The sequence below is a fragment of the Paraniabella aurantiaca genome (assembly GCF_050309965.1).
In the GTDB taxonomy this organism is placed as follows: Bacteria; Bacteroidota; Bacteroidia; order Chitinophagales; family Chitinophagaceae; genus Niabella.
The window spans coordinates 519,044-576,714 of the sequence record NZ_JBLOSY010000001.1 but is presented as its reverse complement, the minus strand read 5'-3'; the positions used below and the strand labels follow the sequence as shown (position 1 = coordinate 576,714).

Below are 57,671 nucleotides of genomic sequence, written 5' to 3'. Positions count from 1 at the left end.
AAGGAAATCAAAGTATTCATCCAGCACCTCATCGTACTCGTGGTTAAAATTTTCTTTGATTTCATGAAGGGTCCTACCTTGAAATTCGACTAAAATATCATACAACCCGTTAGGGATAAGATGAACCTTATTTCTTTGGAGATCACAAATTGTGCTCCTTGAATGGCCTTTTACAGGAACGCAATTAGCATACAATTTAAAAGCAGGTATTGTGTCCATAAAAGCCTATAGTATTTTTGAAATCGGTTTTGTTGGTGGATAGTTATTGCAATTATAGCTTTGGAATTTTTCAATTGCTATAAACCTGTTCACAAGAATGTATTTGCTTCGATCCAGCGGCTTGAAATACCAGAAAGTCAAGGGGAGGAACTTCATTGAATGTTCCGGTACTAGGTCGGTTATTTTCATAAATATTCTGCGATTTCTTTTTCGATATAAAAGTTTCCCGCTTTGGATAGAAAACCATATTGACCAAAGGGGTTGACCTCCAGGAAATGAAATGTGTTATCAGGTGACACTATAAAATCAAATGAGCCGTAGTTAATGTTTAAGAGCTCAATCATTGCTGCCACTTCTTCTTGGATAGAGTCCGGAAGATTAAACGGAACACGCCTTTGAGGCATTTTACGATCGATCTCTCTTCCATCAATTTTAGATGATTCGTTTGCCTGTGTAAATATTGCAATAGCATAAATTTTGCCATTAAAGTAAAATGCTCTTACCTCAAAAGCTTTTTCAATCAGCTTTTGCACGAAAGTAGGCGGGAATGTATCATTAAAATGTCCGATTTGTTCTTCTGTAATTTCCTCTGTTCGTTGCCCACTTATAATGTACCTATCTGTAAAAATGCTTATTCCATCCACCATTGGCTTACAAATTATTCGGTTCCATTCCCTGAGAAGCTCAGCTAACCTAGCCTTTCGATAGACTATTTCGTAATCGGGGACATTAAACTTTAAAGAGCGGGCGAGCCTAAGAATCATCAACTTATTAACGATAGCCTGAGACATAGGTACTTGACCAAACCTCTTGATGCCTGCTAGACTTTCTGAAAAGATATTGTACCAAACAGCTTCCGCTTCTTTAGCGATGTATTCGCTAAATTGAAAATCTAGTATAGCCTCGTCTGTTTTCAGATGCCGTTGCATCATCCCACTTCCGTTAAGATAAACAGACTTCACTTCCTGATTTTTTACGGCATTTTGCAAGAACTCCAAATCTGCAAGGGTATTCACTCGGAAAAAGGATTTTCCCATTGCCTGAAGCCATTCGATAATTTCCACAGTTGTATCATCCCTTTGCCTGCTGTGAACGATAACCATATAGTATCAATTTTTAAGTTCGCGACTGTCCGTACAACCTGGGATTGCACAAACCAGCTGACAACCTGGAAATGGGTTAGGTACCGCAGAAACAAAACAATTTGGTCTGCGTGAATTTATGTCAGGCCCTATAGAAAAAGCATTGTAGGGATTGAAAATATTGAATTTTAGTTTTTCAACGTAATCGCCGATAGGCTCCAGACCCGACTTTCTTCTTTTTTCATTTGTCTGATCGAATGATTGGTTGTTGAAATTACAGGCGTAGTAAAAGCAACCTGATGTTACAATGCTAGGGAGTCCAAGTTCCTGGATTTTTTTATTAGTCAAAACCTTTTGTAGATAAGCAAAATCGACTAGTCCTTGACTGTTTGCTACCAGAAGAAAGTCTCCAAGCGCGTCTTGATCGATGAAATAGAACTGGCGGGACGCCAGATCGCAATAATGCATTTTAATTATATTACTGAAGATAGGATCGGTGATAACGGTATCATGCTCTATACTTGCCCCGATTTTGTAAGGCGATAAGTAGCCAACCTCATTAAACATATTCAGCAGTCTTTTCTCAATCTCCCTTTTTGAGTTGTTCAAGTCCTTAAGACTTTCAGGACCCAAGTTCAAGATTGGGGTAGCCATAATTTTGTCGTAATCTAAGGCCATTCTTTTCAACTCTGATAATAATGCAAAATTTACGTTCTCTATCCTTAGTTTCTCATTTTGGGCTTTCCTGATCAGCGAATTCCACCCGGGTTCCGCTTTAAGTTTGGCATAAATAAACTTCTTTTCGAAATAAGGCGCCCCGACACCTAGTGAGGCGAGGTCGTATGCATATTTAAATGCCTTTTCGTTCTTGTTTAGGTAGATAGAGACAACCAGAGCATTTTCAATATCTTTTAATAAGGGTTGCTTATTTAATGCAAAAGCTATATCGAAATGTACGTCAGCATTTCTATAATCTGCCTTAGTTACGGCCAATTCGGCCATATTGATCTCCTGATTATAATTTTCTGCTCCAAATCCCTTAACTTGAATAGCTACTAAGATAGTCAAAAGACAAAGCAATACGGTCACACGGTTCATATAGATTATGTTGTGAATAGTAAATTAAGAATGGATTGTCTACTCTCAGGGAATAGACAATCCATTGATTCAGCAACTAACGTGGAGGTAGCGTAGGTGTATATACGTCGCCGTAGCGCTCATTTTCATAACACCAAACGCCGTCTTTAAAGCTATCTGCGGTCCAGAACCGGGTACGGACGATATAACATCCAGCAGCATCGTTCCACATTGGCGTTCCAGCTTGTTCATTGCTGGCACCGCTTGTTATACCAGCATCACCACCCCTTACTTTACACATTTGAGTACTTGAAAGTGGTTTAAATTTAGCCCCCTTTAAGCTTTCTAATTTCATATAAAGGTTTTTTTAGTCCCTGTGATACCGTCATCGGGAATAACGGACACCGTTAAAAAATGGTAAGGTGTCAACCTCGAATGTTTAGTGATTAGCCTCAACCCATCCATAACCTTCTCCCCAGTAGCACATCCTTCCGTCAACCATAGCATCTGAGGTCCATGTACGGATCTTCGTCATGGTTTGGCTATAATAAGTAGTACCCGTGCCAGATCCCTCACAGGGTGTGTTGATTGAATAGGTACCCATCTCTTCCCTTCCGGCACCAGTGTCAGCACCGCCTGTTACAATAGTCATCTGGTCGTTATTCAATGGCGCAAACTTTGCCATTTTCATGCTTTCTAATTTCATAAAATTGATTGTTTATAGATTCTCTTCTCTTATCGCTGTAGAGAGTTATCAGCGTTCACCCATGTTTATACAGTGATAGGCGTGACCTGTTCTGTATTCGGCCGAAATACAAACTTGTGGCTCCCTCGGAGCAATTATTTATAAGAGTAAAAAGCTTTACGCTTTTAGCCATTTTAGAAAGAACATCATAGTTATTGGCTATTAGAGGATTGATGTTATCTCTCAAATCGACTAACGCTGGTTTAAAATTTTTCCATCGTTATGTTGATGTTTTAATTTACCTGGGTGGTAACTTATCTATAACAAACGTACCTTTTCTAAATAAATTGTCAAAACATATTTATCAGTTTTTTAGATAATGTCAAAATGAAATGCCATCACTGGAGGGATGCGAATTTTCGAAGTATTTCTCGAATTTCCTACAGGTAAAAACCAGCGTTTTATCCTGACATACCCGATGTAGTGAAAAGAGAACCCTCCACCATCAGGCGAAGGGATTCTCAGGCAACCAAACAACCAAATCCGGATGGACTTGGACACTATAAACACCCCAAAAAATTGAATACTTGATAGTCGCCAGCATAGGAAGCTTTTTAAAAGTAATATCAGACGTTAGTTTCGGTAACATAGGGGCACAAAAAAGCATCGTGGGCGCTTTTCACATCACTTGCTATTTAGGCTGTCGAAGGCCCTTCCCGCAAGCAACGCTAAAACGCCCACGATGCTATCGTGGACGTTTAGCTTGTTACTCGGCTGCGGGAATTTTAAAGTTTCGACATTTAAATAGCAGCTTCGTATAGCTAAACGCTAAACATATATTTTGGTCTGTTGCTAGCTGATAAATCAACCAGGACGACAAACTTAGATTTTTTTCATTAGGATCACAAAAACCAATTAGCAGTAAAACGGATATTTGGTCTCGTGGAGGCAAAAGTGAGAAACATTTTGGTGATATACAAAGGCAAAAACCTGCGATTATTTCAGACAATCACCTGCTGATAGAAGTGCATTCAGCACGTACATTACCTTATGGATGTTCCCAAAAACTAAAGGCGGTTTATAGTATAACCAGCCTTTCAAGTAGATTGTCTTTGTAAGAATCACCTATGGGCAATTTCCTTCCGCCCTCTACAGTCAGTTCATTTTCACCAACCATTTCGATGTAAGCAAGGTTTACAATATAACATTGGTGAATCCGAACAAGCTGATCTTCCGGCAAAGCCGCCTCCACTTTGTTCATCGAACTTGTACCTTTTAGGGTAAGGCCGTGAACAGTATGACAAACTGTTCCAGCCTGATCCGCTTTTACCCACAGAATCTCAGCCAGCTTTACCCTTGATACCTGGTTGATCGATTCCCTAAGGAAAATTGCGTCGATGTAGTTTGCTTTCTTTTCATTAATATCTAATAACCACCTTTCTGCTAACTGGATATAGTTAGCAAATCGAGCCTCAGATACTGCGCGGGGCAAGTAGTTAATAGCACCGGCATCGAGCGCTGGTTTATTTACCTGCTCGCTGCCACCTATCATAATAACTGCGGTATGCTGGCATATTTCATGAAGGGAAGCAATATCAATGCTGCTTAGCTCATTGATGCACGTAAATAATATACCGGCCCTCAAACGGCCAGTGCGTAACCCTTCTAAGGTATCATTCACATCTTGCCCGGCAACCATTAACCTAAGCTCAGGCACTGTATTGATCAGCTGTGCGAACCGGTTGACAATGCCATCATCTTGTGATGCGATGTAACAGTTAATCTTTTTAAACGGTGTGTTAAAGAGCATGTGATTAGCCGACTACTGGTTATTTTACAACTATACCCGCAAATTTCGCAAAAGAAAAAACAAGTATTTCCACATTTTTCCCGCTCCAGGCTTTTTATGCCTCAAACATCAATTTCACGACGCAAATGTACCTGTTCACGACTTATATTTTTTTACCTCAGTAAGTTTTAGTAAAAGGCTATCCATGTCACTAGCTAATATTGAGCCGTCGGTATAATTCCTCTGCATAGTTTCTGCCTACATGCAGCGTAGTGCCAGTGGTAAGTTGTACTGCATGGTGTGCCAAGCCCTTTATGTAATTTAGGTTGACAATATATGACTTGTGTATACGCATGAACATTACCGGCGGCAGCTCTTTTTCTAAATCTGTCATCGAACGGGTAATTACCAAGCGGGTGCTGCGATCCATACAGTATAACGAAAGATGTTTATCATACACTTCAATCCATACCAGTTGCGATAATACAACTCGCTCGTAGCAGCCAGCGCGTGTTTTGATCATTATATCAGCGGGAACAGCTCTGTCCGCGGTAGCGCTAAGCTGCAGACGTACTTTTTGTAAGGCCTTTAGGAACCTTTCTGCGTTGACAGGTTTAAGCAAGTAATCTGCGGCGCCAAGCGCGTAAGCATCAGCTGCGTGGCTGGTTACACTTGTAACAAAGACAAAAGGGATATGGGCAGGTATTTGTCGGCAGAGAGACTGGTAGTCCAATCCAGACGTGTCAATATCCAGCAGTAGCATATTGGCATCAAGTTGACCGGCAATTATTTTACTAAAAGCTGTAGCTCCGTCTGCCGAGTGGCCGGAAAGATGTACGCCTGAGGTGCGCTTTACGAGACGCGTTAGGGCAGCTATGCTTGGTGGGTCTTTGCTTACTATAAAGGTACTAACATTCATTGTAGGGGTGATAGCATTTTACTTTGATCTATTTTCGGGGCAGGTGTCGGTTGATGTATTCCATCACCGCTTCTTTATATGTGCGCCCAATTGGTACTTCTTTCTTTCCTTCTAAAGCCAGCATGTTGCCTTCTAGACTTTCTATGGCGGCGAGGTTAACGATGAAGGATTGATGCACGCGCATAAAATCTTTGTTTCCCAGGGTAACCATCATTTCTTCCATATTCCCTAGCGTTTCATAAACTCTATTTTCCTTAAGGAGAAAGCAAATACTATTTCTTTTGCTCTCCACATAGATAATTTGGCTTTTGTATATCTTCTGCATCTTGCTCTTCACCTTTACAAAGAAGAAGTCTTTCGGCTGAGACAAAAGGGCTTCAGCCCGCTGTACGGCCTTTACAAACCGCTCGTAGGTAAAAGGTTTAAGTAAAAAATCGGCAACATCCTTATCAAAGGCTTCAAGGCTATATTGCGGATGCCCTGTTACAAAAATTACAACAGCGTAGGGCTTTATCAAAGATGCCAACTGCATTCCGTTAATATTAGGCATATCTACATCCATGAAAACAATATCAGTAACTATGGCACCGCTGGCTATTTCGTTATATGCCGCTACTGGATCGGTACTGCAGGCCAAGAGCGTTAATCCGGTGGTAGCAACAATGGCTTTTTCCACCAGGGTAATTGCAATAGGGTCATCATCTATAATAACACATCTCCGGTTCATAGAGCAATAATTAGTTCAACAATAAAGTCGCCTTCAACATCCTTAGTGGTAAGCGAATAGCTATCATAGTAGTTGCCTAGCCTTTTTTTTACATTGTCAAGTCCCATGCCCATGCTAACTGTAGCAGGCTCACCTTGCGGGGCATTGCTTGATTTAAACATCATTGTACCCGCGGTGAAGCTGATGAATATCTGAGCGGGGCATTTAGCATCCGTAACTACGCCATGCTTAAACACATTTTCGACAAGGGTAATGAGTAGAAGCGGTGGAACACGAAGCTCTTCGGGTGGCTGATCAATATTGTACTGTAGCTGCATGCGGTTACCCAACCTTAGCCGGTTGAGGGATATATACTCCTCCAGATAATGCAGTTCATCGGCGAGCAAGCCCTTACCATCTGTACCTACAGGTTTAAGAGCATACTCCATAATTTGAGCCAGCTTTAGCACTGCTGGCCCGGCACTTTGGTCGTTGGCGGTAATGGAAGCGTAAACGAAGTTTAAGGTATTAAAAAGCAGGTGCGGGTTGATCTGCGCTCTGAGGTAGGCGTTTTCCAGCTCCAGGCGCGCTGTTGCCAGTGCTGCGTTTTCCTTTGCTTTTTTAATGCTTCGTAGCGCGAAATACAGGCCAAGGCTATAAAGGTAAAAACACATGAGCCTGTAAATGCTCTTTACGTGGAATGCGTACGCTTTAGCGGCATCTACTTCTGTGAATTTAATAGTACTTGCGCAGATATTTACTAGGAGCACCAATGTGTATTGTAATGCAAGAGCGACAATTAATAATAGCACATATACAGGTTTTCGCTCGCTAATGCGTGGGTACAGGAAATATGCATTAAGATAAAATGCCGCGAAATATACGAGGTAGGTTAAAAGTGTATCCACCATTAGCGGATTAATTTGCATGCAAGCCAGCATTGCCATTTCGAGCCCTACAAACAAAATAATGGCAAGAGCGTGCATTGATACAACTTTAACCGTAGCAGTACCCCATATTTTGTCGTGCGTACCCGATTTCGTGTCGTTTGTACTGAATTTCATGTCGTGTGTACCAAAAATTTGCATCTGGGGCATGGGCATAAGTATATTCGTTTTTATTAAACAATACCACATTATGAGCACATTACAATCAAACAAGAAGCTTCAAACCCGTGTACTATTTGTTTTCAAAAGCAAAGGGAAAAACAAGGCAGAAGGAGATAAGTCAGTAACAACAGCTACTGCCACTTCCACCATCCATTGCCTGGGACGGCCGGCTTAGTAAATCCCATTGCCGGAGCAATCCGGCATTGTTTACCTTCTGATTTTATGTGCTACGAGCTTCACGAAAGCTGGCTAAGGAATTGAAAAACTTGAAAGTGCATAATGGAGGTGTTTTGGTTGCCTACAAATTAAAAAATATTAGCCAATAATGCAACCTGAGTAATATGTATCCACCATGAAATACCAATTGCTACACCGGTGCAGGGAATGCACAACTGTGGAATGCACTTATCAGCCCCATATTTCTTCACAAAACATGCGCGCATTGTGCGTGTGGCACCATTATTCCTAACTTTTAAACATCCCAAACATTTTTAACTTATGAAAAAGATTCTCTTTTCCGCCGCCCTGATGATGGGATTTGCTGTTGTATCTGTTGCAGGTACTCCCAAATCCGAGTCCAAGCCCACAGAAACCCAATCAACAAACAAAAGTGGTCAATCACTTTACTGGTATGATGTAGTTTATGACGGCTCTCACCAGGATGGATATGTGCCCAACGGCACCACTCCCGAACAAGGTGAGCGCTCCGAAATGGAAGGAGATTGCCCGCAGGGAGAAGCAAAGCTTTGCAAAGTTGGATTCCAATCGCAGCAAACCTTGCCGATCTCCAGTGAAAATTTAGGCAATGCGACCGAAAATATCACAAGGAGCAACTAACCCACTTCAATGGAACGGGCTGCTGCCCGTTCCATTAATACACTTATTGTTCCTAATCTTTTTTGTTTTTTTCTTTTGCTTCAGCTCTCCTGTAGGCTCTTGGTACATCTACATTCTTATCAGATAAGAGATCTACAATGTTCTGCTCAGAAATCTTATAAGTAATCGCTCGCACAAGCCCTTGCGGATCGATCACCACAATGTAAGGTGTTGGCCCAATATCAAATTTTTCCGATACAACCGAATCGTAAGCGATGGGAAGTACAAGGTTATAAGCTATCCTATTTCTTTCATACAAAGAAACAATTTCCTTATAATCTGATCGATCCCGATACTTAGATCCACTGTATCCTACCAATAGAAATTGAACTCGTTCGCCAAATTTTCGTTGAAGGCTATCAATATGTGGCTGGCTCTGCAAGCAATAGTAACAGTACCGATGCCAAAAATCAAGCACAAGCCACTTACCCCGAAAATCCGACAGCCGCACTTCCTTTTTTTCAAAGTGACGAACATCTGTGAACTCAAAATCTGGACATTGTTTGCCGACTTGTGGATACACTAATGATGAGCTTTTTTGCGCGTGCCCAATGAAAGTTGTCAAGATGACGATGCACAGGGACGTAGATACAGCTAAATTCTTTTTATTCATATCCTGGATTTTGTGTAAGTAAGGGATTGTAGATTATTTCCGACGCAGGTATGGGATATAAGCTATCAGTAGGTTGCCAATTAGGCGCCTTTCTCTCTGCTAATACGACATTTGCCCTTTTCGTCCTTTTCAAATCAAACCATCGATGCCCCCATTCCGAGAAGAGCTCACGTTGTCGCTCAACCATAATGGAATCTAAAAGCTGCGTAGAATTAGACGCCACATAGCTTTCTAGTCCTGCCCTATTTCTGACTAGGTTCAAATCGAACTCTGCTTGTTCTTTCTTGTTTTGGCGGGCAAATGCCTCTGCCCTGATAAGGTAAATTTCAGCGAGGCGTTGAACAATATTGAACTCTGTAGTAGTCGTACTACTTCTCACTTTGTACTTAAAGGGATAATAATATTGCTTTCCCGCGATGGTGTTGGCTTTGAGCCAATTTAACCTACGGCCATCGCTCAAACCGAAGCTATTCATTAGGTATTCGGTCGCCGCATAAACAGGAAGAGCAGTAGAAGTTGAAGGGATGAACGCCCCGCCTTCGCTCGTGTTCGTGTTAACTTTACTAATTTGAAAAATAGACTCGGGCGAGGAACTTAAGAATACTTTGTTCAAATCAGGCTCTAATCTGTATTTCCCAGAACCGATAACGATAGTAGCATTCTTTTCGGCTTGCTCCCATTGACCGATAAATAATTGCACCCGCGACAGCAAAGCCGTGGTAGCCATGTAGCTTATTCGTGTATTTGGCAATGAGCCGTTAGAAGGCAGAAGTAACCTTTGAGATTCGAGTAGATCATCGAGTACTCGATTATATACAGTGGTAGTTGACGTACGAGGGATCGTTGAATTTCCGATGTAGTCAGAAGATATAACGAGAGGTACATCTCCAAAAAGGTTTACGAGGTAGAAATACACCAGGCCGCGCATATACAGCATTTCGCCTCTGAAACCAGCTTTAGGCCCACTATCAATAGACGTCGAGTTATTAAGGGCTTCAAGAATCAAGTTTGCCGTATAAATAAATTGATAAGAATTCAACCACATTGACCCCGTAGTTATGTTGTCACTCAAAAGCCCATTGGTATAAAATGCCTGCAGAGTAGATAAATTAGAAGGGTTATATAGTTCGTCGCTGCCTACCCCGGGGTAAAAACTGAGCCCTCCATTCAAAATAGCTGTGCTCGATCCCCTAACCTGCGTATATAAACCCTTTATGGCCGAGAGAGCAGTGCTTTCGTTCTTGAAAATCTTATCAGTTTCTGCAGTATCGGTTGGTGGTTGTATGTCGAGAAATTTGCTGCACGAACTTGATAAAACCATCCCGAACAATAATGATGTTATACCAGTAAATTTCATAATTCGCTTTTTTAAAAATTGATATTTACACCAACCACAGCTGTTCTTAATGGCGGCATACTAAGTAAATTTTGCGTTTCCGGATCGCTGCCTAAATAGTTTGTTACAGTAAATAGATTCTGTGCCTGCGCATACATTCGGCAGCCTTTCAGGCCAAATTTTCCAATAAAATCATTATTGACGCTGTACGATACAGCTATGTTGCGCAACTTAATAAAGGATGCATCAGTATATGCGGCATCCGATTTGGAATAGTAACTTCGGCCCTGTAAAAGCGGAATATTATAGGGACCTGAAACAAAAGGCTGTCCAATGGCTATATCGCCAGGTTGCCTCCAACGATCCAGTGCTAGTATGGGCTGATTATTGGGATAGCCAGGAGGCGTTGTGAACTGCGTTAAATAGCTGTTCCCAAGTTGCTTTCTAAAAGAAAGCAGAAAGCTAAGCTCAATCCCCTTATAGGTTATTGTGTTCTGTAAACCGCCATAGTATTTAGGATCACGGTCTCCAAAATTTACATAATCTTCAGTAGTGTATACTCCATCACCATTTGTATCTTGAAACTTATACATTCCTGTCTGAGTGTCCATACCAAGGAATTTGTAGCCTCTGATAACGCTTAATGATTTACCAACTACATAGCTCAGCGTATAAGGTGACTTATCTAAGTTCGGAAAGTCAACGAGTTTGTTTTCTGGGACAGAAATGTTAAATGATGTCACCCAACTAAACGATTCGAACGTAATATTTCTACTACTAAGACTGAACTCATACCCTTGGTTTTGGACTAGGCCGGGAAAATTTCGTGTGATTGAGGAAAAGCCGGTTTGAATAGGTAACCTATAGCTTACAAGTTGATTGTTACTTCTGTTTTTATAGAAAGCTCCTGAAAATAAAATACGATCTTTGAAGAAGCCAAGCTCAATTGCAACTTCAAATTTCTCATTTATTTCCCACTGATAGGTTCTATTGTACAATGATGAAGGAAGCAAAGTAGAAGTCCCATCGTAAGGTGTAGAAGACGCACGCCAGAGATCAAGATACTTATAGTCTCCTATCTGATCATTACCCGTTATGCCGTAACTAGAGCGAACTTTACCATAGCTCAATAACCGTTGATTTTTTGTCCAAAAGTTTTCATTAGTGAATATCCAACCCATACCTACTGCACCAAAGTTAGCCCACCGGTTCTGGGGAGCAAACCTGGTAGAGCCATCGCGACGACCGGTTAAATTGACGATGTACCTGTCCTGAAAATTGTAGTTTATCCTCCCGAATATTGCATTATATCTATATTTTGTCGTGCTGCTACTGGAATTAGTAGTTGCAGCTCCGGCTATCGTTCTTAACAGCAGGTCTGAAGTATATCCACGTCCTGTGGTTTGAAGCGAACTCGATGATTTGTCTTGGAAAGAGGTTCCGAGAAGGATATTAACGTTCCCTAACCGCCCCCTAGATGTATATTCGAGTTGAGGCTCAACAATCCAACTGCGCATACTTGACGTTCCAAAATCAGCAAAAGGAAGAGGGTCGGGATTGTTAGGATTGATGGATTTTGTTGGATAAGCGCTGTACTCTTCAGACTTCATCATACTATATCCAAGGGATGTACGTATAAGCATCCCTTTAAAGACAGTATATTCAAGCTTTAAACTGTTATTTAAATTGTCGGTTTGTATTTCATAGATCGTCTGCAAAACATATAAAGGGTTATTAAAACTACCGTTATTTAAGGCGATTCCATGATCTTGAGCTGCTATATTACCTAGGTTGTCATACAGTAGAAGATTGGGGATAAGATTACTCAAGCTTGTTGTCAAGTCTGAGACCGGCAGATGCGTAGTATTATTACTGTACTGACTTGTAAAATTAATCGCAAGCCGTCGATCTTTTGATCGATGGCTAATCGATGTCTGAAATGATCCCATAGCGTCAGAAAAGTTTCCCGGGTAAATTGTCGTTTCCCGGCGATAGTTACCTCCAATTAGAAACTGCGTGTTTTCTGAACCACCAGAAACTGTGACCCCGGCAGTAAGCGTTTTAGCGGTATTACCCAATAACAGCTTGTTGAAATTGGTATAGCGTGTAGTATCAAAAATCATTATATCTGGAGCGTATCCCTTGTCTGCCGGATTTGTGCTGGGGACCAACTGATCATTTAAGAGTCCTTCCTTTCGCATCGCGACGTATTGCTGAGTATTGAGGCGTGCTAGAATACGCCCTACTTTACTGACACCGTAGTTTACATTTACATTGTAGGCTGTCTGTCCGGTACGTCCGCGCTTGGTAGTGATTAAAATCACGCCGTTCGCACCACGGCTTCCATAAATCGCCGTTGCGTCGGCATCCTTTAGCACATCTATGCTTTCGATTTCCGAAGGTGGAATGAGTGTTAGGGGGCTAATGCCACCAGCGCCTTGAACCATGGTCGCATTGAAAAGTTGATTGCGAGCAGTATTGCCCGCCTCAAACGGTACCCCGTCAATAACAAATAGGGGATCGTTTTGAGAACGGGCTAAGTCCAAAGATGTACGGCCACGCAGCTGAATTTTCAAGGCACTTCCCGGAAGTCCACTGGTTTGAGTAACTATCAATCCGGGCACTCGGCCTTCAAGTGCGGCGATTGGATTGCTGATAGGCTGCTTTTGTATCTCGTCCGCACCAACTGACGTAACGCTTCCTGTATTTAACCTTCTTGTAGTTGTGCCATACGCAATCACCTGTACTTCGTCCAGGTCGGATATAGAGCGGCTCAACCGCAGTACCATTACCGAGGCGGCGGGAAAGGACTGGGCGGGAAAGCCAATACCTTGCGCAACGATAGACGCATCTTCCGGCACCTGGCCCAGCTCAAAGGAGCCGTTGCCATTGGTGATGGTGCCCCGATCGGTCCCTTGCAGCTGTATGGTTATAGCGGGTAGCGGCTGGCCGGTTTCGTCTACCACTTTGCCGTTTACGTTTATCAGCTTTGTTGTTGGGGCTGGTGTTGCCGGTGCTTTTGATTTTTTAAATACTACCAACATTTCGCCCACCGTCTTACAATCCAGTTCTGTATGTTTCAGCAGCGCCTTTAGCGTTTCCAGCACGGTTCGGCTGGCTTTCGGTATGCTAACTCGCTTGTATTGCTTTACGTCGTTAGGGTAGCCAATGTTTACCCTACTAGCCTTAGAAAGACGAGTTATAGTATTAGCCAGGGGTTCTGCATTTGCCTCAAAAGTTATGGTTTGGTTACCAACTTGCGCCCTCGCTATCTGCGGCAATAAAGCTATTGCCACGATTGAGCAATAAAAAAGGTAGTACCGCCATCGTTGGATGACTGTTTTTCTTAATCTTTGCATAAGTCTTTAAGTTTTTAATTTGAAGCTGATCCCCCCGGAAGGCCTGCAAGCAAATGGGGGGATCTTTGTATTATTCTCTGTTACATGGTTCTCCTGTTATTTCGATTTTGCCATTATTATTAATATAATTTGCTCCCAAAATTGTGCAAATCACATCCAGTACATTGCTTAAACTTTCAGTACCGCTAAGCGGCGTTGCTATGTTTATAGTACAATTTTCCATCCCAGGCGTTTTGAGTACTATCTCCCTACCGTACCGCTGCTGTAGTTGTGCCACGGCGTCTGCCAATCTTGTATTATTAAAATGCAATCCTTCCTGCATCCATACAGTTACGGGTTCCAGGTCAATTTTCTTTAACTCCGCAATTTTAGTTTGATCATTGGTGGCAATCTGCTGCCCTGGCACCAGCACTGCCAGCACCTTATCATCCCTTTCAACCTGCACTTTGCCGCGGGCTACTGTTACGGAAACGCTGTCGCCGACCTGTTTAACATTAAAAGCGGTGCCCAACACAGTTGTTTTTATCTTACCCGTTTGTATTACAAACGGCAAGCTTGCATTACGCTTTACATCAAAGTAAGCTTCTCCCCTTAGCGTCAGCTGGCGGTTGGCGTTGCCAAATCCGCCTGCAAGCTGTAGGGTGCTTCCTTCGCCCAGTACAACAGTACTGCCGTCAGGTAAGGTTAAGTGGCGCGTGTATTGTACAGGATCGACTATCGCTGTTTCCTTACCAACACTGCGTTGACCTTCCGGCCACACCAAGTAGGCGATGATTAACCCGGCTATGAGTATAGCTGCTGCCTTCATCCACATGCTTAGCCTGCGTTTGCGCTGTTGGCGGGCAATGCGATACATAATTTGCCTGGTATGCCCGGCCGCATATGCTTTTGCTTTCGGGGTATCGTCTGCATATATCGGCTCAACCAAAGGGTCATCCAGTTCATCATACCAGGCGTGCAGCTCGGCCTCCTCCTGTGGGGTGAGCCGGTCTAGCCCGTGCTGCTCCAATAAATAATCAAGGCGTTGTTGGTCCATGACGAAGCCTTTTATTACTATATCGTAAAAACGAAGCGCAACCCTATATCAAATTCAATATTTTTTTATAAATATTATTTTAATTTAACTTTGGAGTAATGGCCAATGCTTATGACATAGAGGACAATAACTTGCTCGCGTTATGGACTGAGGGTAACACCAATGCCTTTACCCGCTTTGTAGAAAAGCATTTTCGTAGTCTGGTGTATACTGCGCAGCGTAAAGGCTGTAGTTTGGAGATAGCGGAAGAATTGGCGCAAGATGTGTTTATAGTTTTATACAACAGCCGTGTTGAAAATAATCCTTTAGCTTTTTGCACAAGCGTTCTAAGAAATAAAATTATTGATGAGTATCGCCGGAGAAAACTGCCGGTGGTGAAGCCAGCCAATGATGCGCCCGCTACCGGCCTAGCCGGTGGCGCAGGCCATCTTGTAGAACTGAAGGAGCTGGAGCAACAGCTAGCCGGCTATGTTGACCATTTACCGGAGCAAGCACGAAAGGTTTTTCTATTGCGGCGAGCAGGCAACCTTACCAACCAGCAAGTGGCCGAAAAGCTGGGCATTTCTGTAAAGATGGTAGAGGCGCATATGAGTAAGGCTATACGGGTACTTAGGGAGAACTTAAATTATAACCTAGTGATTGCCGCCACAGTTGGTCTTATTACTTAAGCAGCGCAATAACCTATCCTATGATAAACAGCATTGCCGAATTTAAGGCGCTTTGTGCAGATTTATTACCTGTTACTAGCATCGTCAGTTTCATTCTCATCTGGCTGGGTATTATTTTTCACAAGCACAAATATGTTAATGGAGCTAGTAGCAGTGAGAATTCCAAGCCTTATCAAATGTGTTTTTACAAGGTCAGACTCATCCCAATCTACTGCCATAGAATAAGCTAATGAAGCAAAGACTGCTGTCACGATTTGAACTTTTCTAAAGTTATTCACCGCGTTAACGATGGTTAGGAGCGAGATGCTGGAAGTTTCAAAACCAGAAGATTTGCTGCCGACGGCAATGTCTAAAGCGACCTGATCGAAGCGGTTGGTAGACAGGTTCGGCGTGTTCGCTGCTTTGGGAAAGCAGTCTGACCAGTTGCTGCCCCTCACTCCCTCTCAATACTCAATATCCAATTAGCTCGCGGCTTAGTGGGCAGCCTGATCGTAGATCGCTGTTACAATGTTAAAAGATAGGCTTTGGCAACAATTTTGCACCTGAACTGTAAAGCAGTATAAACACGTCTTAAAATCTTTTATACGCTGGTTTATAAAAATCAATAGTTATGGCAGATAACAAATCTAAAAGGGACAATCGTGACCGCAACAAAGTAAGCGGCTCTGAAAATTATGAAGTGCAGTATTTTAAGGAAAAAATGGGCGTGTCCGGGCAAGCAGTAGCGGGTGCGATAAGGGCAACCGGTTCCAATGACCGTAAAGTACTGGAAGCATACCTTAAGAAAAAACATAGTAAGTAACAGCTATAATCTCCCTTCATGTCTTTAGCCCAATACCGCAAAAAGCGGAATGCCAGCGCTACGCCCGAACCTTTCGGAGGCGAAAGTGAGGACTCCGACCAGCTTCACTTTGTTATCCAAAAGCATGCAGCTTCGCACTTACACTACGATTTTCGCCTGGAGATGCGTGGCGTCCTCAAAAGCTGGGCGGTGCCCAAAGGCCCTTCGACAGATCCCTCCGTCAAACGCCTGGCAATGATGGTTGAGGATCATCCTTACGATTACCGTGATTTTGAAGGTATTATTCCTGCCGGAGAATATGGTGGCGGTACAGTTATCGTATGGGATGAAGGGACCTATGAATCTGTCGATTCGAAAGGTAAAAGCAAAAAAGAACAGGAAAAGCACCTGTTACATGGCTTGCACAGCGGGAAACTGAAGTTTATACTGAAAGGAAAGAAACTTAAAGGTGAATTTTCACTGGTAAGAACACAAGGGCGTGGGGAAAACGGTTGGCTGTTGATGAAGCTAGAAGACAGATATGCCTCAACGAAAGATATCCTGCTGAAAGACAAGTCTGTCCAATCGAACAAGACCCTTGAAAAAGTAGCAGAAACCAGCGACAATATTTATGGGCAAATCAGAAAGAATGCCATCCCTAAGAAAGCAGCGGCTAAGAAAAAAGCCGTAGTTAAAAAAGCATCAGCAACAAAAGAAACGAAAGAATTGGTGCAAACGCTGGACACCGACTATGAAAGCCTGTTATCAAAAGCGAAAAAAGGAAGCATCCCTAAAAACATAAAACCGATGCTGGCTACCCTGGTAAACGCCCCCTTCGATGATCCGGATTGGGTTTACGAAATTAAATGGGACGGATACCGGTCATTAGCTTTCGTTCAAAAAGGAAAGGTTCAATTACTCTCCCGTAACAATAAGTCATTTGATAAAAAGTTCTACCCCATTTATGACTTGTTGAAGCAATGGAAAATAAATGCAGTTGTTGATGGGGAAATTGTAGCGCTTGATAATAACGGAAGATCTAACTTCAATAAGTTACAGAACTGGCGCAGCGAAGCAGATGCCGAGCTTGCTTTTTATGTTTTTGATATTTTATGGTACGAGGGGAAAAACCTGATGGGACTGCCTTTAAATGAACGCCAAATCATTTTAAAAGCAGTTTTACCACAAGAGGATGACCGTATTCGATTAAGCACAGTATTTAGTGTATCCGGATCAGAAATGTTTGCCGCTGCAGAAAAGATGGGACTGGAAGGCATTATGGCCAAGCGTTCCGACAGCGTTTATACGTCGAACCTTCGTAGTAAAGAGTGGCTGAAGATAAAGGTGAATAAACGGCAGGAAGTCATTATAGCCGGCTTCACAAAAAATGCGGGGACATCTAAAACCTTTAGCGCCCTGTTACTAGCGGTACACGAAAACGGGAAGCTTACTTATGTTGGCAAAGTAGGTACGGGCTTCTCCGATAAAAAACAAAAGGAAATGATGGAGCTGTTTAAGCCACTCATTACCGACAACTCTCCTTTTAAAGAAGAAATAGACGTAGACAAACCCTCGCGCTTTCGGCAACGTATGGGCGCTAAACCTACATGGTTAAAGCCCCGGTTGGTTTGCGAAGTGGCATATACAGAGGTGACCGACGAGGGCGTTTTCCGCCATCCCTCTTTCGAAGGCATGCGAGAGGATAAAACTGCAAAGGAAGTGATCCGGGAAACAGAAGCCAGTACGCAACAGGTAGTAAAGGAAGTGAATAAGAAGCAAAAGTCTGCTGCATCTTTAGTTAAAGCTCCCGGAAATACTAACCGCAAGACCCTGCTTAACCCAACCGACGAAACGCAAACCCGAAAAATAAACGGTCATGACCTCAAGTTTAATAACTTAAGTAAAGTCTATTGGCCTAAAGAAGGCTACACGAAGCGAGATATGTTTAATTACTACTATCAGGTGGCAGAATATATACTCCCGTATCTAAAAGACCGGCCACAGTCCCTGAACCGCTTTCCCAATGGGATAACCAAACCCGGATTCTATCAGAAGGATGTAAAAGGAAAATCGCCTGATTGGATTAAAAAGTATCCCTATACCACCAGCGAAGGTGAGAAAAAAGAATTTCTTGTTGGAGATAATGAAGCGACTTTGCTCTGGATGGCTTCTCTGGGTTGCATAGAGATGAATCCCTGGTTCAGCCGTGTTCAATCGCCGGATCATCCCGACTATTGCGTTCTTGACCTTGATCCCGACAAACAAACGTTTGACCAGGTTATTGAAATTGCAGTAGCTATTAAAGATTTACTAGCAGCGATTGATGTGCCTTGCTACTGCAAAACTTCAGGTTCTACAGGCATACATGTATATGTTCCCCTGGCAGCAAAATATACTTATGACCAGTCACAACTATTTGGCAGGTTGATCGTGGACCATGTACAACAGCAGTATCCATCCTTCACCACTATTGAGCGAATTGTAAAAAATCGGAAGGGGAAAATGTACCTGGATTTCTTGCAGAATCGCCCCGGTGCGACGCTGGCTTGTCCATATTCTTTAAGACCGAAACCCGGAGCTACCGTTTCGATGCCTCTACATTGGGATGAAGTAAAGCCAAGTTTGAAAATGACTGACTTCACCATTAAAAACGCCGTGGCACGTATCAGGGAAACCGGCGATCTTTTCAAGCCTGTGCTAGGTAAAGGCATTGACCTGGCAAGAGCATTAAAGAACTATGAAAAGACGTTTGGGTCTTCCGGATAGCTCTCTTTTACACATGGAGAACCTTTCTAAAGGTCATATTGATTCTTGCCTTCATGGGAACTATTGATTTTGCTATGCGATGCTCCCAACCTTTTTGCAGATCGGCCTTCATTAAAAGTAAAGACCCATGCTCCAGTTTGATTGAGTGCTTTTTCCTGTGATCTACTATATTTCTAAAATCAAAGTTTCTTTCTTCACCTATACTAACCGATGCGATATCAGTTTTCAGGCCTGGTATAGTATCCTTATCGGCATGCCAGGCTACAGAATCGTTTCCATCCCGATAATAGTTAAGCAGCACGCCCTGGAAACTAACACCGGTGTGCTGCTCGATACGTTGCTTCAGATCATACAGGCACGGGAGCCACGGTAAAGCTTCACGCTTCCCTTCGTCCCTTTTCCTTTTATCGCCGTACCAGGCCGAAAGCCGGGGAGTGATCACTTCTTTATCGTACATAATCTCTTTATGCTGCTGCCAGGGAACGGTATTTAAAAGTAACTCCAGCAATTGATTTCCTTTTTCCCGACTGATAAAGCCGGGTGTGTAGGTCAGTAGCTCTTCCGGCAACTGTAGCTGTTCTATATCGTCAAATAATTTCTGTTGCATTGTCATCATTTAAAATTTCTTGAAGGAAATAATTCCCCTTGTACCGCTCTTTTCAGTTTCCTATTGCCATCAGCAGGAAATAATTCACCATCCTTTTCATCGGCTCTTGACTGAGGCAGCACTTGTGGTTCTGTGCCCGGCGCCGTCATTTGCTGAAGCAGCCAGGACATATTATAGCAGGTCGTTACCACAACGTGTATCACTTCTCCTTCTTTTTGTAAACGGCCCGAAACCATGAGCAACCTGGATTGCAAAATCTCTTTGCGGTATTGTTCAAATACTTTTTGAAATACCACCAAATTGGCAGTTCCTGTCTCATCTTCAATGGTAATAAAACAGATACCACTAGCTGTGCCTGGTCGTTGCCTCACCAGCACAATTCCGGCGACACATAAAAACTCGCCGTCGCCTCGCCCGGCTAAATCCGAAGTGGCATATATTTGATTGGCCTTCAGATGCGGCCGCGCAAAGCTTACCGGGTGGGCTTTTAGGGACAGCGTTGTGCTGCTATAATCCTGCAATACATGCTCGGCTGCCGTCATTTGGGGTAAATGGATAAGCGGCTCTGTGTTGCTTTCTGACGGCTGTCCTTTGAAAACGCCGTGGGGTTTATCTGCCAGGGCCGATACTTCCCAAAGTGCTTGCCGTCGATCCAAGCCAATAGACCTGAAAGCATCTGCGTCCGCCAGCCTTTCCAATGCCGATTCAGATACCCCTGCATCATGCAGATGATGCAGGCTTGCAAATCCTTCCTTACGGGCAGATAGTAAGATCTGCATATCTTCTTCCCGTAAACTTTTTACCTGTCTGAAACCTAAGCGCAAAGCGCAATACTTTCCGGATAATTCTTCCAATGTATTATCCCAGGCCGAAAGGTTAATATCTACCGGCCTTACCTCTACGCCGTGTTTACGGGCGTCCGATACCAATTGTGCAGGAGCATAAAATCCCATAGGCTGACTATTGAGGATCGCTGCCGCAAACACATCCGGGTAGTAGTGTTTCAACCAGCAGGATATATAAACCAGTAAGGCAAAACTAGCCGCATGACTTTCGGGGAATCCATAACTGCCAAATCCTTCCAGCTGCCGGAATACGCGTTTGGCAAAGTCTTCCGGGTAACCTTTTGCCATCATACCGCTAATGAGCTTTTTTTCCCAATCACTTACTTTGCCCTTCGCTTTAAAGGTCGCCATGCTCCTGCGTAGACCATCTGCCTCAGCCGGGGTAAAACCCGCCGCGACGATGGCTATTTCCATAGCTTGCTCCTGGAACAGCGGTACCCCTAATGTGCGTCCCAAAATTTCCTCCAGCTCTTTAGAAGGGTATTCAACCGGGTCTTCTCCGTTCCTGCGTCGCAGATAAGGATGCACCATGTCGCCCTGTATAGGACCTGGACGGACAATAGCTACTTCGATAACCAGGTCATAAAAACATTTAGGCCGCAGACGTGGTAACATGGACATTTGCGCCCGGCTCTCGATCTGAAAAACGCCAACCGTATCGGCATGTGAGATCATTTCGTAGACGTCAGGATCATCCTGGGGCACATTGGCTAAGGTCAGGTTCAGGTTATAATGTTTTTTGGCAAGGTCGAACGCTTTTCGAATGCAGGTAAGCATCCCCAGCGCCAGCACATCTACTTTCAAAAAGCCCAGTGCTTCAATATCATCTTTATTCCACTCTATATTTGTCCGGTCCTCCATACGCGCATTCAGGATCGGACATAGATCTGAAAGCTTATCCTGCGTAATTACAAATCCTCCCGTATGCTGTCCTAATTGCCGGGGAAAACCGATATATTGTCGTGTGAGCTCAAGTGTTTTTAATAAGTGAGGGTCATCCGATTTAAAGCCGTTACCTGCGGTCACTTTTCCCTCAAACCAATCCCCTGTAAACTCATAAGATGATTTGGCCAGGTGATCTACTGCATCAGCGGAAAGACCCATCGCCTTTCCTACATCTCTTACAGCTCCTTTCCAATGCACTTCAGTAACCGTTGCTACAATACCTGCACGATGCCTTCCGTATTTATTGTAGATATATTGCATTACTTCCTCTCTCCGCTCATGTTCAAAATCCACATCAATATCCGGTGGCTCATTGCGTGCATCGGACATAAACCGGGCAAATAGGACCTTAAATTTTGACGGGTTCACGGAAGTAATACCTAAACAGTAGCACACCACTGAATTGGCAGCCGAGCCACGCCCCTGGCAAAGAATATCCCGGCTGCGGGCAAAACAGACAAAATCGTATACGGTCAGGAAATAGGACGCGTAATTTCTTCTTTCGATAAAATCAAGTTCCATGTTGATTGTCTCTCTGATTTTTTCGGGTATATCGTCACCAAACTGCTCGGCGGCTCCTTTCCAGGTAAGTTTAATCAGCTCTTGTTGCGGTGTATGTCCCTCTGTGGTCAGTTCTTCCGGGTAAACGTATTGCAGTTCATCCAGCGAAAAAGTACAGGCATCTGCTATTTGCTGTGTGCGGCGAATGGCTTCGGGATATTGGCGGAAGAGACGCTGCATTTCTTTGGCAGGCTTTAAATAACGCTCTGCATTCTGGCAAAGCAGGTAGCCTGCATTGTGTATAGTTTTCTTTTCCCGGGCGCAGGTAAGAATATCCTGAAGCTCCCTGCGACCCCTATCATGATAATGAACGTCGTTGATGGCAACCATCGGTACCTGGTAACGACCGGCCAGCTGATCGAGCCTGAAAAGCTTTTTAGCATCATCTCCCTGGTAGGAGCAAATGGCCCCAAGATAAACGTGTCGGCCTAACCTGTCACTGTATTCTTTGACAGCACTTTTAAAGTCCTCTTCAAAATCAAACCATTCATTTAAGCTGCCAGGTGGAATGATAATAAATTTCATACCTGCTGCGTGCTCGTAAACATCCTTTTTATATAACTCGCATTTGCCTTTCTCTGTACGTAGATTGCCTACTGTAAGTAATGCCGAAAGCCTGCCGTAAGCATCTTTATCGGTTGGGTATGCTAGCAGGCTGTAACCGTCCACGAGATTCAGACAGCAAGCGGGTATGAATCTTATCCCTGCTTTTTTAGCCGCTACATGCGCCCTTACAATCCCGGCCAACGTATTGTGATCGGCCATTGCAATTGCCTGATAACCCAGTTCTGCTGCATATTGCATCAATTCTTCGGGATGGCTGCCTCCCCGCAAAAAACTAAAATTCGAGGTAACCTGTAATTCTATGTATTCATATTGCTTCATAACTATTACGCAAAAATTCCATGTAAATACCATTGAGGGTTTCCTTCGTCATATTTACCCGACCGGAATAGCCAATACCGTGCTCCTGATTCGTCTTCAACGCGGTAATAATCCCTGATCTGTGTCTGCTTATCCATCCACCATTCGCGTTCAATACGTTCAGGCCCGTCTGCTTTTTTTACTTTATGAATAAGCCCTTTATAAATAAAGAGCATGGGCGGATAATCCGGTACCGGCACTGTTACTTCGATTTTCTCTGGTTTCTCTAAAAGACAAATAGGCCGTGGGCGGTCGGTCCGCCATAACGTATCCGGCTTTTCGCAAATGGAATGGCTGATCTTCATAGATCGTTCCGGCCAATAATGTTCTGCGGGCAGGTATCGGCGAATGGCGGCGATGCCTACTTTCCCTGCGATGCGATCCAACAGGTTTGACAGCTCGGTATTGGCATCGCTATCACCCAAAGCGGTCCATAAAGATTCCTGCTGCGCCGAAAGATCCTCTACTACAGGAGCCTCCAGGATAAATAATTCTATACCCAATGCCGGCCGGATCGTTTCAATCTTTTGTGAGAACAATTGCAGCAGGTGCGCGACATTACGAACAGGCCTATTTGTACCAATCTCAATCTGCTGGATATTCCCATCTAACCGGTAGCCTTTAAAGATGGCCTTTCTCAGTCCTTTATTTTCCTTCAGCAAACGTTTGGAAAGTGCTTCCAATAAGGTTTTCAAAGCTATGTCAATTCCGGTCCTCGTCCTGATCGGCTCCAGGCAAGGCAGCCGTTCCTGGAAGATTACAGCAGGTAGTACAGAAGTCAGCTGTTCGGGCATCGTGCCTAAGGCCTGGCCGATACGGGTAAGCAACTGCTGCCCGAATCGACGGCGTAGAACCGGGCCGGGCATATTGATAAAGCTGCCTATTTTGTAAAAACCCAGCCTATGCATCCGGTCCAGGATAAATGGACTCAGCCGTAGTGCTGCCGGTGGCCAGTTGCTAAGCGCTGTTTGCTGCTCTCCCGGTGGAATGATCTGCCCGGGTCTGCCATAGCGGACAGCGGCCCAGGCAGCTCCGATGGTATCGGCAATAGCAGCATTAGCATGGTAACCTCGTTGTTTTAATTTGGCTACAACATCGACCAGGTACTGCTCTTCACCTCCCCACAGATGCGGACAGCCACTTATGTCCAGTAAAAGCCGGTCTGGAGCTTCGACAGCGATAACCGGTGTAAACCTGAACGCCCAGTCGGCAAGTTCACCCAGCAGCTTTTCACACACGCCTTCCTTATAATTGTAAACCTTAAGTGCAGGCAGTGTTGCAGATGCGTCAGCTACCACCATTCCTGGGTGAATATCTTTGTTCACAGCTTCGACACTGGCCGAATGAACAATCATACGCCCCCTGGAAGGGGCTGCTAGAACAAAGGCGACTTTGCTCAACGTGGGCCGGAGCTGGATAGCTCTATCTGCCAGCAGATAAGGAAACCATATACACATGTATCGCTGCATCTCTATCCTGTTTTTCTTGCCGGTAAATGTTCTATTACTTTGGGTTGCTGGACTACCTTAAATCCATCAGGATTCCAGGCTACCTGCCACCTGCCGGGCTTTCCGTTTCTTATTTTCAATAATTCGACATTCCAACCCGGAAAGCCAATACCTGGAATCGTCGGTTCTCCTATACTGGCAACTGGCGTAATCCGCCACCGCGAAACGCAAGTAACATTGGTTGGTAAGCTACCGTACCGATGTATCAAACCGGTAACACGCGACGTTTCTACTGCTAATTGAAGCCTTCGGGATTCGGTGAAGCCCAGCTCCTGCACTTCACCCACTACGGCAGCCAACGTTTGGCATTTCAGACCTTCCTCAATAATCCAAAGTGCGTCCTTACTGGTCCTGGCATCAATGAAAATCACCTGGTCGGGCGATATACCAAAAGCTTTAAGCGCAGGAGGAAAGATCCGGCACCTGGTACTTACCCAAAGGCATGACCCTTTACACATTAATATGCGGAGTAATGCCGCGATAAAACCCGATGAGGCCGCACCGTTTTGGGCATTATCACTAATAAATTCGTGGGTAGCAGCCACCGGGAAGGTTTGATTGGGAAATGCGTTATTAATAATTCCCAGGCCCGTATCACGCAGTTCATTTTCCAAGGGGACGCGCAGGCCTTGCATAGCCAGGATTTCCTGTCGCAAACGCTCCACCACATTTTCCTGTATCTCTGTTGCTTGTCCCATTAAATTCCGTAAGTTTGCTAATAATATTAGTATTCTTTACCTAATAATGTTAGCGTTATTTATGGACACGCCAAAAACTTTTTTCGTTCCCAACTTTAAATTCCTGAGAACCAGGAAGAAAATGACGCAGGCACAGCTTGCTGAAGCTTTCGGCATTACTCAGAAAAAAGTAGAGTCTATGGAAAGCGGCCGCGTCAAATCTCCGGGCCCGGAAGATCTACTGAAATATTCCCAGTATTTTAAAATCAGTATCGATACACTTATAAAGGTTGATCTATCCAAATTAGGAGAACTGAGGCTCCGGGAACTCGAAGCCGGCAGCGATGTATACATACGGGGTGGGCAGTTGCGCGTGTTAGCCATTACAGTGGATAAAACCAATAAAGAAAACATTGAGTATGTTCCCGTAAAGGCAAAAGCAGGATATGCCAAAGGGTTTAATGACCCCGACTTTATTTCAACGTTGCCCAAATTCAATTTACCCAATATTCCCAAAGGTACTTTCAGGATGTTCCCGATTACGGGCGACTCTATGCTCCCGGTACCTGATGGCAGCGATGTGATCGGGCGTTATATAGAGGATTGGAAGAGCGTCAAACCACGGACAGCTTGTATTGTGATCCTCAGCGGTGACAATGATTTTGTGTTTAAGCTGGTTACGATAAAAGAGGATCGAACTGTTTTATTGGAATCACTCAATACCAGTTACCAACCTTACACGGTCGATATAGCCGATATATTAGAGATATGGAAGTTTTATAGCTACCAGGCCAAAGAAATGCCGGAACCAATGACCGACATGCAGGAGGTTAAATCAATACTCCAGGAACTGAGGTCTGAAGTGCTTAATATAAAAAGATAGGCAGACAGTATATGGAATATGCAATAGTTGATATAGAAACAACCGGGGGTAATGCTGCAAATGGCGGTAGCATCATAGAAATTGCGATACGTGTTTTTGATGGTAATGCGGTTGTAGCAAGTTTTGACAGTTTAGTCAAGCCTATTCAACGTATACCGCCTTACATAACAGCTATGACTGGTATTGATGATGCAATGGTTCAGGATAGTCCCGTTTTTAAGGATGTAGCAATGGATGTATTCGCTATGCTAAACGGCCGGATATTCGTGGCTCATAATGTCAATTTCGATTACTCGTTTATAAGGCATCATTTGGGAATAGCCGGATACCAATATAAGGCGAGCAAATTATGCACCATACAGTTGTCAAGAGCGATCAGGCCAGGATTACTTTCTTATAGTCTGGGCAAGTTGTGTGATGCGCTGGAAATTGGACTGAACAATCGGCACAGGGCCGGCGGCGATGCCGATGCAACGGTATTGTTGTTTCAGAAATTATTGCAGTGGGATATCGAGGGCGTTGTGCCTGCCTTTTTGGAAAGAGGTAATATAGATTCCCAGGTGGTACCGGATATGTTAAGAGATGATTTTGAGCAACTGCCCAATAAACCAGGTGTATATTATTTTCACAACAATAAGGGGGAAGCTGTCTATGTGGGCAAAGCCAATGACCTGAAAAAGAGAGTGGCACAGCATTTTAAAAGAAATAACGGTAGCCGGTTGCGTCAAAGCCTGATCAGCGAAATAGCCTCTATCAGCTATGAGGTATGTGGGACCGAACTGATAGCGCTTATATTGGAAGCGTTGGAAATAAAGAGGCTTTTTCCTAAGTATAACCAGGCACTTAAAAAATACGACGCCAAATACGGCCTGTTCGTACAGGAAGACCGGGAAGGTTATCTCAGGATGAAAGTCTCCAAGCTGGGCAAAAACCCGGCACCTGTCCAGGTATTTACTACCCATCAGGGAGGGATCAGTAAGCTACGCGAGCTGTCCAGACGTTTTGGTCTATGTGCTTCGCTATGCCGTTTGAGCAGTTGTGACTTATGTAGCCTGGTCGATAAAAAAAACAATTTACTCTGCACGGCAAACCATCCAGCTGAAGTTTACAACGAGAAGGTTGTGAAGGCACTCTCTTTTCTAAAAGAAGATTCAGGAACATTTTATATTATTGATAAGGGAAGAAACAGTAATGAAAAAAGTTGTCTTTGGGTACAAAACGGACATTTTTATGGGATGGGGTATATTGACAATGGCGCTGATATTTACTCCTTAGACGATATTAAAGGTAGCCTTACCTCCTACGCGAGTACCCATTACATCATGCAGCTGGTCATTTCATTTATTTGCAGGTACCCGAAGAAAGTTGTTCCGATCAGCAATAACAGCTTTGCATATCAATAAAGCCATTTCAGGATGACAATGTACCGCAAGATCATTCATATCGATATGGACGCCTTTTATGCATCGGTGGAACAGCGTGATTTTCCGCAGTATCGGGGAAAGCCGCTAATCGTAGGTGGTATGCCGGAAGGCAGAGGTGGCGTTGTAGCGACCGCAAGCTATGAAGCAAGGAAGTTCGGCGTTCGTTCTGCAATGCCTTCCAAGACTGCCCAACGCATATGCCCCGAAGCTATTTTTGTATTTCCCAGGTTCGACGCATATAAAGCTGTGTCCCGCCATATACGGGAAATCTTCCACTACTATACCGATCTTATCGAACCCCTTTCTTTAGACGAGGCTTACCTAGACGTAACCAGCGATAAGCAAGGTATTGGTTCAGCGATTGAGATAGCTAAACAAATCCGCGCCGCTATTAAACACGAGCTACAGCTTACGGCCTCTGCCGGAGTTTCCATTAATAAATTTGTTGCCAAGATCGCTTCTGATCAGAATAAACCAGATGGCTTGACCTTTATCGGCCCTTCCAAAATTGAATCTTTTATGGAGGAGCTGCCGGTAGCAAAATTCTATGGTGTGGGAAAAGTAACTGCCGCAAAAATGCAAGGGATGGGGCTTCATACCGGTGCGGATCTTAAAAAATTGTCTGAAGAGGAAATGATACGTCATTTCGGGAAGGCCGGCCGGTTTTACTATTACATAATAAGAGGCATTGATAACAGGCCGGTGCAACCGCACAGGGAGACAAAATCAATCAGTGTGGAGGATACTTATCAACATGACCTGACTACCAGGGCGGAAATGCTGCCGGAGCTGGAAACACTTTCATCCCGTTTGGCAGAAAGGCTTCAGCGATCCGGTCTTAAAGGAAGAACTATTACGGTAAAGTTTAAATTTCATGATTTCACCATTATTACGCGCAGCTTATCGGTGCCTGAATTAATCCATACAGAAGCCGAGCTAAAAATGGCTGCCATTACTATTTTAGATAATGCGCCCGTTGACAGCAAAAAGGTTCGCCTGCTAGGGATAGGAATTTCAAATTTTGAACTACCTGTCAATAAAAAGGAAGATGGTCAGCTAAGCCTATTCCAGGAATTCACCTAAGCTGATGAGAGCCGCTCAATAATGCACATTGAGCTTTAGAGAAAAGATGAAAAATACTGCCGCACGCCTGAGCACCCCCGTTTGGAAAAAAGCGAAAATGACATGTAAGCCCACATCTCAAAAAACAAAAACACTTTCCCCCGGACCCCGGACCGCCCCCGGTAGCTTCCCCATAGGGTACAACGCTACAATTAGACGCCCCGGTGCGCTTTCCTAAAAGCAGTCACTATTTCATCAGCTTGCTTTTCTGTTGTACACTTTTGCAAAGAGCTACACAAACTTTCAATATCATCAATAAGAATAAAGGACTCAAAACGGTATTCAATATATTCTTTACCGATCCTGATCAATACCCGGTAAGGCTTGCGGAGCACCTTGACCAACCGCATTGCAGCGAGCGCATCATCGGGGTTCTCGCTTCGTTCGTACCGATTTATCAGGGACCTTATGCGGGCGTATCGGCCATAACGAAACATGTCGTTTTTAACTTGGCGCTTTTTAGGCTTACTGCGCCTTCTTAAATCATCCAGAAATTCCTGGTAACTATAACCCGGATATTCTATCGACATATACAAATAAGCAAACAAGGGCTGCTTTTTCCAAAGCCGCCTGGCTTTTCGCAGCCTGCGCAGCCTACAGAGCTGGTCAAAAGATAGTTTTCTACCCATAGTCTGAGCTTTTAGCGTACTGGTATAATAAATGAAAGGTGACCGCCGAAGCAGTCACCTTTGCAATCATTCAACCGTATTCTCAGGCAGCCTTGTCCCGGCTTAGCTTTTTGATATGGGCCTGTAAGCTTTTAGTACGCTCTTTCAGGCGCGCCTGGCGCTCAGAAGCTTTACTGCCCTGGTCACTTTCAACTGTATTTACATCCAGGCCTGAAGCCTCCGCCATTCGGTACAGGCAGATTCCATACACGGTATCTTCCACTTTACTGGAGTAGTTGCCGACAATTACAGTCCTGATCAGCTTTGCAAACTGCACATCACTAATAGCAGCCAGTTTCTCAAAAAAGTCCTTATTGTCTTTATATCCTTTAGGGAACAGTAATCTTTTCATCGTATCCCTATGCTGGTAATTCATCGCTTCGTACACGATGAAGCGAACGGCTGCCTTATCGACTGCCGTCACCCCCGCTTTCAGCTTTCCCTGTTTCAATGCAGCGTTAAATTCCTCGTGTAGTCGCTCCTGGACTTTCTTACGATCCAGCTCTTTGAACCGTTCCTCACGGCTTTTGATCCGATCTATTTCTTTACGGAGCAGTTCAGGTGTAGCCGAGCCATCCTTAATGGCCTGCTGTACTTCTTTAGCAGTAACCTGGCCACTTGCTGAAAGCTCCGGCGCATCCTTTATATCCGGATCAAAATATACCGGTTTTATCTCGGCACCTGATATGGCAATTCCCAACAGTGTACATTCGCCCGAGAGCAACCTTTTGTATTCAGCCAGGTCCTCCCTATACTCCCGGATCGCCTGGCTAAATCCTTCGCGGTCTGGCACTGGTTTTTCTCTTTGTTCATCCCAAACCTGGTAAAGACTTTTCTCTGGCTTTACCGGCTCGGTGAATTTCTTTACATCAAAGAAATTATAGCGAGGCAATTCTACAGTTTCCGGCAGGGAATCGATCAGCGTACGATACTCTTCATTTACCTGGTGTGATAACAGGATTGCCACAGGTTGATAAGCTTCAAGCGTAGCCCTGATCATAGCTTCAGCACTGGCAAGACATTTATTCTTAAAACAGGTCTTGTTATTACAAACTGCTTCCTTTGCCATCTCAGGAAAAAGGGTCTTGAGGGTAGCTGAGTTAAACGGGCAAGCCGTACAGGCCCCAACCTCCGGTACCAGCTTCTTATCTTTTACATTAAAAGGTGCTTTTTTCAGATCGTATTTATACCGGCCAATGAAGTACCGTACATTACTGATCGAAAAATGCTTCTTTTCTTTCCAGCCAGCACAATGCTGTGTAAAAAACTCTTCCTGTGAATCTTTAGCAAGGGTACCCAGCTCGGCAGCTTCGCTTACCGTCAGCTTTCCGGCAATCAGTAATTCCTGTATCGATTCTATTAAGTCCGCTAGTTTGAGCCGGTTATAAACATAGGCAGCTGATTTACCCAACACCTGTGCAGCTTGAAGCGTGGTCTTCCCCTCTACTTCCATCAGTTCCTTAATGTCTAAAGCCTCGTGCAGCGGATGCGGATTCTCCCGCTGGATATTCTCCGCCAGGCGACGCTTTCTCATCTCGGTATCGGTCATATCCTGGATTTTCGCAGGAATGCTGGCAAACCCCGCCAGCAATGCCGCTCTGAACCGTCGCTCACCATAAACGAGTTCATACTTGTTGCCCATGGGTCGAACTGTTATGGGATGCAGTATTTCAACCTCGGTGGATTTTAGCTGTTCGGCAAAATCTTCCAGAGCCTGCTGGTCATAGAACTTCCGGTAGTTCGATGGCGAAATCTCGATCATCGATACAGGCAGTTGGTAGTACTGCTCTTCAATCGGTATAACCTTGCCTTTGGCGGGTACCGCTTTAGTTTCTTGCTTTTTTACTGTGGTTTCCATAATTGATTGTTTTGAGAAATGATTAAATAATGATCTAAACAGAAGCGCTTTGGTCGAATAGGATTTCGATCATCGCTTTGAACTTAGGGTTGGGGAGCTGTTGTGTAGTAACATATACGATTAGGCAATGAGCGCTTACAAGGCCTTTGGTCCATCCGAATAATTCGGTAGCAAACAGGTTGTGTCTTTTATATAAGAGCTTACCATGTTTTTTGATGATTGCCTGAATTTCCGAAGCAAGATTCAGCCAGCCATCGAAGCTGACAAGACCGTTCGACCAGGAGGCCCGGTTTCGGTCCTGGTCTTCAATGATTACGGCGCACATGCCATCTATATAGCTGATCAGCTTCGGGATTTCTTCAGGAAAAAGATCGTGCAATAGTTGCGCTCTTTCCACCAGGTTCAGGTGCATTAGTGGTTTCATAATAAAAAATGAATTAGGGCTGCCTTGTCACTGGCAGCCCGGTTAAGAAATAATGCAGTAGCATTGATTTTTTACAGTGTGCTATCGGGCGTCCGTTCTTGCAGGCCCAACAAAAAGCCTTGCTGTTCTATATTATCCAGCCAGGTGTCAGCAAACGCTGCATGCTCTGCCTGCTGGCGCTCATCAAATGAACTAAAGAAGCAACTATCCTCTATTTGTATGCTTTCCTGGTAAATACCCAGGTTCGCCTGCTGGTACATATAAGGGACGACATACACCGCCGTATAATCGTTAGACCGCTCTCGATTGTCTACGACTGCAAAGCACATTTCGGGGTCCTGCATTAAATCGCCATTTTGTTTATAGTAATGGCAAAGGCTATATAGCATAGCCAGTCCGTAAGGTTTGAGTTGTGCCGTGCCAATAAATTCCATTGAGAGCGGCATGTAAGGTTTGTTTTCGATTTTAAGGTAGCTGTCTACCAGGCTATCCATCAGCACGCAGAATACCCGGGTGCTGTTGCTACTCAGTCGCTTCATGACATGACGATACAGTAACCGCTGTATACGGTTTTAAAAAGTTCAATAAGTGTTGGTGAGCAAAAACGCCGGAGGCTAGTAGCCGGGCTGGGTTTCCAGCAGTTTTTTGAGTACTACTTTGGCTGCAAATATGCCGTTGGCATTGAGGTGTCGCTGCCAGGCTTCTTCTTTGGGGCTCCACCGAAAAGCATTACCCTTTAGTATTTTTCGAATCTGCTCCGATGGTTTTTCATCAAAGAGAAACTGTACCCGGCCTGCTTCTTTATTTTCCTTTACTATACCTCCCGGGAAAGGCACTTCCGAAGCCGGGCGGCTTTCCAACAGCTCCAGTTGTTGGATACGCTGTTTGATACGGCGGATATTAGTGCTATTATTAGAGAAGGCATAACTGGCAAAACCAACACGGCCCATATAATCGGGCGTATTCAACTCTTTCCACAACTCAGGTGTGCCCAGCTCCATGTTTAAAAAGCCTTCTTCATCTTTTTTACGTATAAAACGGTTGGCTTCTTTCATAAAAGACTGGTTGGCCTCCAGGCGTATTATCTGTGCTCTTAATTTCTCCAGTGCACCCGGGTCATCAGAAAATATCGCATCATTACTTTCTATTGCTTCCGCTTTCCGCTCATAATACCTAGCCTTGTCACTAGCTTCAAATGCTTGACCAAATTTGTTATGAATTTTGTCCCGGTAGTTACGGTCTCTTTTTTCGCTGTGATGGCCTACCAGGATGGGTTGACCAAACGGGATGGCTGAACTCATTTTTGTTGCCTGGTTATATAGCTCGTCCGATAGCCGCTCATTTTTGGCAGCTTGTTTTTTGGCATACTCGATCCGGTTCTGCCGGCGCTCTTCAAAATTGTGTTTCATAATAATTGTTTTTGTTAACAAAAAGTCAGTAATCGTTCATCATAATCAAATCGCTTTCGCCCATGATCATCTACAAAGCGAAAGACTACGGTGGCTCCCTCATCCTTTCTCCGCCCGATGATCTCAAAGCCATTTTCAATTTCTGTTCTCTTGAAAACAGGTTTGTTAGTGGCGCTACGGCGCGACAGCAGATCACCTGAGATATCTTCTGCCAGTTCTTTGCTTGCCTTTAATACGGTAGTTTTCATTGCAGGAAACTGTACGGTAACGACGTACCCGTTTAAGTATAAAAAATGGATTAACTCGTAAGCAGGCTATAAGCGGCAATGATCTTCTTACTCATTTCCTCTGCTTCTGCAGTTCGGTGCTGGTTATGGTCCGGGTGCCACTCAGCAATCAGCTTACGAAAAGCCTTTTTAATTTCGGTTTTGGTGGCACCGGTAGTAAGACCTAATAGCTGGTAGGGTGTCAGCTCCTGGGATTGTAATACTTCAGTCGCTTCTTCCTTACTCATTCGCTCGTGGAAGGCACTACGCCACTGGCCTGCATGACCAAAACCATCGGTGGTATCGTAGGTCTTATAACCTTCTAAAAATCCTTTCTTAGCCATAAGGTCATTGTTTGATAAGATTTACTTCATAAGGTTTTTCATAACCGGGGATACCTATAGCATCCAGGTGTTTGCAATGCCTGTAGCGTTTCCACGCCGGGCAACTACAACCCCAATGCCGCTTCCGTTTATTTTGGGCAATGGTGTAAAGCCGGTTGGAGGTCTCACTGCGGACGTTAAAGCGAAACTGCCATTGATCGGTATCAGGCAGCGCCAACTCTTTGGAAATTCTAATAGATGGTAGCATAGCTATGTATATTAAAAAGTGAATAATCAGGCACCCAGGAAATGAAGGCTTTTTTTCGTCTTACCGGTTTTAACCTCTTCGCTGCCGTATTTGCTGCGTATTTCATCCAGGGATTTTTTACTACTGCGGAGCTCCTTAAGATCTGAGCTTCGGTAATACCAGGCTTCTTTCTTGGATGCATAGAAAAGACCTGCTTCACGTAGTTGTTTGCGTACAGGCTTTGTATCGCCCGTCACCCAAATCCATAAACCCACCAGTTCTATTTTGATACCTGGCAGGTTAATGACCTGTTCCACTACCTTTCGGTATTCGTCGGAAAACCGGATTTCTTTATCGGTATCCTCCTGGGACAGGTTAGCGCCTTTAAGCAGGAGTGCTGTAGCATATGCATACTCCGTATTAACGGCCTGCATGACAGCCGTATCTCCACCCCTGTCCGGATGGTACTCAAAAGCCAGTTTCCTGTACAAGGCCTTCACTTCATCCAGCGTTGTACAATCGTTGAAAAATTTCATGAGCTTATTTTTTTAGTAACACAATCAGGTTAGCGTTTCGCCTTGCAAGGCTCATCAGTACCGGCAGCATACCGGCAGACGCTTTTTTCCACAGGTAGCGAACAATTGGGACATTTCAACCAACCCGCTGTCTCTGAGTGAAGCGCTTACTAGGCTATTTGCTTTTCAGGAAGCCAATTTGCTCCGTTGTGTTACTCGCGGCAACTCGGCTACTAAGCCACCGGTCATCGTTACGTTTGAAAGCTGACGGCATTGCCCTTTCAAACCAAAGCTCTCTTACGATCATGGTGAAGACCGGAGCGTGTTTCTTTCAAAAAAAATACGACCGCCCGCCGCCTATATTTTTTGTTAGGCGGCTAAAGGGCGGTGGAGATTTTTTTTGAAAAACCCGTGGCAAGGCGGCCCTGCTACGGCGGCCGCAGACACGCTCCTGTCTTTGCCAGGATCGTAGCTTCGCTGTCCCGTTTGAACGGGCCATGCCGGAATAACATTTCAACGCAATGACCGGGCACTTAGCCGGTATGGCGCGGGTAACGCAAACAGGTTAAAAGCGGCTGAAAAGTTCAGTAGCATCATAAGTCGCCAAGATGACGGCGGGCAGGGTGTTATGTCGACTGTGCCACCTGTAAAAAAGGTCCTGGCTTTCTTAATGTTTATTTGATACTTTTTGATTGATCCCTTTCATCATTTCTTCTACAAAATCTGCCGCTATTGGTGGCACTGTAAACAGTTTTGGCTCACCGGCAAAACAAAAAGCCGCCTCCTGGACAGGAAGCGGCGATGGCTGTTACACCTTAACCCTCTACGAAGTTGTGTGATATTGTAAGTTTCTTATAATATCGCCGATGGCATCGGAGTTATACGATACACCTTCGGTAAGTTCCATCTCTGAACGAATAAGCAGTAACCGGTAGGCCATATAACAAAGCTCCTGCCGGATGGCTGTCTTACGCTCCGGCGATAATAACTGGTCTTTGCCACCTATAAAATGGGTAACCTTTTTTTTAGAAGCATCGAGCACGAGCCGGATTTCCGCATCCTCTTTTAACAGGATAAAGCCCATTGACAAGGCCATTTTTTTGAGCTGCTCAACCCTCCGGTCACCATACTCAGAACGCTGCAGCTGCAGGCGTTGCAAGGGTTTACTTTGCAGGATATGCGGCAGGATAACTTCTTTCATAGCCTTGCTAAATAATCCTTTTGCACGCCATTGCGTTAGCATCACAGCCCGTAAGTTATCTTCCTGCGGCTCCACGGCTCCTGCAGCCTGGCTATCTTCCAGGATCAGATAAATAATACGTGGTAACAGGTCGGCAGGAATCGATTCACCCTGCTTATATTCGGGCCATAGTTGTACCAGTTGCACATTAGGTGCAAGTAACCGGTACATGGTAACTGAACCTGCTACCTTACCAGCTTTCCATTCGTCCAATATTTTTTTCAGTGATTTCATATACTTATTTTAAAAACTGTCCATTCATGCGTTAGGGATTGCCGGAGAAAGCCCCGCCTCCTGCCGGGCTTGAAACAAAAGCCCGACCCGCCACGGGCGGGGAACGCCCCACTCCTAACGCTTTTTGCCTTTCGATGGTCCCATATCATCAAGCGGTGCGTGCTGCCTGGGCGGGATACGTTCTACCTTTTCTTTCGATTTACCGGAAGTTTTATCAGTGGTCACTTTTTTTTTATCATCCGCTGCCTTCTTAGCATCAACCTTTGTTGTATCTCCTGTAAGCTCAGGCCCCTTTTCGGCAACTTCTTTACCTGCCAATTCCTGTCCTGGCTCATCCACCTGCTTGCCAGACTCCGCTATTGTACCGGCAGTATCAGTGTCTTTGCCTGCTTGCTGGTCCATCACAGTTGGATCATCGGGCATAAACGGAATGTCGTTGAGTTCAGAAACATCTGCGTTCAGATCACGAGCCAGCTCTTCTAAAAACGGATCAATAGCCTCGCCCTCGGTATTGTTATTAAAATATTCAGCAGCCAGCGCTGCTGTCTGTTCTTCCACTTGCTTGTCGTCCGGCCCCGGTGAGGGGGGCGTCTCCTGCATGGTTGCCGCCTCGCTATGCTGCTCATCTACCTGATGAGCCGGCTGGCTGACCTCCGGGTTAGTAATAAGATCGTTATCTTGTTGCACTCCCTTTTTTTGCTGATAGGCTTCAGATAACCCCTCAGCGCGTGCAATGATTTTACCTTCATCATCGACACCCAATACTTCCCGCGATTTAGGATTGGCGATAATATTAGCTTCTACGTCCATGCCCTGTATTTCCAGCGTCCCGCGGAGCGGATCACCCTTTCTCAGGTTCTCTTCTGCCCAGGGTGGCATTCCTTGTCCGGTAACCTTGCTCCAATTCAGGTTTTGTAAGGCCTTAGCTACATCAAAACCAAAATTCTCGTGGTAATTATCAATCTTGGCATTTCCTTTAGCGGTCTTTTTCTCAAAATTCATAACATGCCAGGATTCATACTTCTCGCTATCTTTCCAATGGTCCTTACAGACAGCCCGGCCTTCTACCAGGTTAAAAGCTTCCTTAGCCGTAAACCCCCTGTTCTTAAATACTCCAAAATACTGCTGCGCTTCAGGTTTTTCCCTGGGTGTCAGCAAGAACCCGGATATACTAATCCAACCGCTTTCAGCCGAACGCTTATGGTCGATCCTGTAGTCTATTTCCTTTCCGTGGAATTTATCGGAATGGTTAACACTGAACTGCTCTGCGCCGTTGTTCAAATTGGTTGAGACTTCGTCGCTGTGTTCCTTGCCAAAGCCTAAGTAAAAAAGACCATTGTCCAGATATTTCAGATTATCATCAATGCTGTATTCCATTGTAATCAAATTTTATAGTGATTAATATTGTTACTTTCTTAGCGTCGTATGCCTTTGGACTGTTGCTTACCCAGGTCAAGTGCCTGATGCTGCCGGGGCTGCATACGTACTACATTGGGTTTTCGTGCAACTCCAGTTTTAGTCATGGTTACCCTTTCGGTTTGCGTTTGCCTGCGGGAGGCCAGGTACCTCTGGTCGCTCGCTCCCACGGGACTTGCTACAAGCCATTTGAGTGTACGGGTAGCGAAATCGCCGGCTGCACGTAGTATCCTGCGGGCTACACGGTTCATACGACCGGGATAAAGTTGACGTTCCAGGTCGCGGTTGGCGCTGCGTAGCATTTTCACCGAAACACGCTCTTCTAAATTGCGCGGCGGCTGCACCCGCTTGTACAGCCTACGCATTTCAGCAAGGCGTATTGTTGCAAAGGCCCTTCCCTGTAAACCTTTCTTGCCGAAAATCGATGCAAAACGCGCTTCTTGCCGGTGCCAGGATTCCAGCCCTTTTTCGATGCGATTGGTCATAACCTAAAAGATTTAGAATTTATATTTTAACTGGCGGGCCTGTATAATATCATTGCCTTCCATTTTCAACTGAAGGTGCCGGTCACCGCCTTTTTCAAAAAACTGCATGATAAAATGCTTCTTGTCGGCGATCGTGAATTTGGGAAAAGCAATTACGATAGTTCCGTGCCCATCGGCTGGCACCCGGTTGTCCAGCTCTTTATAAACATAAAGTGGCTGCAATTCCTTTTCCTGCTCAGCGGTACGCTTTATCCGTTTTTTATCTTTTACATAAAAGCGCAGAAAATCCAGGTCATAGTCAATGGGTGAGCTATTTCTGAGCGAAAGCCGGTAAAAGATCACATCCTCGCATGTATAAATACCATCCAACGCTGCAGCCATCTTGAACATCTTTTCCCTGGGTCTTGTCATAAAGGGCGTCATTTTCGTAATACTGCGGGCTACCACTTCCACTTGTTCGTCATTAAGGGTGCGGGATTTAAAGAATGCCGCTTGAGCCTCCTGCAATTGTTGTTTCCCCATATCAATGGGACGGTCGTCCGGGTTAGCGCTGTAATCCACCCGGAAAGCATAGATCTTACCATTAGTGGTTATTACGGTAAGATTGGTTTGGGGAAAAGACGGTGCCGCCCCTTTTACCTTCAGTACATTGTCAACACCTGTTACCGTTTTCGCGAGTATATCCCCTGTTCCCCGGTCCACACCATTACTAGCTATAGGCGCTGGAAATACAAGTATAGTTGTCTTCTGGTCGCTTACCGATAAATGGTAGGGTTCCTGCAATGCCTCATTAAAAAACGTACGTGCAGTTTGCGCCTGAGCCTGGCTCCAAAGGCCGGACGCCAATAGGATTATAAATAATAGCTTGTTCATTTGAAAAGTAGTTGTAAGGATGAAGAGATTATTGATTGCGTTTATTGAGGTCGATGAGCAGCACGGGGTAACCGGCCTTAACGGTGGCACGTACCAGCTTGGCTTTACGACCGAACAAAGATTTGACGGTCTGTACACCGGCACTGGCAGCCTGGGCTCCAAAGGATTGATCCATCATCGGTATATCCAACCCTTGTAAAACCTGGTCAGCGCCCTGTTTGGTTGCATCCCGACCAATGGCCCCGGGAATGCGAATGCCGGTAATACCATCCATATCGTAAACAGCGAGGGACACCGGGAACAATGCATTTTTATAACGGATACCTTTGACCTCGATATGCATGCGCTCACCCTCCAGTTGGCAAGTGCCAAACACGTAATTTCCCTTGGGGATCATCACCCCGTTAATAAAGATTTGTTCAGCCAGGCGCATTTTTATCGTAGCACCCGAAACAAGGGTTTGTGTTTCATGTACAAAAGCGGGAACTGCCTTGTTTTCTTCGGCGTCGTCCGGGCCGTCACCGGACAGCTCATAAAAATTGGCCGTCACCGGACGGATTGCCGCTTGAGCGGATTTAGCGTCTTTGATCTTTGTTGTTCCACTGTTTCCAAACAGATCGGCGCGGGTATCTTCCACTGGAGCAGATACTGAATAAACCAGCCCTTTATTTTTCTCGGAAGCTGCCCTGGCTTTTTCACGGGCGCGACCAGGGTTTTGTATATCCATCACTTTTTCCAAAATGCCATCAATCTTTTCCAGCTCGGCATCCGGTGCACCAGCGGCGCTGCCGGCCAGAGTACCAGCTTCCAGCGAAGCCTGTAGCTGGTCTACTTCTGCCATAGCATTGCTGCTTGCCCGGTAATCGTTTCGCTTGTATTCGGCAATTGCCAACTGATTTTCCAGGTCATGCAATCTCTCGCTCAGGCGGTCTTCGGCTTCACGACTTCCCAGGTTGTCATAACGAGCGTTACCCGGATAATAGATATTGCTTCCCAGGGTAAGGCCACGCAAACTATCGGCGTACCTGGCACTGTCTGCATAAGACAGGAATTGTCGTTTTCCATAAGGGTCGGCACGTCGAAACTCTTCCATTTCCAGTGAATCTTTTAATGCCTGGTCGTATAAGGAGAGCTTGTCCTGCTGTTTATCGTCAGGGCCGGCACCGGGAAGGTTCGTGTTCAGTCCTGAAGACGGCTCTGCTGTTCCATCCGGGTTATCTTTACCTCCGCCCATTGACCAGAATAGCAGGGTAAGGAATGGAATTGCAATCACAGGCAGGACGACCAGTAACCTGCGTTTCTTTTTGATTTGTTCGTTCATAATTATTGCATTTATAGTGTAAGTGGATATGATTATTCAACAAGGAGTATTTGAAGACTATCCCAAAGGCCGGGATGCGACCGACGAATCCGATCCAGCTGTGCACGCCCCGAATCAGCACGATATAGGCTGTCGATCTTCTCCTTTAGGAGTCGCCTTTGTTTGTCCGCTGCATGAGCCGAAAACGTATCTGCCGGTAAGCGTACGGTGCTGATCGCTTCCGGTCTTAAAGGCTCTGGTGTTGCTTTACCCGATAATGACTGGTATAAAATAATACTGCTGTTGGCTCCCATTGTCAAACAGAAAAGGGCCAGCGCCAATTTCTTTTGAAAGCCTGTCCAGTGGGCCGTACTGCGATTCAGCATATCAGCCAAGCGGTGTTGTTGCCGGTTACACCAACGGGAAAGCCGACTTGTAATGGAAGCTTCGCCAGCATTCTTTTTATTATTATGGATAGATCTCATCGGATATCTGTTTTAACGTGCCTTGATATCAATATCCCGGTTATCGAGTGTAGCCCAGCGCTCGATCAAAAAGCCGTGAACATTATTAGAACTGATCGGCAGGCCGTCCCGGATATAGCCTTCCGTTACCATACTGCGGGTAACCGTCGATGTAGGGCGGGTGATATACAGCCTTGCGTAATACCGGAAGTAATAGGGCTTTCGATCCACAGAAATAGTGATACTATCCGGTTCTATACGTTGGCTGACGTTGCCCGATACCATATTGCTGTAATAGCCGTTTTCCCGAAGGTTATCGTACTGGGCTTTGGCGCTGCCATCGGCCAGGTATAAGGCTTTGGAAAGCTGTGCCTTTATCTGCACCTCATCGGGAGCCAGCGTAAAGAAGAAAAAATGAAAAGTTTTGATATGGTCTTCCAGTTCTATTTTCACGTTGTCTTTGCGGTTGGCGGACTCGGCCTCCAGGAGCTTACCGTTGGAAATGATATATACTCTTTGCTGCATTTTATCAATGCCGGTAATCGCCCAATAGATCGTTGACAGGCAAATGCCGGTAACGGCAATAATCAGGACCAGGGAGAAAACTTTGATGTGCTTAAAGGCGGTCTCTATATTTTTAAATTGACGGAACATAGTAGTTGTTTAAAAAGTATTCTAGCGTTTACCGGTGAACATCCCAATGGTAGAAGCTCCTGCACGGTTGGCGCGGGACAGCAAGCCATTGCCACCGTGGGCATGGATCACATAATTGGCGACGGAGGGTACGGTGAAGTAGCCGATAATACCGATGATCATAAATACCAGGTAAGCTGTATCAGTTGCGCTAAAGAAAGTATCGCCGTTCTCTTTGATCTGGCCGATATCGAGTTTAATCATTCCCTCCTGGATCTTACCAATCAACGCTCCGAAAATATTAGCGATGGGTAACCATAGATAGATATTGATATAGCGGGCAATCCATTGCGTAAGCGAATGCTGAAAACCATCGTACACGCTAAGGCCGATAACTATGGGTCCGAGTATGACCAGGATCACCAAGTGGAAAGTGCGCAGGGTATTGATACAAAGGGCCGCTGCCTGGAACAAAACCTGTAAAATCTCGGACATCCATTGCTTCACACTATTCTTAAACTGGTAATAATATTTGCTCATACTAAAGCGGATATCGTTACCAATTTCCTCGAAGAAGCCTTCATCTTCCGTGCTACCCGGATGGGTATACTTATACCAGGCGTCGCGGTCTCCTTCACCGTTAGGCCCCTGATAGATCAGCCATTCGTCTGATTGCTTAATGGCATCTTCTTTATCCTTCAGGAGCTTTTTGATAGCAGCATCAGAATTCTTGACCATGCCCGATGTAACGCTTACCGTCGGTTTTAATATCGAATTAAATAAGCCAATCACCTGCATGTAAAGGGTGAGCACCAACCCCAAAGCAAAAGGCCTGAGGAGTGGATAAAAGTCGATGGCTTCTGCCCTGGCAATATGGCCCCATACCCGGTATCCGATATAAAGCATCGCTCCAAAACCGGCCAGGGAGCGGCCGATAGGTATGATATCGCCCGCCAGGGCAATCATTTCATCATACAATTGTTCGAGGATACCTTGTAAGCCTGCTATTTCATCGGCAAGTCCTTGTGCGTATAATGGTCCTGGCAGTACTATCAAAAGAACTAACCCCAACCGTTGAATTATCTTTTTCATATCACCTTATTGTTTGAGGTTGTACATCTTTTCTACAGATTTAACTTCCTGCTGGGCCCGCTGGCGCTGACGGCCCAGCACGCCTGTTGAATTATTAAAGGAGCGCAGGAAACTAAGCTGCTGATCCACATCTGAAGCCAGGCGGTCGATAGCGGTCAAACGTTCGTCATCCGACATCCGCATGCTGTTTGCTGTAACGACCATGGTCAGCTCGTTTAAATTAGCCAGGCTCTTTTCCAGCAGGTTATCATACACGGTACCCATATAGCCTATCTCCTGGGCGTTAAAAACACCGGACTGCTTAAAGGAAGCAAATGCCCTTCGATACTCTTTGATGATCTGCGACTGGTTGTTTATAATATCACCTACGCGCCTGTAGTTACGAACGGCCGGGCTAACGGCCATCAGGCCGTCCAGGAAGCCTTCGTGTAGGGAGTAATTGCCACTGGTAATATCTTTAACCTTGTCATAGCCACCGCGTATGATCTGGTAAGACGTATACATATTCCTGAGTATCTTGCGGAACTGTGTTAGCTTTTGGATGTTAAGCGCCAGCTGCTGAATTTCGTTGGCCTGTGCCCTGACTTCGTAACCTGCCAGACATAGGAAGGACAAAAGCAGGTATATGATCCACTTTTTCATCGGTTTTATTTTTTAAGGTTATATAATCGATTCATTTGCTCGCTATCACTGAGTTGCTGAGCACGGCTACGGAGCAAAACCTGAAGCTCCGCCGTAAATCTTTGTAACACTGCTGAGGTTTGCTGAAGCACAATGGATACTTGGTTAATCCGCTTGATCCGCTCATCATCGGTAAGCGCCATCCGGTCAGCAGTAATTAAATCATCCAGGTACTGAAGGTCTTTTTCAGCATCATCAATGATCTTACCCAAAACACTGACGACGTACCTTTTTTCTGAGGCCTCCAGTAATTCACTGCGATTGTTAACCCGAATCATTTGGGAAGCCTGCCTGAGTATGGCCGTACCGGTTTGAACAGCGGCATCCACTTTCGACAGTCGCCGTATTTCCGGGTTCACTGACTTAAGTGATTTATAATAGAGGTCGTGCAGGTTAAACTCTCCTGTTTTTATATCCCTAATTGTATGAAGCCCCTTGTCTACGATCTGGTAACCCCGCTCGGCCTGCCGTAGATAAGTACGCAGTAGTCCTATCTGCTCCATATATCGTTTGATCTGCGTAGCTTTTTGATTGAAGATACCCTGGGCCGAAGTGGTACAAGCCAGCAAGCATAATAGCAATGCTCCTATTATCTTGTTCATATTGTTAGGTTGTAAGGTTATTGAATCCCGTAGATACGTTTTGTGTTAGAAGCATCCAACATATCCCTCGAACGATTGAGCCTTAAAAGAAAATTCTGGTTGTTGAACTTCTTCAGATCGGAGCGGTTTTCGTCCAGTCCGATGGCAGCCTGCGTAATGAGTTCCAAACGTTTGCCATCGGTCATTGTCGTCTTGTGATCGGACAGCACCAGGTAGAGCTGCTCAACATTTCTGAGACTGCTGGTAAGGATACCGGAATATACCTGCTCCATGTAACGGATCTCTTCTGCCGTAAAATGTTTATCCTGTCTTAATAGTGCCCATGCCCTCCGGTATTCTTCCACCAACTGTAGCTGACCAGCTATAATCTGTCTTGCTTTTTTATAAGAAGCAATGACGTTACGCACCTTTGCTAACTCATCGTAGTATTTTTCAAAAAGGCCTCTTTGCTTCTCGGCCCAATCTGATATCTCGCGAAGCTTCAGCTTTGACATTGTATTTTCGATTTCCTTCTGCGCATTCTGAAGACCGATGGTCTTGTTCTGTAACCGCTGAATGGCAAGGTCCGCCGCTCTCAATGCCTTTTTGACGGCTTCCGTAAAAACCTTCCAGACAATAGCATGGCTACGATGAGGCGACAGTGCCAGCACCAGGCTTAGTATAGCCGTAACGAATATCTTTTTCATGTCCTGATTATTTTTATGATTTATTATCCCGTATATCCCTGGCCAAGGCTGCGATACCCTTACGATAATCCCCGCCGAACCGTTCGGCATATTGCTGTACCTTCATTTTCTCTGCCTCTTCGGTGGTATAAGCCAGATACTCTTCCAGTGAAACTTCTGTACGGTATACTTTGCTCAATTGTCCTCCAAGGCTTATAAATACTTCTTTGTATTTTTTTGCCGGATCGTTTGCCTTATTGATCGACAGGATTTGAATTTTCTCTTTTTCCGTAAGGCCCAACAGTTCTTGTATCTGGTCAAACTTATTTTGATACTTACTTTGGTCCAGGAGTATTTTGCAATCACTGTTATTGATAATAGCCTGCTTCACGACCGGCGAGCTGATAATGTCCTCCACCTCCTGGGTAACCACATTTGCCTCGCCAAAAAATTTCCTGACCGTTTTAAAAAGGTATTTAATGTACTCTGCCATACCTTCCCGGGCGATAGCTTTCCAGGCTTCTTCGATGAGAATAATCTTTCGGATACCTTTAAGTTTCCTCATCTTGGAAATAAAGACCTCCATAATGATCAGGGTCACCACGGGAAACAGGATGGGGTGATCCTTGATGTTGTCGAGTTCGAACACGATAAACCTTTGCTGTAAAAGATCCAGGTTCTCGTTCGCATTAAGCAGGTAATCAAATTCGCCATCCTTATAGTAAGGCCTCAGTACATAAAGGAAATTGTCAATATCAAAATCACGGTCTTTTACCTTCTCCTGCTGCAACCTTTGTACGAAAGCACCCTTCAGGTAATCATAGAAGGAATTGAAGCAGGGGAATACCTTTTCATTTGATTCTAAAAACTCGTAATAACCGGTGAGTGCATTGGACAGTGCTACGTACTCTGACCGCCGGAATGATTCGTTGTCCTTCTTCCATAATGCCAGGAGCAGCGTTTTGATCGACTCCTTTTTTTCCGTATCTAACGTATCGCCATCACCGATAAAAAAAGGATTGAACTTAATTGGGTTGCGCTCTTCGTAAGTGAAATAATAACCACCAACCAGTTTACAAAGACCTTTATAGCTATGTCCGACATCTACGATTACGCAGTGAGCGCCCTGTTCATAATAGCTGCGTTGAAGATGATTGGTGAAGAAACTTTTTCCGCTTCCATGTTTGGGTCTACCGGGCCACTTTCTGAAAAAATGGCCCGGTAGACCCCGGACGGGCCAATGATGAAGCGATTGCGATTAGTGATGATCCCTTTGCGCATCGGCTCGTCTGAAAGGTCCACATGAACCGGCATACCGGTAATCCGGTCTCCTAATCGCAGACCAACCGGGCTGATGGAGCTACGATAATTCGTTTCCATGTTAAGAAAACAGACAGCTTGTTCTGCAAACGAATCAAAACATTCATTCAAGGGGAGGTCAGCGGCATTACCCGGTAAGCCCGCCCAAAAAATCTGCGGTGCTCCCTTGATCTCCTGCCGGGGTTGTCCATCAATTTGGGTAATGGCCGAAGCCGCTGCGTTGCGCAGGTCTTTTAGTTCCTGTTCATTACTTGTCCACACCTGCAGATTAAAGTGTGCTTTGACAGGCAACCTGCCCTGTGAGATAGCTTCATTCAGGAATTCAGCGGTTGCATCACGGGCGATGGCATTTTCCCTGGAATAGGCCGACAGCGACTGAAGACGAAGGCGTTTGCTTTCCAGCTTCTTCATCGTCAGTTGCATATCATCTATTACAATAAACTGGTTGTAGATATGATTGCAGTTTAAAAGCAGTCCCATTGGTGAAGCAAAACCTACTGTAAAGCGCGTCCGCTCGCTGCTATACCGGTCGTAAGGCAGGCTGCTGCCGCATTGTGCAGGAAGGTCTTCTGCATCCGCGAGTGTATATAGCTGCATGTAATTCTCACCAATCTTCCATTCCGGCTTAAAAACGATATCAGATAATGTAGGTGTACCTTTTGCGCTATCCAGGTAGAGATATGCCTCCAACAGACCGGCCTTGTGCTTGCTACCGGCAAGGGCATCTGCTTTCAGGCGCCTCAGTGATAACAGTCCCGTATCTGTCAACACCCTTTCAAATTGCCCCAGTACATCAGCAAACTCATAAATAGCCTTTGAGTCTACATTACCGGATATCATTCTTTTGCGGAGCAGGTTCGACATCACGGAGCTGGACGGCTTTCTGCCCGCCGCCTTCTTGGTGAGCATTAAGTAACATTTATGATTCAGAAAGGGACGTTCGCTGAAAAACATTTCGCTTGCCCTGGAAAGAAACGCTTCCGTTTCAAAGTCGGGTTGGTATCCTTCCTTGAAAAAATAGTCCTGCTTATGCAGCACCGTGTGCTTGGGCAGGAGTTTGATGGCTTTAATCCAGGCCTGGTGCAATTGTTCCTGCTGTTCGGCTCCGGTTGTAAATATCTCAGGTAGCGTCAATTCAAATACCGCGGTAAAGTCCCCTTGCTTCGATAAAATATAATCACGCTCGATTTTGTAAACGGGCAGTAGACTAAGCAGGTCTTTGCGCACATCTTTATACTCTTTTAAATGAAGAATAGCTGCGATGCCGGCAGTAAGGAGTAATATTAAAAATATAGTTGTCATTGATTTTTGTTTTGTGGTTGGAGCAGGCGATAGAGCCGTTTGCCTTTAATAGCCTCGGGTAAGCTGCGGTAAGCGGCTTCTTTCATAAGTCCGTGAGCGCCGTATTTGCGGGAGTAGCGATACACATAGCTAAACAGTGCGAACGCACATAGGCCAACTATAGGAAGCGTAATGAATGTTGATAGCCCGATGAGGTATAGAATGGCAAACAGTAACAACAGCGCCACCAGACCAACTGCCAGGTAAGCGATATACTGTGCTTTCAGACCCCGAAACTCGATCGGCTTATTGATGCCTTTGTTGATGGTATATTTGCTGGAAGCCATAGCAAGGATTTTATACGCCAAAAAAGCTTTTGAGTACTGTTGCAACGACCACCAGGAAAATGCAGGAACCGAACCATGCCGCAGCCACCTTATTGGTGTCAGGATCGCCCGAGTTCCATTTATTAAAAACCTTGACTGCACCTACAAGACCTACTACGGCGCCTACGGCGTACATAAGGTTAGTTCCGGTAGAAAAGTAGCTTTTTACTTTGCTGGTAGCTTCTGTGATACCGGCATTGCCATCCTGGGCAACGGCAGCAACCGACAAAAGACATAGAGTGGTCATCATCAGCACAGCGAGGCGCTGATGTCTTTTATTAACTAAAGACATAATGGATTTATTTAGATAAGAGAAAGGGAATTACAATACCTGCAAATGTCGTCAGGGCCAGATAGGTCGCAGATCAAGGGTGGTGAGACGCGTACCACGGTACTCGTAGAATTTATTGATCAGGTCCTCGGTGATCGCCTCCTTAAAGGGCTGATATACCGATGGCTCAGCCGCCTGAATTTGCTCTTTGAGGAGGTCCAGCACTTCGGGTGTCGGAAGCCGGTGCCTGCTGCTGATTATATCAGTTAACCGGCTGACCAGTTCGTCCAGCAAAGCGTACTGCCTGGCCTGCTCCGCTTCATCGTCAAAATCATCATCGGCTTCAAAGGGCTCTTCTTCCTCTTCTATAGCTGAAGCATTTTCCCTGGTTGTTGCCTGGGGACTTTCAGGAGTCAGATCATCATCGTCGAACAGGACAGAGCCCATAACACCATTGGTAACAGGGATAGAAAGATTCCTGCGGGATGGGGAAGGTTTGGCCGAAAACCTTTTGAAGATGTCTTTTCTGTAATAAATGAACAAAATAATTGCGTAGTAAACCGCAGCCGCAACAGCTGCAATGACAAAGAACTCCGACCAGGTGATTGTTGAAAACATTTTTCTAGTTTTTGGGGTGAAGAACAGATGCATTGAGTGCATCATTAACACCCCAAAAGTGGCATCGCAGAAAGCCTGAAACACTCAACCTGGGCACTGGTAGTGTTTTGTCCTGGAGGAAGTTTATTAGCATTTAAGAAGATAAGGCGAGAAGTAAAAACAGAAAAAGCGCCCTTTCGGAGCGCTTCTTATTTTATAAGCATCTTTAAACTAAAGGCACTAAGTTCCCATAAAGTATGAATTAAAGAGCCTACCGATCGACAGCCTTAGTTTTTATAATAGTGTTTTGATACGCCGCCCCTTTCAAGGGCAGACGAGCACCCTGATGTAGATTATAAAACAAAGGATAGTAGGGTGCAAAAGGCCAAAATGGTGCAGGGCAAGATTTTTCCTGAGCAAGGAGTTTTAAATGAGGTATTTGTCAGGGTTATGATCAGATGGATAAACATTTTTATAACTCAACCACAGCATATTTCATGATGCGATTATGTTCTAAATCAATATCGTAACTGTGTTGTTTATTCTGTAGCAGTAGTGCATAGCCATAGGTGTCCATATATCCCTTTAAAAGATCAGCTCTGATATAGGTGGCCTCATTCGTGATCAGATTTTGTTCATAATTGATAGTAATCAAACACTGCTGAAGATTTTCATCCAATATTAGGCCACTGGCAGGATCTGCATTCAATCCTAGATGTTTGCCCATCTTGGCGGTTGGAATATACATACTGAAGCCTTTGAACGACTTGCTATTAGACTCATTCAAATACTGTATCAATGTAGCCTCACCATTAAAGTTGATAAATTCATCAAACGAAAACTCACGTTCCTGGTTTAAATCTTCTCTTGTAAATATCGAATCTTCATGAAAAATATCACTAGGACGTACCATACGTTTCCTTACAATCTTTTCACCAGTCTTTACCTGATAATGCTCTATTTCATTCTCAACCTGATTATCGGCCCAATAGTATTCACCAAAATAAACACCACTGTTATATTCAGGTGATAAATGAAGATCGCCATCCCAATTAAATATTTGGGGACATACATGGTTTTTCAATCTATCAAAATCACCAATCTTTTGGATAAAACAGCTTTCGGTCATAATAAACGACCTGGTTTTATAATCATGACCAATACGCTGTCCAACCGTGCCTTTCAACATAACATATGAAATGCCATTAAAGTCACGTATCAAGTGCTGTTCGATCGTTTCAATTTTATGCTCCATTTGCCAGCCCTCGACACGTTCACCTGCAGGAATCAATTCATCGAAATAAAACCGTTCAGCTATAGTATACTGAAGATTAGGCATAGAAATGTCGATTTCTACGTCACCAAGACGATCATATCCACTTGCTGGATCACCAAATGTTCTATAAATATCAAGTTCCCCACGTTGGAGTAAATACCCGGCGTAATCATAGAAAGCCTTCCAGTTGTATTTCTTTCCTAGTTTATCCACCTTCCCTTCAAAGGACATCCTAATGCCATAGTAAAAATTCTTAAACTCCTCATTCCAAACTGGCACATTATCCCTGAGCTTAAAGCCCAATTCAAATACCCTTTGCAGTACATTGGCTATTGCTTCAGTTCTTGCCTTATATCCATTTTTGTGTATCAAACGCGGTATAGTGTAAATGGCAAAATCCATTCCCAAAGGTTCTGGACGGTCCATTTCTGTACTTTTTGCAACCTTACCCTTCACATCTTGCGACGGTACCGACCACCCGGGTAGGTTTCGTACGATATATCTGCTCACATATTCCAAGTCTTCTGCCGTTGCTTTCCATACACCCTTATACATCGCCAAATCCAGTAAATGCTTAATTGAATCAATGACTATGTAATCATATACGGCATGAGAGGCATCTGCTCTAAACTGAAGTTTGAAAAGCGTTTCAGCAATTACAGGTAAATGCTCCTGAACGAATACCTGATCGTGCTGCTTAATCAAGGTAACACCATAAAGCGCATGTATGGCTCTCTGGTAGACATAACTATCCTTTAAGGTAGCAACGGATTGCGCCACCTCCAGCAGTTGAAGTGGCAACCTCTTACCATATTCAATCAGATAGGCCGTTGCCAGGTCACGTAATTCCCTTATTGTAGTTGCCGTCAGCAATGTGACCAAAACTACAACAACCGATTCGGGTTCTTCTTGAACTTCGCTGTTTTTTAATCTATTTAATGATTCCTCAATTAGGTCAAAAAAAGTTTCAGCATTTTCATAGATATAAAATGTCCAGTTTGCATCCGAATCCCAAGCATTAAACTGAGACAGAAAGCGAACTATGAACTTAATATTATAAGGATGATCAGGAACAAGCCATCGATTTATGCTTATCTGCATTACATATGGCCAAATTTGTAAACTCAAAGGATTAGCTAACAGCTGTTCTGGCACCTGTGGCTGGTTTCCATTGTAGCCATTATACAAATACCACCATCCTTCTTGATACGCTGTCTTCTCCGTAATGGCTGTAATTATTTCGGGCCGGTAAATAACAAGGAATTTCATTATATCCAGTCGCAACTGATGCCGTAAAGCCGGATCGTTGCCATTAATCATTTCTGTGAACTCTTGTGAAACAATCAACTGTGCAGCATTTGGGTAGGCCTCTATCAGATAAGTAGCTAGCAAGTATCCCCCAATTAACTGTTGTGTATGTTTTACAATTTCCTGTCTCGGGGCGCTTCTCTCCTTGATGAATACCAGGTTGCCTTCCAACATTGGCTGTGCAATAGATTCATGCTTAACAACCATAGCTCCGGCCTGATCAAAAGACCTTACAAATTCTCCTAATGGTAGAGTTGCTTCAATACTCTGCATAAACCTGCCTGAACAATTGTGCAATCCCTCATTTATGGATGTGTTCGCCATCAGGTTTCGTCGCCTTTGCACATCTCTTACTAGTTGCTCGACGTAACCTTCAAATATCTGCAAGTAAGTGCGTCCATCAAGGGTAATAGTTTGAAGTTCAGATCGATTTCCGTTTGTCATCTTACACAACAAATCCAACAAAAGGGGGATTTTAAATAACGTTAAGTCGGCAGTATCGAGGTTTGTGGCTTTAATTTTATAATAGTCGAAGTATCTATTGCACATCTGAAGGGTTTCCTCATTTTGAGTTACCCCATTCAATGTAGCAATTCTTTCGGGCCGAACATTCCAAATATCTTCAATGTAAGAGCTCCTGAGCGTGCAAATAAAATACAGGTATGGAAATTCCCCCAATAGGTTAATAAAATTCTGCAACTCCCTCTCCCAGATGGTGCTAAAACCTAGTGTTGACGTGGTTGTTTCATTCAGCGCATCGAAGATGATGAATAATCGCTTTCCTTTTTTACTTGCAAATTTGTTTAACCGTTTCAAAGTATCCAGCAAGGAATAGCCTTCCGGAATAAACAAACGATTATGCAAACGCTGAGCAAAATCTACTTCGTTCCCATCAAAAGACCTAGCGTTTAGGAATATTGTACAATCACCCTGCTTGTCAATTTCTTGAATCAGGTACCCTATGGTATGTGTTTTACCAGTGCCAGCAATACCCGCGATAATTTTATAATTCCTGTTTTTAATAAAATCGTTCAGCCATAAGTTGGCCTTGTTCAATGAGGACTGCACTCGCTCATAAGCACTGACAAACTCATTGAGCATAAAATGATTAGACACAGGCCCCTTGTCAAAGATGTCCTTATAGCTAAATTTATTAGGTAGTGGTTTTGCCTTGCCAAAGGTTATGAGTTTTAGGGCATCTATATGTTCGAGTACGACATACCCATTAGCTGAAAGCTTTTTACTGGTACGTTCCAATTGCTGATAAATGCTATCCAGATCATCAGAAAGTGACTTCCCGTTTGCAATAACTGGATGGTTAGGGTTTACAATAGTTAAACCATCCGAAGCAATAATCGCATTAAACAACTCAAATTCCTCTTTGTATTTATGTAATTCCTGTCGCGCTTGTTCAATACAACGAAGACCTCTGTTTACCCAGTCACGGAAGGCCACAATGTCTTGAAGGTTCTCACGTTCAAATTGATGGTTCTGATGCAGTTCAGGAATAAATTTCGCACGCATTTCTGGACCGTAATACATGCGACGCAATGCATCTAGCCAGGGCTGGTTTACGCGAAAAAACACTCGTTGAACCTTGAGGTACAGATTTATATTGGAATCACTAACATTATTAAAACGTATTCTCACTTTTGATCATATTTTATCTCTGTATCTTCTTGATTTGTCACATTCAGGTCACCAGCGCCGGTATGGGTAATATCATACTTGCCTCTAGTTAGGTTATTAAAATTTGCATTTCTGGTGAAATCGGTAATGAGGCTTATTAGTGAAAGCAACTGAGTTACGATGACAATTAATGGTTCGTAAAGATTTTCTCTACTAATCCAGCGAGATGCAAGGATTAGGATAACCACGTTACCAGCAATAACGATATATTTTAAAAGTTTCTTTTTCATTGTTTTGGTTTGTTTGGATGATTAATATTTTACTATAAGGAGCTAAACTTTAAAAATAACGATTTCTACTAATAGTGTAAAGTCGACATTATTCGACCAAAAGTAGTGCAGGACGGTAACTGACAATGTTACTCCTAATCTTTTTAACCTGTTCTACTGTGAACATTCTCCTGCAACCTGAATAATCCATAAAATTATTATAATTGGAAGGCTGACCAGGTATGCAAGATTTATCCGTCGCCTTACCATAAGGTGGTGGACAATCATCACAATCACCGTTTGTCTGCGTTGCTTCTTTTTGAGGTGGGGTATCGCTAATTCCGTCACCGTCAGAGCAACTGTATCGATCCCCCTTTCCACCACCACTACCGTGAAGATGTAACAAGCCGAACCAATGACCGACTTCATGTGTAAGCAACCGGTATCCTTTGCCAATCCATTCAAAGCCGAGATATACGGCGTCTCTATCTTCCAACTCCCATGGAGTGGCACTAGGCGCAAAACTTCCACCAATATTCCCGATATAGACATTCAGATATTTTTTGTGGTTGATGATTTTGCTTCGTTTGTACAAACGACTTGTATTATTGGAGGTTTTCAATCTTAGAATTCCCTTTCTACCACCTGCTTGGAGCAAGGTATCAGCGAGATAAAACTCAATTCGCGGATTTCCTATAATCCCCTTAAACACGCCGAGCACTTCAGTCGTATCAGCGTTAGCCAACATAAAATCCTGGCTCAAGTTCTTCAGCTCGGCAAGTATCAAGTCTTCAGAAATGTTCTCTGAGGTGTTCGCTCCCTGATAACCGCTGTGCGCCCTATCAGAATAAATGATATGAAAGATAGCTGGTACTCTGACTACCTGTTCCGGCTGAAGAACTTGTGACCAGGCACAGTTGACCATACCCAAAAAGGCCACAATATTAATGAGCGTTTTCATAGCAAGCGTTTGGTTTAGAAAACAATATTGCAATAATTAGTCAAATTTGCAATACTGGGCTATTAAAATACTATCTGCCCTAGCCGTTCCCCTCGGGCCTGGCTATTCGTTTTAATTCCTCGCCCCAACCTATGGTTGGAGCTGTGGGATTTCCACTACTATCCCCTTCGCCTAAGAACGACTGTTATAATGAAATGTCTCGTGTTGATTACGAGACATTTTTATTGCTTAGGACGAGAAAGACAAATACTTAATTATACAACTCTTAATAAGCTACTATGCATGGGCAAAATCAGCTCGTTGACCACTTCAACATGCTGATACCAAACGATGCCACAACATGGACACTGTTACAGTATTCCTGCGTTATAAAAAATAAATCTAGCTCTTGCAATCATGCTTTTCCCAGTAAGCAAAAAATGGCCATCACCTAAATACGGTACCGATTACAAACGCTTCCCTGCTATTTGTTACTCCGCAAGATTTTCCGTCGTTGCCTACGGGCACCTACCTGCCCCGGTCTGTGGTTTGTAACCCTGGCCGGTACTCCTTTCAAACAAACAGCAAAAATACGATCCAGTACGCTTTCAAACCCCACAATGACCGGGGGCCTAGTAGTCGAGTTCCCGCAGTGGCAACAACCGGGCAAATTAGCTCCCTGAACAGCAAATAGCTAAGTAAGCGCCCGACATCGGAGACAGCGGATTGGTTGACTAGGCCTCTGAAACACCTTAATGGACTGGAACACCAGGTAAGTAAATACGATCCTAGTTGGACGGCCTTGCGGTCGTCCCTTCTTTTTCCTTTCGTACCTAGCATTTTGTACTTTGTAGCATCAAACACTATAAAATGTGGGAAGAACAAGATAACTCCAAAAACAATAGAGTTTCTGGGAAAATGCTATCAATGTTAGTTATCGATTTGCATACGCGATATAATAAAAATCACCGCTTATTGTGCCGCTCGTCGGCTTCCCTCATCCCCGCATGGTACCGGCTGATCAACAGGTTCAGATACGCAGCGTCATCCTTTTGCGAGTACATTTCCTGGCGAGACCGGTGTACATTGCTTAAATCCGTATTGAAAATAATCTCGAAAATTCTGGACAAGGCCTTAACCGTAATATTTCCGTGGTTGATGCTTTTACTATATACCAGCGCGTAGGTTAGCTGGTGCAAGTAAATTTTCTTGTCGGTCCATTCAGCGGTTATACCATCGGGAAGCACACCGCTACTCTCTGCGCGGTGAAGGCGGCGATCTAGGTATTCGTTTAGCTTCTCGTAGGCGATAAAGCGGGCAAACTTTAAAGTCATTGGAGTGATATGTTGAAGATCAGAGAGTAGTTCTGTTTCTTCGATATTAGTGGGAGGCGGTGTTGGGTTAGACAAGAAAAATTCCCGGTCAAAAGATTCGTCGCCGGTTATAAAATACCGGTAAGCCTGCAGATTCTGCTCTACATAGAGCCGAATTACTTTTTGCTCTTTCTTATATTGTTTGGTCCTTAAGCGCTCAGAAGGAAATGCGGAGGCCTCCAACTGGAAAACACGATGAAAGAAAATAAGGTACGCGTGAAACAGCGGGCTGATTGTCTTGTAATATTCAATCTCATCGGCTTCGCTGCCAAAGCTGGCAGGTTGCAGTTCCTTCAATCTGACTAGATACTCCTGGGCCGTATAAAATGCAACATTGGACCGCTGTATAACCTTATCAGAAAGATCAACGGCTGAGAGTTTGCTTTCAAGTTCACCACGAAGGTCTAAAAGTTGATAGATCGTATTGTCTTTCATAAAGAAAACTCCTTATACCAAGCCCAATACGCAAGTCGTGGCTGCAAAATAGAAAATTTTGCTACAGCTGTGCGGGTTACCGGGCCATGGAAATTAATTTCTGTTATATCTACCAATGCTGGTAGATGTCCTCATACACCGCTAAAATATTACCTGGGCAGAGCGAAGTCAATGTGTATTTGACTGAAAATTTTATCGGTTAATAGCGCATGGACAAACAAACAGGGCTGAAAGAACACATCCTTTGCCAAGTATTTTAGCAAAAATTCAGTCGTTCGACGGATTGTCTGATGATTACATAGCGTGTAATTTTAACTGTATTATATGAATAAATACATTTTTATGAAACCTCTACTCATGTTATTATTACCCTTAATGGCCACCTGTGGAATTTCATGTAGCAAATCATCCGGAGCCCCGATCCCGGACAGCAACGTTAACTTTATCCCGAAGGAGCAAGCCAACCAAATGATCAATAGCTATCTCCGCGCTGTCGGATATCCTGGTAAGGATGACGAAGTCCGTTCCTGGTTGCTGGACGCCGCAGCAATAAGAGAATATTTATCTGATACATCGATCGTCAAATTCAAGGTTTTCCTGGGTCACACGATGGACTGGATCAATGCCGGCAATGGAGGTGTTAGACCCGGGCCGGGCGAGTTTCCTAACACATTGATACTTGTCGGGGTCAATAGACAAGGGAAGTATCAATTGGTAAGAGGCAAGGTAATGGATAATGCAGCGCCTTGTCCTCAGTTGTGTATGGATGCCGCACTGGAATCTCACATCGAATAATCAAAAACATGTTGCTCCGTATTATTATCCTGGTGGTGCTGGTATTCAGCTTTACCTGTTGCTTGTGGCGGCTCGGGGGCCGTTCAACGCCGCTTCGGCTGATCGTGGTTTGGGTAGGTTTAACGTTGCTCAGCGAAATATCTGCCTTCTACCTGGCAGCGGTCTATCGGAATAATCTGGCGGTCTTCCATATTTTCGCGCCCCTGTTATTCCTGAATACAGTAATGTACTTTACAAGTATTTCACCTGTCATTAAAAATAAGCGGATCGGGCTGTCACTTGGTATTATCGGCCTTACAGCGTCCGTCATCAACAGCATTTACCTTCAGCCTATCCATACCTTCAATTCAAACTTTTTGCTTTTTGGAGGTCTTTGTATCTGCACCATGGGGTTCATAGTGCTTGCCGAGTATGCAAAGAATTTTGATAGTCCTGCTCCCGCGCATAACCCGCATTTCTGGATAACTGTTATATTACTCTTTCAACAAGTTGGCGCCTATTTTATTTATATCCTGATCCGGTTTTTGGAACTAAACCATGCCAACCCGAGTAATATCACTACAGCCTACTACATGCTTTGGATGGTCGGAGTGATCAGCTATTTTTCAATCGGTATTGTATTTGTTTGTTTTCCTGTTAAAAAAACGATTTATGAGTGACGCCAGCCAGGTTGTAGTACTTTTTGTGTATGGGTCTCTGTTTGTAGTACTGATTATAATAGTCATCGTACTACTTGTGTTTTTAACCCGGCATAAAGCACGCAATTATGAATTAAGGCTACAGGAAGTGCAACAACAATTTGAACAGGAAACAATGAAGACGAAGCTCGAGCTGCAGGAAGAGGTCCTGACCAAAGTATCCGGAGAAATACATGATCATATCGGACAGGTACTTGCAGGAGTTGCGCTGGCACTCCAATCTCTGGAAGCAGAAAAGCTGACAGAGCGTGGAACACGTATCGTGGATGGGTCCGTACAACGCGTTATTGCCGCAACAGAAGAGCTACGTAACCTGAGCCATCTGATGAGCGGCACGAAGGTTGAGGGTCTGGGACTAATTGAAGCGCTGAGACGAGAGCTTGAGTTTTTGTCGCTGACTAAAAAGTTACAGGTAAAATACCATCACTGCGACCGGCAAGCTTTCCCGGCCATCAGCCGTTCGGCCATCATTCTTCTGTTCCGCATTGCCCAGGAAGCCATCAAAAATGTGATCAATCATGCATCGGCCGGCTTGCTGGAAGTTACAATCGACTACCTGCGAGATATGAACACCCTGGTAATGACCGTTAGCGACGATGGTAAAGGCCTTCCGCAGGCATACCGCGAAGGAATGGGGCTTAGCAGCATGAAACAGCGGGCCAGCTTACTTCACGCCCAACTAGACATCGGCAATAGTTCGCTTGGCGGTACCCTGGTAACAATAAAACTTAAAACAGATTATAATGCAAACAAAAACAATCATCGCCATCGCGGATGATCATGATCTTTTCAGAGAGGGCATTAAACTGGTACTGGATAACACCCCCGATTTTCACCTGGCCTACGAAGTTAGCAACGGCCGGGAGCTTATGGCCTTATTGGATGAGCTCTCGGGCACGCCTTCTTTTCCGGGTATCGTACTGTTGGATATTAACATGCCGGAATTAAACGGATACGAAACCATGCAATTACTTGGCCAGCATTACCCCGACCTGCCGGTGCTTGTACTAACGATGCATACTGTAGACTATAGCGTTTTAAGTATGTTAAGGCTGGGAGCGCGAGGTTTTCTACCCAAAAGTTCGAAAAAAGAAACGTTCCTGGAAGCCTTGGCTAACCTGATGGCAGGAGATTACCATATACCGCGAGAATTGTCGAAACTCTTTATTACAAGTCAAGGC

Annotated in this window: 58 protein-coding genes and 1 pseudogene (2 of these 59 running past the window's edge); 12 read left to right on the top strand and 47 right to left on the bottom strand. The window is 44.5% G+C overall.

The features are described from left to right. The 9 genes from gwsS to ACLOAU_RS02515 all read right to left on the bottom strand — a co-directional run. On the bottom strand, positions 1-219 hold the 5' end (the start) of the coding sequence (gene gwsS / locus ACLOAU_RS02555) for a grasp-with-spasm system SPASM domain peptide maturase (protein WP_427860260.1). Its footprint begins 852 nt before the window's first position; 219 of the gene's 1,071 nt are visible here — the first part of the coding sequence; the start codon lies at positions 217-219; its stop codon lies off the left edge, out of view. A gap of 185 nt (positions 220-404) precedes the next feature. Then, the gene (locus ACLOAU_RS02550) at positions 405-1,322 is read right to left on the bottom strand and encodes an ATP-grasp domain-containing protein (RefSeq protein ID WP_427860259.1); all 918 of its coding nucleotides are present in this window, start codon (positions 1,320-1,322) and stop codon (positions 405-407) included. 6 nt (positions 1,323-1,328) lie between these two features. After that, positions 1,329-2,399, bottom strand: coding sequence for a hypothetical protein (locus ACLOAU_RS02545; protein WP_427860258.1), 1,071 nt, complete (start codon positions 2,397-2,399; stop codon positions 1,329-1,331). Between the two features lie 76 nt (positions 2,400-2,475). Beyond that, positions 2,476-2,733 (bottom strand): hypothetical protein, encoded by a 258-nt coding sequence (locus ACLOAU_RS02540; RefSeq protein ID WP_427860257.1) that lies wholly within the window; start codon positions 2,731-2,733, stop codon positions 2,476-2,478. A gap of 84 nt (positions 2,734-2,817) precedes the next feature. Then, positions 2,818-3,084 (bottom strand): hypothetical protein, encoded by a 267-nt coding sequence (locus ACLOAU_RS02535; protein WP_427860256.1) that lies wholly within the window; start codon positions 3,082-3,084, stop codon positions 2,818-2,820. 1,057 nt (positions 3,085-4,141) lie between these two features. After that, positions 4,142-4,873: a LytR/AlgR family response regulator transcription factor gene (locus ACLOAU_RS02530; RefSeq protein ID WP_427860255.1), complete on the bottom strand. Its 732-nt coding sequence runs from the start codon at positions 4,871-4,873 to the stop codon at positions 4,142-4,144. Between the two features lie 190 nt (positions 4,874-5,063). Further along, the gene (locus ACLOAU_RS02525; RefSeq protein WP_427860254.1) at positions 5,064-5,771 is read right to left on the bottom strand and encodes a LytR/AlgR family response regulator transcription factor; all 708 of its coding nucleotides are present in this window, start codon (positions 5,769-5,771) and stop codon (positions 5,064-5,066) included. 28 nt (positions 5,772-5,799) lie between these two features. Continuing rightward, positions 5,800-6,498: a LytR/AlgR family response regulator transcription factor gene (locus ACLOAU_RS02520; RefSeq protein ID WP_427860253.1), complete on the bottom strand. Its 699-nt coding sequence runs from the start codon at positions 6,496-6,498 to the stop codon at positions 5,800-5,802. Further along, positions 6,495-7,541, bottom strand: a complete 1,047-nt coding sequence (locus ACLOAU_RS02515; protein ID WP_427860252.1) for a sensor histidine kinase — start codon at positions 7,539-7,541, stop codon at positions 6,495-6,497. Before ACLOAU_RS02515 ends, ACLOAU_RS02520 begins: the two co-directional genes overlap by 4 nt. A gap of 73 nt (positions 7,542-7,614) precedes the next feature. Between ACLOAU_RS02515 and ACLOAU_RS02510 the strand changes: the two genes are divergently transcribed. After that, positions 7,615-7,761, top strand: a complete 147-nt coding sequence (locus ACLOAU_RS02510; protein ID WP_427860251.1) for a hypothetical protein — start codon at positions 7,615-7,617, stop codon at positions 7,759-7,761. A gap of 323 nt (positions 7,762-8,084) precedes the next feature. Next, complete coding sequence (locus tag ACLOAU_RS02505) at positions 8,085-8,423, top strand: hypothetical protein (RefSeq protein WP_427860250.1); 339 nt, start codon at positions 8,085-8,087, stop codon at positions 8,421-8,423. 52 nt (positions 8,424-8,475) lie between these two features. Here the strand turns inward: ACLOAU_RS02505 and ACLOAU_RS02500 are convergent, their stop codons facing one another. The 4 genes from ACLOAU_RS02500 to ACLOAU_RS02485 form a co-directional block, all read right to left on the bottom strand. Beyond that, on the bottom strand, positions 8,476-9,075 hold the full coding sequence (locus ACLOAU_RS02500) for a TlpA family protein disulfide reductase (protein ID WP_427860249.1): 600 nt from the start codon (positions 9,073-9,075) through the stop codon (positions 8,476-8,478). Beyond that, complete coding sequence (locus tag ACLOAU_RS02495; RefSeq protein ID WP_427860247.1) at positions 9,068-10,432, bottom strand: RagB/SusD family nutrient uptake outer membrane protein; 1,365 nt, start codon at positions 10,430-10,432, stop codon at positions 9,068-9,070. The genes ACLOAU_RS02500 and ACLOAU_RS02495 overlap by 8 nt, the downstream gene beginning before the upstream one ends. 11 nt (positions 10,433-10,443) lie before the next feature. Continuing rightward, a complete protein-coding gene (locus tag ACLOAU_RS02490) occupies positions 10,444-13,770 on the bottom strand; it encodes a SusC/RagA family TonB-linked outer membrane protein (RefSeq protein WP_427860246.1) in 3,327 nt (1,108 codons plus the stop codon). 70 nt (positions 13,771-13,840) lie between these two features. After that, on the bottom strand, positions 13,841-14,806 hold the full coding sequence (locus tag ACLOAU_RS02485; RefSeq protein WP_427860245.1) for a FecR family protein: 966 nt from the start codon (positions 14,804-14,806) through the stop codon (positions 13,841-13,843). 98 nt (positions 14,807-14,904) lie between these two features. On the opposite strand from ACLOAU_RS02485, the gene ACLOAU_RS02480 reads away from it, so the two are divergent. Continuing rightward, a complete protein-coding gene (locus tag ACLOAU_RS02480; RefSeq protein ID WP_427860244.1) occupies positions 14,905-15,474 on the top strand; it encodes an RNA polymerase sigma factor in 570 nt (189 codons plus the stop codon). A gap of 65 nt (positions 15,475-15,539) precedes the next feature. Here ACLOAU_RS02480 and ACLOAU_RS02475 read toward each other — a convergent pair whose 3' ends face one another. Continuing rightward, positions 15,540-15,911 (bottom strand): hypothetical protein, encoded by a 372-nt coding sequence (locus tag ACLOAU_RS02475; protein WP_427860243.1) that lies wholly within the window; start codon positions 15,909-15,911, stop codon positions 15,540-15,542. 173 nt (positions 15,912-16,084) lie between these two features. On the opposite strand from ACLOAU_RS02475, the gene ACLOAU_RS02470 reads away from it, so the two are divergent. Together ACLOAU_RS02470 and ligD are read left to right on the top strand one after the other, a co-directional pair. After that, the gene (locus tag ACLOAU_RS02470; protein WP_427860242.1) at positions 16,085-16,276 is read left to right on the top strand and encodes a DUF3606 domain-containing protein; all 192 of its coding nucleotides are present in this window, start codon (positions 16,085-16,087) and stop codon (positions 16,274-16,276) included. Positions 16,277-16,294: 18 nt separating this feature from the next. Next, on the top strand, positions 16,295-19,021 hold the full coding sequence (gene ligD / locus ACLOAU_RS02465; protein WP_427860241.1) for a DNA ligase D: 2,727 nt from the start codon (positions 16,295-16,297) through the stop codon (positions 19,019-19,021). 7 nt (positions 19,022-19,028) lie between these two features. Here ligD and ACLOAU_RS02460 read toward each other — a convergent pair whose 3' ends face one another. Genes ACLOAU_RS02460 through ACLOAU_RS02445 form a run of 4 tightly spaced genes read right to left on the bottom strand, consistent with a single transcriptional unit; the run spans position 19,029 to position 25,109 of the window. Then, on the bottom strand, positions 19,029-19,628 hold the full coding sequence (locus ACLOAU_RS02460) for an alpha-ketoglutarate-dependent dioxygenase AlkB family protein (RefSeq protein ID WP_427860240.1): 600 nt from the start codon (positions 19,626-19,628) through the stop codon (positions 19,029-19,031). A gap of 5 nt (positions 19,629-19,633) precedes the next feature. Beyond that, positions 19,634-22,864, bottom strand: a complete 3,231-nt coding sequence (locus tag ACLOAU_RS02455; RefSeq protein ID WP_427860239.1) for an error-prone DNA polymerase — start codon at positions 22,862-22,864, stop codon at positions 19,634-19,636. Positions 22,865-22,869: 5 nt separating this feature from the next. Then, positions 22,870-24,372, bottom strand: coding sequence for a Y-family DNA polymerase (locus tag ACLOAU_RS02450; protein WP_427860238.1), 1,503 nt, complete (start codon positions 24,370-24,372; stop codon positions 22,870-22,872). A 2-nt stretch (positions 24,373-24,374) separates the two neighbouring features. Then, positions 24,375-25,109 carry an ImuA family protein gene (locus tag ACLOAU_RS02445; RefSeq protein ID WP_427860237.1) on the bottom strand — a complete coding sequence of 245 codons (735 nt, stop codon included), beginning with the start codon at positions 25,107-25,109 and terminating at the stop codon, positions 24,375-24,377. 61 nt (positions 25,110-25,170) lie between these two features. On the opposite strand from ACLOAU_RS02445, the gene ACLOAU_RS02440 reads away from it, so the two are divergent. The 3 genes from ACLOAU_RS02440 to dinB are packed head-to-tail and all read left to right on the top strand — an operon-like array spanning position 25,171 to position 28,478. Then, positions 25,171-25,971 carry an XRE family transcriptional regulator gene (locus tag ACLOAU_RS02440; protein ID WP_427860236.1) on the top strand — a complete coding sequence of 267 codons (801 nt, stop codon included), beginning with the start codon at positions 25,171-25,173 and terminating at the stop codon, positions 25,969-25,971. A gap of 11 nt (positions 25,972-25,982) precedes the next feature. Next, on the top strand, positions 25,983-27,374 hold the full coding sequence (locus ACLOAU_RS02435) for an exonuclease domain-containing protein (protein ID WP_427860235.1): 1,392 nt from the start codon (positions 25,983-25,985) through the stop codon (positions 27,372-27,374). 12 nt (positions 27,375-27,386) lie between these two features. Next, positions 27,387-28,478, top strand: a complete 1,092-nt coding sequence (gene dinB / locus ACLOAU_RS02430) for a DNA polymerase IV (protein ID WP_427860234.1) — start codon at positions 27,387-27,389, stop codon at positions 28,476-28,478. A gap of 191 nt (positions 28,479-28,669) precedes the next feature. Here the strand turns inward: dinB and ACLOAU_RS02425 are convergent, their stop codons facing one another. The 29 genes and pseudogenes from ACLOAU_RS02425 to ACLOAU_RS02285 all read right to left on the bottom strand — a co-directional run bounded on the left by ACLOAU_RS02425 (position 28,670) and on the right by ACLOAU_RS02285 (position 54,997). Further along, a complete protein-coding gene (locus ACLOAU_RS02425) occupies positions 28,670-29,146 on the bottom strand; it encodes a hypothetical protein (RefSeq protein ID WP_427860233.1) in 477 nt (158 codons plus the stop codon). 82 nt (positions 29,147-29,228) lie between these two features. Beyond that, complete coding sequence (locus tag ACLOAU_RS02420) at positions 29,229-31,043, bottom strand: ParB/RepB/Spo0J family partition protein (protein ID WP_427860232.1); 1,815 nt, start codon at positions 31,041-31,043, stop codon at positions 29,229-29,231. Between the two features lie 34 nt (positions 31,044-31,077). Further along, complete coding sequence (locus tag ACLOAU_RS02415) at positions 31,078-31,467, bottom strand: hypothetical protein (RefSeq protein WP_427860231.1); 390 nt, start codon at positions 31,465-31,467, stop codon at positions 31,078-31,080. Positions 31,468-31,538: 71 nt separating this feature from the next. Continuing rightward, entirely contained in the window at positions 31,539-32,006 is a 468-nt protein-coding gene (locus tag ACLOAU_RS02410) for a DUF6908 domain-containing protein (RefSeq protein WP_427860230.1), read from the bottom strand. Between the two features lie 75 nt (positions 32,007-32,081). After that, positions 32,082-32,876, bottom strand: a complete 795-nt coding sequence (locus ACLOAU_RS02405) for a DUF3560 domain-containing protein (RefSeq protein WP_427860229.1) — start codon at positions 32,874-32,876, stop codon at positions 32,082-32,084. Positions 32,877-32,890: 14 nt separating this feature from the next. Then, positions 32,891-33,124 carry a hypothetical protein gene (locus ACLOAU_RS02400; RefSeq protein WP_427860228.1) on the bottom strand — a complete coding sequence of 78 codons (234 nt, stop codon included), beginning with the start codon at positions 33,122-33,124 and terminating at the stop codon, positions 32,891-32,893. 50 nt (positions 33,125-33,174) lie between these two features. Next, positions 33,175-33,486, bottom strand: a complete 312-nt coding sequence (locus ACLOAU_RS02395; RefSeq protein ID WP_427860227.1) for a J domain-containing protein — start codon at positions 33,484-33,486, stop codon at positions 33,175-33,177. A 4-nt stretch (positions 33,487-33,490) separates the two neighbouring features. Continuing rightward, entirely contained in the window at positions 33,491-33,733 is a 243-nt protein-coding gene (locus ACLOAU_RS02390; protein WP_427860226.1) for a hypothetical protein, read from the bottom strand. 26 nt (positions 33,734-33,759) lie between these two features. After that, positions 33,760-34,248 (bottom strand): hypothetical protein, encoded by a 489-nt coding sequence (locus ACLOAU_RS02385; RefSeq protein ID WP_427860225.1) that lies wholly within the window; start codon positions 34,246-34,248, stop codon positions 33,760-33,762. An 802-nt stretch (positions 34,249-35,050) separates the two neighbouring features. After that, on the bottom strand, positions 35,051-35,701 hold the full coding sequence (locus tag ACLOAU_RS02380) for a hypothetical protein (protein WP_427860224.1): 651 nt from the start codon (positions 35,699-35,701) through the stop codon (positions 35,051-35,053). A 114-nt stretch (positions 35,702-35,815) separates the two neighbouring features. After that, positions 35,816-37,078: a hypothetical protein gene (locus tag ACLOAU_RS02375; protein ID WP_427860223.1), complete on the bottom strand. Its 1,263-nt coding sequence runs from the start codon at positions 37,076-37,078 to the stop codon at positions 35,816-35,818. Positions 37,079-37,116: 38 nt separating this feature from the next. After that, the gene (locus ACLOAU_RS02370; RefSeq protein ID WP_427860221.1) at positions 37,117-37,602 is read right to left on the bottom strand and encodes a hypothetical protein; all 486 of its coding nucleotides are present in this window, start codon (positions 37,600-37,602) and stop codon (positions 37,117-37,119) included. Between the two features lie 12 nt (positions 37,603-37,614). After that, on the bottom strand, positions 37,615-38,475 hold the full coding sequence (traN, locus tag ACLOAU_RS02365; RefSeq protein ID WP_427860220.1) for a conjugative transposon protein TraN: 861 nt from the start codon (positions 38,473-38,475) through the stop codon (positions 37,615-37,617). 28 nt (positions 38,476-38,503) lie between these two features. After that, a complete protein-coding gene (gene traM / locus ACLOAU_RS02360; protein ID WP_427860219.1) occupies positions 38,504-39,796 on the bottom strand; it encodes a conjugative transposon protein TraM in 1,293 nt (430 codons plus the stop codon). A gap of 32 nt (positions 39,797-39,828) precedes the next feature. Beyond that, entirely contained in the window at positions 39,829-40,260 is a 432-nt protein-coding gene (locus ACLOAU_RS02355) for a hypothetical protein (RefSeq protein WP_427860218.1), read from the bottom strand. Positions 40,261-40,272: 12 nt separating this feature from the next. Then, complete coding sequence (traK, locus tag ACLOAU_RS02350; protein ID WP_427860217.1) at positions 40,273-40,893, bottom strand: conjugative transposon protein TraK; 621 nt, start codon at positions 40,891-40,893, stop codon at positions 40,273-40,275. A 21-nt stretch (positions 40,894-40,914) separates the two neighbouring features. Continuing rightward, entirely contained in the window at positions 40,915-41,964 is a 1,050-nt protein-coding gene (traJ, locus tag ACLOAU_RS02345) for a conjugative transposon protein TraJ (RefSeq protein WP_427860216.1), read from the bottom strand. 6 nt (positions 41,965-41,970) lie between these two features. Further along, the gene (locus ACLOAU_RS02340) at positions 41,971-42,606 is read right to left on the bottom strand and encodes a TerB family tellurite resistance protein (protein WP_427860215.1); all 636 of its coding nucleotides are present in this window, start codon (positions 42,604-42,606) and stop codon (positions 41,971-41,973) included. 5 nt (positions 42,607-42,611) lie between these two features. Continuing rightward, positions 42,612-43,247 carry a hypothetical protein gene (locus tag ACLOAU_RS02335; RefSeq protein ID WP_427860214.1) on the bottom strand — a complete coding sequence of 212 codons (636 nt, stop codon included), beginning with the start codon at positions 43,245-43,247 and terminating at the stop codon, positions 42,612-42,614. A gap of 17 nt (positions 43,248-43,264) precedes the next feature. Beyond that, positions 43,265-43,933 carry a conjugal transfer protein TraI gene (locus ACLOAU_RS02330; RefSeq protein ID WP_427860213.1) on the bottom strand — a complete coding sequence of 223 codons (669 nt, stop codon included), beginning with the start codon at positions 43,931-43,933 and terminating at the stop codon, positions 43,265-43,267. A 13-nt stretch (positions 43,934-43,946) separates the two neighbouring features. Beyond that, positions 43,947-45,035: pseudogene (locus ACLOAU_RS02325) on the bottom strand (TraG family conjugative transposon ATPase); the annotation flags it as partial. Then, on the bottom strand, positions 45,023-46,534 hold the full coding sequence (locus ACLOAU_RS02320) for a TraG family conjugative transposon ATPase (RefSeq protein ID WP_427860212.1): 1,512 nt from the start codon (positions 46,532-46,534) through the stop codon (positions 45,023-45,025). The gene ACLOAU_RS02320 and the pseudogene ACLOAU_RS02325, both read right to left, overlap by 13 nt. After that, positions 46,531-46,860 (bottom strand): DUF4133 domain-containing protein, encoded by a 330-nt coding sequence (locus ACLOAU_RS02315; RefSeq protein ID WP_427860211.1) that lies wholly within the window; start codon positions 46,858-46,860, stop codon positions 46,531-46,533. The genes ACLOAU_RS02320 and ACLOAU_RS02315 overlap by 4 nt, the downstream gene beginning before the upstream one ends. A 10-nt stretch (positions 46,861-46,870) precedes the next feature. Continuing rightward, positions 46,871-47,191, bottom strand: a complete 321-nt coding sequence (locus ACLOAU_RS02310) for a DUF4134 domain-containing protein (RefSeq protein WP_427860210.1) — start codon at positions 47,189-47,191, stop codon at positions 46,871-46,873. Positions 47,192-47,242: 51 nt separating this feature from the next. Further along, positions 47,243-47,788 (bottom strand): hypothetical protein, encoded by a 546-nt coding sequence (locus tag ACLOAU_RS02305; RefSeq protein WP_427860209.1) that lies wholly within the window; start codon positions 47,786-47,788, stop codon positions 47,243-47,245. A gap of 451 nt (positions 47,789-48,239) precedes the next feature. Then, a complete protein-coding gene (locus ACLOAU_RS02300; protein ID WP_427860208.1) occupies positions 48,240-51,938 on the bottom strand; it encodes an NACHT domain-containing protein in 3,699 nt (1,232 codons plus the stop codon). 59 nt (positions 51,939-51,997) lie between these two features. Continuing rightward, positions 51,998-52,270 (bottom strand): hypothetical protein, encoded by a 273-nt coding sequence (locus ACLOAU_RS02295; protein WP_427860207.1) that lies wholly within the window; start codon positions 52,268-52,270, stop codon positions 51,998-52,000. A gap of 88 nt (positions 52,271-52,358) precedes the next feature. Further along, entirely contained in the window at positions 52,359-53,210 is an 852-nt protein-coding gene (locus ACLOAU_RS02290; protein WP_427860206.1) for a M43 family zinc metalloprotease, read from the bottom strand. Between the two features lie 944 nt (positions 53,211-54,154). Then, the gene (locus tag ACLOAU_RS02285) at positions 54,155-54,997 is read right to left on the bottom strand and encodes an RteC domain-containing protein (RefSeq protein ID WP_427860205.1); all 843 of its coding nucleotides are present in this window, start codon (positions 54,995-54,997) and stop codon (positions 54,155-54,157) included. Positions 54,998-55,339: 342 nt separating this feature from the next. Here ACLOAU_RS02285 and ACLOAU_RS02280 point away from each other — a divergent pair, with 342 nt between their 5' ends. The 4 genes in view from ACLOAU_RS02280 to ACLOAU_RS02265 are tightly spaced (at most 8 nt apart) and all read left to right on the top strand, a layout consistent with a single transcriptional unit that may run on beyond the window. Continuing rightward, positions 55,340-55,792, top strand: a complete 453-nt coding sequence (locus ACLOAU_RS02280; RefSeq protein ID WP_427860204.1) for a hypothetical protein — start codon at positions 55,340-55,342, stop codon at positions 55,790-55,792. An 8-nt stretch (positions 55,793-55,800) separates the two neighbouring features. Then, positions 55,801-56,451: a hypothetical protein gene (locus tag ACLOAU_RS02275; protein ID WP_427860203.1), complete on the top strand. Its 651-nt coding sequence runs from the start codon at positions 55,801-55,803 to the stop codon at positions 56,449-56,451. Then, positions 56,444-57,268 (top strand): sensor histidine kinase, encoded by an 825-nt coding sequence (locus tag ACLOAU_RS02270; RefSeq protein ID WP_427860202.1) that lies wholly within the window; start codon positions 56,444-56,446, stop codon positions 57,266-57,268. Before ACLOAU_RS02275 ends, ACLOAU_RS02270 begins: the two co-directional genes overlap by 8 nt. After that, positions 57,234-57,671, top strand: partial view of a response regulator gene (locus ACLOAU_RS02265; RefSeq protein WP_427860201.1) — the 5' portion only. It continues 207 nt past the right edge of the window; only the first 438 of its 645 coding nucleotides appear in the window; its start codon is at positions 57,234-57,236; the stop codon falls past the right edge of the window. Before ACLOAU_RS02270 ends, ACLOAU_RS02265 begins: the two co-directional genes overlap by 35 nt.

Bases quoted from the DNA above. Each gene is read 5' to 3' on its own strand.
- ACLOAU_RS02550 (WP_427860259.1), bottom strand. From the start codon at position 1,322: ATGGTTATCGTTCACAGCAGGCAAAGGGATGATACAACTGTGGAAATT.
- ACLOAU_RS02545 (WP_427860258.1), bottom strand. From the start codon at position 2,399: ATGAACCGTGTGACCGTATTGCTTTGTCTTTTGACTATCTTAGTAGCT.
- ACLOAU_RS02540 (WP_427860257.1), bottom strand. From the start codon at position 2,733: ATGAAATTAGAAAGCTTAAAGGGGGCTAAATTTAAACCACTTTCAAGT.
- ACLOAU_RS02535 (WP_427860256.1), bottom strand. From the start codon at position 3,084: ATGAAATTAGAAAGCATGAAAATGGCAAAGTTTGCGCCATTGAATAAC.
- ACLOAU_RS02530 (WP_427860255.1), bottom strand. From the start codon at position 4,873: ATGCTCTTTAACACACCGTTTAAAAAGATTAACTGTTACATCGCATCA.
- ACLOAU_RS02525 (WP_427860254.1), bottom strand. From the start codon at position 5,771: ATGAATGTTAGTACCTTTATAGTAAGCAAAGACCCACCAAGCATAGCT.
- ACLOAU_RS02520 (WP_427860253.1), bottom strand. From the start codon at position 6,498: ATGAACCGGAGATGTGTTATTATAGATGATGACCCTATTGCAATTACC.
- ACLOAU_RS02515 (WP_427860252.1), bottom strand. From the start codon at position 7,541: ATGAAATTCAGTACAAACGACACGAAATCGGGTACGCACGACAAAATA.
- ACLOAU_RS02510 (WP_427860251.1), top strand. From the start codon at position 7,615: ATGAGCACATTACAATCAAACAAGAAGCTTCAAACCCGTGTACTATTT.
- ACLOAU_RS02505 (WP_427860250.1), top strand. From the start codon at position 8,085: ATGAAAAAGATTCTCTTTTCCGCCGCCCTGATGATGGGATTTGCTGTT.
- ACLOAU_RS02500 (WP_427860249.1), bottom strand. From the start codon at position 9,075: ATGAATAAAAAGAATTTAGCTGTATCTACGTCCCTGTGCATCGTCATC.
- ACLOAU_RS02495 (WP_427860247.1), bottom strand. From the start codon at position 10,432: ATGAAATTTACTGGTATAACATCATTATTGTTCGGGATGGTTTTATCA.
- ACLOAU_RS02490 (WP_427860246.1), bottom strand. From the start codon at position 13,770: ATGCAAAGATTAAGAAAAACAGTCATCCAACGATGGCGGTACTACCTT.
- ACLOAU_RS02485 (WP_427860245.1), bottom strand. From the start codon at position 14,806: ATGGACCAACAACGCCTTGATTATTTATTGGAGCAGCACGGGCTAGAC.
- ACLOAU_RS02480 (WP_427860244.1), top strand. From the start codon at position 14,905: ATGGCCAATGCTTATGACATAGAGGACAATAACTTGCTCGCGTTATGG.
- ACLOAU_RS02470 (WP_427860242.1), top strand. From the start codon at position 16,085: ATGGCAGATAACAAATCTAAAAGGGACAATCGTGACCGCAACAAAGTA.
- ligD (WP_427860241.1), top strand. From the start codon at position 16,295: ATGTCTTTAGCCCAATACCGCAAAAAGCGGAATGCCAGCGCTACGCCC.
- ACLOAU_RS02460 (WP_427860240.1), bottom strand. From the start codon at position 19,628: ATGCAACAGAAATTATTTGACGATATAGAACAGCTACAGTTGCCGGAA.
- ACLOAU_RS02455 (WP_427860239.1), bottom strand. From the start codon at position 22,864: ATGAAGCAATATGAATACATAGAATTACAGGTTACCTCGAATTTTAGT.
- ACLOAU_RS02450 (WP_427860238.1), bottom strand. From the start codon at position 24,372: ATGCAGCGATACATGTGTATATGGTTTCCTTATCTGCTGGCAGATAGA.
- ACLOAU_RS02445 (WP_427860237.1), bottom strand. From the start codon at position 25,109: ATGGGACAAGCAACAGAGATACAGGAAAATGTGGTGGAGCGTTTGCGA.
- ACLOAU_RS02440 (WP_427860236.1), top strand. From the start codon at position 25,171: ATGGACACGCCAAAAACTTTTTTCGTTCCCAACTTTAAATTCCTGAGA.
- ACLOAU_RS02435 (WP_427860235.1), top strand. From the start codon at position 25,983: ATGGAATATGCAATAGTTGATATAGAAACAACCGGGGGTAATGCTGCA.
- dinB (WP_427860234.1), top strand. From the start codon at position 27,387: ATGACAATGTACCGCAAGATCATTCATATCGATATGGACGCCTTTTAT.
- ACLOAU_RS02425 (WP_427860233.1), bottom strand. From the start codon at position 29,146: ATGGGTAGAAAACTATCTTTTGACCAGCTCTGTAGGCTGCGCAGGCTG.
- ACLOAU_RS02420 (WP_427860232.1), bottom strand. From the start codon at position 31,043: ATGGAAACCACAGTAAAAAAGCAAGAAACTAAAGCGGTACCCGCCAAA.
- ACLOAU_RS02415 (WP_427860231.1), bottom strand. From the start codon at position 31,467: ATGAAACCACTAATGCACCTGAACCTGGTGGAAAGAGCGCAACTATTG.
- ACLOAU_RS02410 (WP_427860230.1), bottom strand. From the start codon at position 32,006: ATGAAGCGACTGAGTAGCAACAGCACCCGGGTATTCTGCGTGCTGATG.
- ACLOAU_RS02405 (WP_427860229.1), bottom strand. From the start codon at position 32,876: ATGAAACACAATTTTGAAGAGCGCCGGCAGAACCGGATCGAGTATGCC.
- ACLOAU_RS02400 (WP_427860228.1), bottom strand. From the start codon at position 33,124: ATGAAAACTACCGTATTAAAGGCAAGCAAAGAACTGGCAGAAGATATC.
- ACLOAU_RS02395 (WP_427860227.1), bottom strand. From the start codon at position 33,486: ATGGCTAAGAAAGGATTTTTAGAAGGTTATAAGACCTACGATACCACC.
- ACLOAU_RS02390 (WP_427860226.1), bottom strand. From the start codon at position 33,733: ATGCTACCATCTATTAGAATTTCCAAAGAGTTGGCGCTGCCTGATACC.
- ACLOAU_RS02385 (WP_427860225.1), bottom strand. From the start codon at position 34,248: ATGAAATTTTTCAACGATTGTACAACGCTGGATGAAGTGAAGGCCTTG.
- ACLOAU_RS02380 (WP_427860224.1), bottom strand. From the start codon at position 35,701: ATGAAATCACTGAAAAAAATATTGGACGAATGGAAAGCTGGTAAGGTA.
- ACLOAU_RS02375 (WP_427860223.1), bottom strand. From the start codon at position 37,078: ATGGAATACAGCATTGATGATAATCTGAAATATCTGGACAATGGTCTT.
- ACLOAU_RS02370 (WP_427860221.1), bottom strand. From the start codon at position 37,602: ATGACCAATCGCATCGAAAAAGGGCTGGAATCCTGGCACCGGCAAGAA.
- traN (WP_427860220.1), bottom strand. From the start codon at position 38,475: ATGAACAAGCTATTATTTATAATCCTATTGGCGTCCGGCCTTTGGAGC.
- traM (WP_427860219.1), bottom strand. From the start codon at position 39,796: ATGAACGAACAAATCAAAAAGAAACGCAGGTTACTGGTCGTCCTGCCT.
- ACLOAU_RS02355 (WP_427860218.1), bottom strand. From the start codon at position 40,260: ATGAGATCTATCCATAATAATAAAAAGAATGCTGGCGAAGCTTCCATT.
- traK (WP_427860217.1), bottom strand. From the start codon at position 40,893: ATGTTCCGTCAATTTAAAAATATAGAGACCGCCTTTAAGCACATCAAA.
- traJ (WP_427860216.1), bottom strand. From the start codon at position 41,964: ATGAAAAAGATAATTCAACGGTTGGGGTTAGTTCTTTTGATAGTACTG.
- ACLOAU_RS02340 (WP_427860215.1), bottom strand. From the start codon at position 42,606: ATGAAAAAGTGGATCATATACCTGCTTTTGTCCTTCCTATGTCTGGCA.
- ACLOAU_RS02335 (WP_427860214.1), bottom strand. From the start codon at position 43,247: ATGAACAAGATAATAGGAGCATTGCTATTATGCTTGCTGGCTTGTACC.
- ACLOAU_RS02330 (WP_427860213.1), bottom strand. From the start codon at position 43,933: ATGAAAAAGATATTCGTTACGGCTATACTAAGCCTGGTGCTGGCACTG.
- ACLOAU_RS02320 (WP_427860212.1), bottom strand. From the start codon at position 46,534: ATGACAACTATATTTTTAATATTACTCCTTACTGCCGGCATCGCAGCT.
- ACLOAU_RS02315 (WP_427860211.1), bottom strand. From the start codon at position 46,860: ATGGCTTCCAGCAAATATACCATCAACAAAGGCATCAATAAGCCGATC.
- ACLOAU_RS02310 (WP_427860210.1), bottom strand. From the start codon at position 47,191: ATGTCTTTAGTTAATAAAAGACATCAGCGCCTCGCTGTGCTGATGATG.
- ACLOAU_RS02305 (WP_427860209.1), bottom strand. From the start codon at position 47,788: ATGTTTTCAACAATCACCTGGTCGGAGTTCTTTGTCATTGCAGCTGTT.
- ACLOAU_RS02295 (WP_427860207.1), bottom strand. From the start codon at position 52,270: ATGAAAAAGAAACTTTTAAAATATATCGTTATTGCTGGTAACGTGGTT.
- ACLOAU_RS02290 (WP_427860206.1), bottom strand. From the start codon at position 53,210: ATGAAAACGCTCATTAATATTGTGGCCTTTTTGGGTATGGTCAACTGT.
- ACLOAU_RS02285 (WP_427860205.1), bottom strand. From the start codon at position 54,997: ATGAAAGACAATACGATCTATCAACTTTTAGACCTTCGTGGTGAACTT.
- ACLOAU_RS02280 (WP_427860204.1), top strand. From the start codon at position 55,340: ATGAAACCTCTACTCATGTTATTATTACCCTTAATGGCCACCTGTGGA.
- ACLOAU_RS02275 (WP_427860203.1), top strand. From the start codon at position 55,801: ATGTTGCTCCGTATTATTATCCTGGTGGTGCTGGTATTCAGCTTTACC.
- ACLOAU_RS02270 (WP_427860202.1), top strand. From the start codon at position 56,444: ATGAGTGACGCCAGCCAGGTTGTAGTACTTTTTGTGTATGGGTCTCTG.